This window comes from Spongiactinospora sp. TRM90649, assembly GCF_029382225.1.
GTDB lineage: Bacteria > Actinomycetota > Actinomycetes > Streptosporangiales > Streptosporangiaceae > Spongiactinospora.
Genome location: NZ_JARLTC010000005.1, coordinates 282,054 through 339,724, shown reverse-complemented (window position 1 = coordinate 339,724; position 57,671 = coordinate 282,054). Strand labels below are relative to the sequence as shown.

Annotated in this window: 40 protein-coding genes (2 of these 40 cut by a window edge); 23 read left to right on the top strand and 17 right to left on the bottom strand. The window is 73.4% G+C overall.

Going from position 1 to position 57,671, the window contains the following annotated elements; all coding sequences use genetic code 11:
- Nucleotides 1-3,819, top strand: the 3' portion of a protein-coding gene (locus P3X83_RS06975) for an AAA family ATPase (RefSeq protein ID WP_277304030.1). It extends 294 nt beyond the left edge of the window; only the last 3,819 of its 4,113 coding nucleotides appear in the window; its start codon lies off the left edge, out of view; it ends in the stop codon at nt 3,817-3,819.
- 6 nt (nt 3,820-3,825) lie between these two features.
- On the opposite strand, the gene P3X83_RS06970 is transcribed toward P3X83_RS06975, so the two are convergent.
- From P3X83_RS06970 to P3X83_RS06960, 3 genes are read right to left on the bottom strand one after another with little or no spacing between them, the layout of a single operon-like run.
- Entirely contained in the window at nt 3,826-6,765 is a 2,940-nt protein-coding gene (locus tag P3X83_RS06970) for a chromosome partitioning protein ParA (protein WP_277304029.1), read from the bottom strand.
- Nucleotides 6,762-8,198, bottom strand: coding sequence for a hypothetical protein (locus P3X83_RS06965; RefSeq protein WP_277304028.1), 1,437 nt, complete (start codon nt 8,196-8,198; stop codon nt 6,762-6,764). The genes P3X83_RS06970 and P3X83_RS06965 overlap by 4 nt, the downstream gene beginning before the upstream one ends.
- The gene (locus P3X83_RS06960; protein ID WP_277304027.1) at nt 8,185-9,408 is read right to left on the bottom strand and encodes a hypothetical protein; all 1,224 of its coding nucleotides are present in this window, start codon (nt 9,406-9,408) and stop codon (nt 8,185-8,187) included. The genes P3X83_RS06965 and P3X83_RS06960 overlap by 14 nt, the downstream gene beginning before the upstream one ends.
- A gap of 194 nt (nt 9,409-9,602) precedes the next feature.
- Here P3X83_RS06960 and P3X83_RS06955 point away from each other — a divergent pair, with 194 nt between their 5' ends.
- Genes P3X83_RS06955 through P3X83_RS06935 form a run of 5 tightly spaced genes read left to right on the top strand, consistent with a single transcriptional unit; the run spans nt 9,603 to nt 19,220 of the window.
- Nucleotides 9,603-11,753, top strand: a complete 2,151-nt coding sequence (locus tag P3X83_RS06955) for a hypothetical protein (protein WP_277304026.1) — start codon at nt 9,603-9,605, stop codon at nt 11,751-11,753.
- Between the two features lie 24 nt (nt 11,754-11,777).
- A complete protein-coding gene (locus tag P3X83_RS06950) occupies nt 11,778-13,058 on the top strand; it encodes a MoxR family ATPase (protein ID WP_277304025.1) in 1,281 nt (426 codons plus the stop codon).
- Between the two features lie 4 nt (nt 13,059-13,062).
- Complete coding sequence (locus P3X83_RS06945; protein WP_277304024.1) at nt 13,063-14,202, top strand: DUF58 domain-containing protein; 1,140 nt, start codon at nt 13,063-13,065, stop codon at nt 14,200-14,202.
- A complete protein-coding gene (locus P3X83_RS06940; RefSeq protein WP_277304023.1) occupies nt 14,199-16,286 on the top strand; it encodes a DUF3488 and transglutaminase-like domain-containing protein in 2,088 nt (695 codons plus the stop codon). The genes P3X83_RS06945 and P3X83_RS06940 overlap by 4 nt, the downstream gene beginning before the upstream one ends.
- Before the next feature lie 57 nt (nt 16,287-16,343).
- Nucleotides 16,344-19,220 carry a helix-turn-helix transcriptional regulator gene (locus tag P3X83_RS06935; RefSeq protein WP_277304022.1) on the top strand — a complete coding sequence of 959 codons (2,877 nt, stop codon included), beginning with the start codon at nt 16,344-16,346 and terminating at the stop codon, nt 19,218-19,220.
- Here the strand turns inward: P3X83_RS06935 and P3X83_RS06930 are convergent.
- Both P3X83_RS06930 and P3X83_RS06925 read right to left on the bottom strand, forming a co-directional pair.
- On the bottom strand, nt 19,217-20,617 hold the full coding sequence (locus P3X83_RS06930) for a serine/threonine-protein kinase (protein WP_277304021.1): 1,401 nt from the start codon (nt 20,615-20,617) through the stop codon (nt 19,217-19,219). The two genes, P3X83_RS06935 and P3X83_RS06930, sit on opposite strands and share 4 nt — an antisense overlap.
- 65 nt (nt 20,618-20,682) lie before the next feature.
- Nucleotides 20,683-21,405 (bottom strand): M50 family metallopeptidase, encoded by a 723-nt coding sequence (locus P3X83_RS06925; protein ID WP_277304020.1) that lies wholly within the window; start codon nt 21,403-21,405, stop codon nt 20,683-20,685.
- 164 nt (nt 21,406-21,569) lie between these two features.
- Between P3X83_RS06925 and P3X83_RS06920 the strand changes: the two genes are divergently transcribed.
- Nucleotides 21,570-22,709, top strand: a complete 1,140-nt coding sequence (locus P3X83_RS06920; protein ID WP_277304019.1) for a magnesium and cobalt transport protein CorA — start codon at nt 21,570-21,572, stop codon at nt 22,707-22,709.
- Here the strand turns inward: P3X83_RS06920 and P3X83_RS06915 are convergent.
- Entirely contained in the window at nt 22,687-24,222 is a 1,536-nt protein-coding gene (locus tag P3X83_RS06915; protein WP_277304018.1) for a glycosyltransferase family 39 protein, read from the bottom strand. The two genes, P3X83_RS06920 and P3X83_RS06915, sit on opposite strands and share 23 nt — an antisense overlap.
- A 168-nt stretch (nt 24,223-24,390) precedes the next feature.
- On the bottom strand, nt 24,391-26,610 hold the full coding sequence (locus tag P3X83_RS06910) for a thiamine pyrophosphate-dependent enzyme (RefSeq protein WP_277304017.1): 2,220 nt from the start codon (nt 26,608-26,610) through the stop codon (nt 24,391-24,393).
- A gap of 211 nt (nt 26,611-26,821) precedes the next feature.
- Between P3X83_RS06910 and P3X83_RS06905 the strand changes: the two genes are divergently transcribed.
- Entirely contained in the window at nt 26,822-27,883 is a 1,062-nt protein-coding gene (locus tag P3X83_RS06905; protein ID WP_277304016.1) for a hypothetical protein, read from the top strand.
- A gap of 79 nt (nt 27,884-27,962) precedes the next feature.
- Here the strand turns inward: P3X83_RS06905 and P3X83_RS06900 are convergent, their stop codons facing one another.
- Nucleotides 27,963-28,589, bottom strand: a complete 627-nt coding sequence (locus P3X83_RS06900; protein WP_277304015.1) for a TetR/AcrR family transcriptional regulator — start codon at nt 28,587-28,589, stop codon at nt 27,963-27,965.
- Nucleotides 28,590-28,678: 89 nt separating this feature from the next.
- Between P3X83_RS06900 and P3X83_RS06895 the strand changes: the two genes are divergently transcribed.
- The 5 genes from P3X83_RS06895 (at nt 28,679) to P3X83_RS06875 (ending at nt 35,425) form a co-directional block, all read left to right on the top strand.
- Nucleotides 28,679-30,271: a carboxyl transferase domain-containing protein gene (locus P3X83_RS06895; RefSeq protein ID WP_277304014.1), complete on the top strand. Its 1,593-nt coding sequence runs from the start codon at nt 28,679-28,681 to the stop codon at nt 30,269-30,271.
- Nucleotides 30,272-30,277: 6 nt separating this feature from the next.
- The gene (locus P3X83_RS06890) at nt 30,278-32,308 is read left to right on the top strand and encodes a biotin carboxylase N-terminal domain-containing protein (protein WP_277304013.1); all 2,031 of its coding nucleotides are present in this window, start codon (nt 30,278-30,280) and stop codon (nt 32,306-32,308) included.
- Nucleotides 32,305-33,237 (top strand): hydroxymethylglutaryl-CoA lyase, encoded by a 933-nt coding sequence (locus tag P3X83_RS06885; protein WP_277304012.1) that lies wholly within the window; start codon nt 32,305-32,307, stop codon nt 33,235-33,237. Before P3X83_RS06890 ends, P3X83_RS06885 begins: the two co-directional genes overlap by 4 nt.
- 7 nt (nt 33,238-33,244) lie before the next feature.
- On the top strand, nt 33,245-34,399 hold the full coding sequence (locus tag P3X83_RS06880) for an acyl-CoA dehydrogenase family protein (protein ID WP_277304011.1): 1,155 nt from the start codon (nt 33,245-33,247) through the stop codon (nt 34,397-34,399).
- A 180-nt stretch (nt 34,400-34,579) separates the two neighbouring features.
- Entirely contained in the window at nt 34,580-35,425 is an 846-nt protein-coding gene (locus P3X83_RS06875; protein ID WP_277304010.1) for an LLM class F420-dependent oxidoreductase, read from the top strand.
- Here the strand turns inward: P3X83_RS06875 and P3X83_RS06870 are convergent.
- The 3 genes from P3X83_RS06870 to P3X83_RS06860 all read right to left on the bottom strand — a co-directional run bounded on the left by P3X83_RS06870 (nt 35,418) and on the right by P3X83_RS06860 (nt 39,302).
- The gene (locus P3X83_RS06870; RefSeq protein WP_277304009.1) at nt 35,418-37,343 is read right to left on the bottom strand and encodes a hypothetical protein; all 1,926 of its coding nucleotides are present in this window, start codon (nt 37,341-37,343) and stop codon (nt 35,418-35,420) included. The genes P3X83_RS06875 and P3X83_RS06870 overlap by 8 nt on opposite strands.
- Nucleotides 37,344-37,407: 64 nt before the next feature.
- Nucleotides 37,408-38,367 (bottom strand): sugar kinase, encoded by a 960-nt coding sequence (locus P3X83_RS06865; RefSeq protein WP_277304008.1) that lies wholly within the window; start codon nt 38,365-38,367, stop codon nt 37,408-37,410.
- Nucleotides 38,368-38,372: 5 nt separating this feature from the next.
- Nucleotides 38,373-39,302, bottom strand: a complete 930-nt coding sequence (locus tag P3X83_RS06860; protein WP_277304007.1) for a pseudouridine-5'-phosphate glycosidase — start codon at nt 39,300-39,302, stop codon at nt 38,373-38,375.
- Nucleotides 39,303-39,465: 163 nt separating this feature from the next.
- Here P3X83_RS06860 and P3X83_RS06855 point away from each other — a divergent pair, with 163 nt between their 5' ends.
- The 6 genes from P3X83_RS06855 to P3X83_RS06830 are packed head-to-tail and all read left to right on the top strand — an operon-like array spanning nt 39,466 to nt 47,014.
- Nucleotides 39,466-41,034: an NAD(P)/FAD-dependent oxidoreductase gene (locus P3X83_RS06855; RefSeq protein ID WP_277304006.1), complete on the top strand. Its 1,569-nt coding sequence runs from the start codon at nt 39,466-39,468 to the stop codon at nt 41,032-41,034.
- A 39-nt stretch (nt 41,035-41,073) separates the two neighbouring features.
- Nucleotides 41,074-41,775, top strand: a complete 702-nt coding sequence (locus P3X83_RS06850; protein ID WP_277304005.1) for a response regulator transcription factor — start codon at nt 41,074-41,076, stop codon at nt 41,773-41,775.
- Nucleotides 41,772-43,163, top strand: a complete 1,392-nt coding sequence (locus P3X83_RS06845; protein ID WP_277304004.1) for a HAMP domain-containing sensor histidine kinase — start codon at nt 41,772-41,774, stop codon at nt 43,161-43,163. The genes P3X83_RS06850 and P3X83_RS06845 overlap by 4 nt, the downstream gene beginning before the upstream one ends.
- 38 nt (nt 43,164-43,201) lie before the next feature.
- Nucleotides 43,202-44,347, top strand: coding sequence for a bifunctional glycosyltransferase family 2/GtrA family protein (locus P3X83_RS06840; RefSeq protein WP_277304003.1), 1,146 nt, complete (start codon nt 43,202-43,204; stop codon nt 44,345-44,347).
- Nucleotides 44,344-46,317, top strand: a complete 1,974-nt coding sequence (locus P3X83_RS06835) for a glycosyltransferase family 39 protein (protein ID WP_277304002.1) — start codon at nt 44,344-44,346, stop codon at nt 46,315-46,317. Before P3X83_RS06840 ends, P3X83_RS06835 begins: the two co-directional genes overlap by 4 nt.
- A gap of 46 nt (nt 46,318-46,363) precedes the next feature.
- On the top strand, nt 46,364-47,014 hold the full coding sequence (locus tag P3X83_RS06830; protein ID WP_277304001.1) for a TetR/AcrR family transcriptional regulator: 651 nt from the start codon (nt 46,364-46,366) through the stop codon (nt 47,012-47,014).
- A 29-nt stretch (nt 47,015-47,043) separates the two neighbouring features.
- Here the strand turns inward: P3X83_RS06830 and P3X83_RS06825 are convergent, their stop codons facing one another.
- The 6 genes from P3X83_RS06825 to P3X83_RS06800 form a co-directional block, all read right to left on the bottom strand.
- Entirely contained in the window at nt 47,044-47,307 is a 264-nt protein-coding gene (locus tag P3X83_RS06825; RefSeq protein ID WP_277304000.1) for a hypothetical protein, read from the bottom strand.
- A gap of 74 nt (nt 47,308-47,381) precedes the next feature.
- Entirely contained in the window at nt 47,382-48,242 is an 861-nt protein-coding gene (locus P3X83_RS06820; RefSeq protein ID WP_277303999.1) for a helix-turn-helix transcriptional regulator, read from the bottom strand.
- A gap of 148 nt (nt 48,243-48,390) precedes the next feature.
- Nucleotides 48,391-48,603, bottom strand: coding sequence for a hypothetical protein (locus tag P3X83_RS06815; RefSeq protein WP_277303998.1), 213 nt, complete (start codon nt 48,601-48,603; stop codon nt 48,391-48,393).
- A gap of 116 nt (nt 48,604-48,719) precedes the next feature.
- Nucleotides 48,720-49,517 carry an enoyl-CoA hydratase-related protein gene (locus tag P3X83_RS06810; RefSeq protein ID WP_277303997.1) on the bottom strand — a complete coding sequence of 266 codons (798 nt, stop codon included), beginning with the start codon at nt 49,515-49,517 and terminating at the stop codon, nt 48,720-48,722.
- A gap of 109 nt (nt 49,518-49,626) precedes the next feature.
- On the bottom strand, nt 49,627-51,402 hold the full coding sequence (locus P3X83_RS06805) for a serine/threonine-protein kinase (protein WP_277303996.1): 1,776 nt from the start codon (nt 51,400-51,402) through the stop codon (nt 49,627-49,629).
- A 103-nt stretch (nt 51,403-51,505) separates the two neighbouring features.
- Nucleotides 51,506-52,873 (bottom strand): FAD-linked oxidase C-terminal domain-containing protein, encoded by a 1,368-nt coding sequence (locus P3X83_RS06800; RefSeq protein ID WP_277303995.1) that lies wholly within the window; start codon nt 52,871-52,873, stop codon nt 51,506-51,508.
- A gap of 454 nt (nt 52,874-53,327) precedes the next feature.
- On the opposite strand from P3X83_RS06800, the gene P3X83_RS06795 reads away from it, so the two are divergent.
- From P3X83_RS06795 to P3X83_RS06780, 4 genes are all read left to right on the top strand, one after another.
- Nucleotides 53,328-55,979 (top strand): immune inhibitor A domain-containing protein, encoded by a 2,652-nt coding sequence (locus P3X83_RS06795; protein WP_277303994.1) that lies wholly within the window; start codon nt 53,328-53,330, stop codon nt 55,977-55,979.
- A 194-nt stretch (nt 55,980-56,173) separates the two neighbouring features.
- Nucleotides 56,174-57,112, top strand: a complete 939-nt coding sequence (locus tag P3X83_RS06790; protein ID WP_277303993.1) for a YegS/Rv2252/BmrU family lipid kinase — start codon at nt 56,174-56,176, stop codon at nt 57,110-57,112.
- 82 nt (nt 57,113-57,194) lie between these two features.
- A complete protein-coding gene (locus tag P3X83_RS06785) occupies nt 57,195-57,572 on the top strand; it encodes a hypothetical protein (RefSeq protein WP_277303992.1) in 378 nt (125 codons plus the stop codon).
- Between the two features lie 60 nt (nt 57,573-57,632).
- Nucleotides 57,633-57,671, top strand: partial view of an HIT family protein gene (locus P3X83_RS06780; RefSeq protein ID WP_346742686.1) — the beginning only. Its footprint extends 375 nt past the window's final position; 39 of the gene's 414 nt are visible here — the first part of the coding sequence; it begins with the start codon at nt 57,633-57,635; the stop codon falls past the right edge of the window.

The following is a 57,671-nucleotide window of genomic DNA, read 5'->3' as shown; positions in this document are numbered from 1 at the left end:
CGGCGTCCGAAGGCGCGCGGCGAGGGGCTGGTCGAAGAGAAGGCCAAGGTCCAGGTAGAAGAGCTGACCCCCGCCGGGGAGTGGAAGTTCCTGTCCTCCCGCGCCGACGAGACCGGCGACCTGGTCGGCGGGCTGCTCGGCATGAACGCCGCCCAGTTCCAGCAGGTGGCGATGCTGCCGCAGGGCGAGTTCGCCAAGTTCCTGCGCGCCGACGGCGAGCTACGGCACGACCTGCTCAAACGGCTGTTCTCGGTGCAGATCTTCGACCAGATCGAGAAGTGGCTGGCCGACCACCGCACCCGGAGCTGGCGCGACCAGGAGACACTGGCGCAGGCCGCGCAGTCGGCGGCCGACCGGATGCGCGGCGCGGCCGGCCCTGACCTGCTCGGCGACGTGCCGGACGACGACGATGACCCGGCCGCGTGGGCGGCGGCGCTGCTCGCGGCGGCCGGGCGGCGGCTCGACCTCGACACCGCCGCCGTCGCGGTGAGCGAGCCAGCGCTGCGGACGGCACGGGCCGACCTCGACGCCGGACGCGACCTGGCCGACCGCCGACGGCGCCACGCCGAGGCACTGGCCAGGCGCGCGCACCTCGACGCGGGCGCCGACGAACGCGCCGACCTCGGCGCCGGCATCGCCGAGGCGGCCCGCGCCGACCGGGTCCTGCCCGTGGCCCTGCGGGCGGAACACCGCGCCGAAGCGGCGGCCAAGGCCGCGCTCGGCGCGCAGGAGACCCTGTCCCAGGTGCTCGCCCTCGGGATCGAGGAGTCCGGCCCGGACGGCCTGGCCGCCCTGGAACGCGACCGCCGCGACGAGATCGCGGCACTGGCGGGCCTGCGGGCCGAGGAGGAACGCAGGGCCGAGCTGCTGCGCGAGCTGCCGGAGATCGACGCCGAGCTGCGACGACTCACCGCCCGCCACGACCACGCCACCACCGGCCTCACCGCCCTCCCCACCCGCCTGGCCGAGGCCGAACAACGCCTTACCACCGCCCGAGACGCCAAGACCGCCCTCCCCGCCGCCCACACCACCCGCACCACCGCCGCCCACACCCGATCCACCACCCACCGCCGGGACACCCTCTACCGATCCCTCACCGAAGCCCTCACCACCTTCCAATCCCTCATGACGGACGAAGCCCTCTCCACACCCGGCGGAGTCGCGGCCGACGCCGCCGTCTACCAGGGCCCGCGTTCCGCCCGGCCCACGGTTCCGCTCGCGGGGCCGGAAGGTGCGCACGTGGCGGCCGTCGGCGATACCGAGACGGAAAATCCTGCTTGTGATCGGTCGGGGCCGGAAGGGGGCCTTCCGGCGGACAACGGTTCCCCCCTCGGGCGGGATGCGGCCGATGCCGTCGTCGACCCCTTCGCCCGGGCCACCGGGCCGCTCGCGGCGGTGGAAGATCCTCACCTGGCGGGCGGCGGTTCCGCTGCCGGGCTTCCGTCGTATCGGGAGGCGGTCGCGGTTCTGTGCGGGGCCGTTGTGCCGGGGATCGCGGGAGTGGGGAGTGCGGCCCGGGTGGTGCGGGATGAGCTGGCGGGGGTGGAGCGCGGGGCGCGGGATGAGCTGGCCGCGTTGGAGGGGGTGCGCGGGGACGAGGAGCGGGCCGCGCAGGTGAGGGAGCGGCTTGCCGTCCTGGAAGGGGAGCGGGAGGAGCTGGCCGAACGGGAGGCGGCGGCGCGGGCCGCGTTGGCCGAGCTGCCGCCGAGGCTGGCCGGGATCGAGGAGCGTGCCGCCGCGTTGCGCGCGGAGGAGGCGGCCGTGCACACCGCCGAGGCCGCCGTCCAGGACGCTCGCGCCCGGCTGGAGGACGCTGAGCTGCGTGACTCCCTCGCCGTCGAGGCCGAGGAGGCGGACCAGGCCCGCAGACAGGCCACCGACACCGCCCAGGATCTTCGCGAGCGGCTGCTGGCCGTCCGCCAGGCCCGCATCGAGGGCATGGCCGGGGAGCTGGCGCGTGGCCTCGTGCCGGGGGAGCCGTGCGCCGTCTGCGGCTCGCCCGAGCATCCCGCGCCCGCCAGGCCCGCCGGGCACCGCTACACCCCTGAGGAGGAGGCCGAGGCCGAGACACGCCACCAGGCCGCCCAGGAGGCCCGGCAGCGGGCGGAGAGCCATGCCGCCGTGCTCGCCGACCGTCTGCGCGAGGCCGAGACCCGCGCGCGGGGACTCGCCCGGCCCGAGGCCCGGGAGGCCCTGACGGCCGCGGAGCGCGACCTCGCCGCCTTCGACGGAGCCGAGGAGAAGCGGGCCGCCCTGGAGGCCGAGGCCCGCCGCGCCCAGGACGAGCTGGAGCAGGCCCGTGAGCATGCCGCCGACCTCGCCCGCGCGCTCGCCGAGACCGGCGCCCGCGCCGCCGGGCAGCGCGCCGAGCTGGACCACCTCACCCGGCGGCTCGCCGACGCGCTCGGCGACGACGGGTCCGTCCAGGCCCGCCACGACCGGCTCACCGCGGAGGCCGCGCGGCCCGCCGCCGCGTCGGCCGCCGCCGGACGGGTCGCCGAACTGGCCGACGCCTGCGAGCAGGCCCGCGCCGCCGTCCCCATCGCCGACCTGACCGCCGAAGACGCCGACGCCGTGCTGAGCGAGGCCGAACGCGCGCTGGCGGCGCTCACGGAGGCCGCGGCCGGGCTCGACGAGGCGTCCGCGGCGGTCGAGCGCCTGACGGCCGAGCGGAGCACCCTGGAGCGCGAGGTCAGGGAGGCCGAGCGCGAGCTCGCCGCCGCCGGCACCCGCCGTGACCAGAGCGCCGCCGAGGCCGACCGGCTCGGCGCGCGCGTCGATGAGGCCCGGGGCGGCGACGCCACCCTGGCCGCACGCCTTGCGCGCTTGGCGGGCGAGGCTGCGCTGCTGCACGACGCCGCCGAGGCCGCGTCCGCCGCGCGGGCCGCCGGAGCCGACGCGGAGGAGGCCACGTCCGAGGCACGCCGGGCCGCCGCCGAAGCCGGTTTCGAGACGCTCGACCATGCCCGCGCCGCCGCCCGCCCCGCCGACGAGTTCGCCGAGATGCAGGAGCGGATGCGGGCGCTGGACGCCGAGGCGGCGACCGTCGAGGCGCAGCTGGCCGACCCGGAGCTGGCCGCCGCGGCCGAGGCCCCCGCCCCCGACCTGCCCGCGCTGCACGACCGGCACGACACCGCCGAACGGGTCCACGCCGCGTGCGTCTCGCGCCGCGACCAGGCGCTCGACCGCCGCGACCGGCTCGCCGCGCTGGCCGAGGAGCTGACCGCCCGCCTCGCCGAGTGGCGCCCCGCCCGCGAACGTCACCTACTGGCCCGGCGCATGGCCGAGCTGACGGGCGGCACCTCCGCCGACAACACGCTCGACATGCGCCTGTCGTCCTTCGTGCTCGGCGAGCGGCTGCGCCAGGTCGTCGAGGCCGCCAACGAGCGGCTCGACCACATGTCGGGCAGCCGCTACCTGCTGCAGTACGACACCCGCAAGACGGCGGGCAGCCGCAAACGCTCCGGCGGGGGGCTCGGCCTGCGCGTCCTGGACGGCTGGACCGGCGTCGACCGCGACCCCGCCACCCTGTCCGGCGGCGAGACCTTCGTCACCTCCCTCGCCCTCGCGCTCGGCCTGGCCGATGTCGTCGGCGCCGAGGCGGGCGGCGCGGAGATCGGCACGCTGTTCGTGGACGAGGGCTTCGGCACCCTCGACGACGACACCCTCGACGGCGTGCTCGACATCCTCGACGGCCTGCGCGACGGCGGGCGAGCCGTCGGCATCGTCAGCCACGTGGCCGAACTCCGCTCCCGCGTGCCCGCCCAGCTCGTCGTGGCCAAGACCCGCACCGGCTCCACCCTCACCTGCCGGGTCTGACCCGGCCTACGCGCCCGCCGTGCCCGCCCCGCCCGTCGCGCGCGACTCCGTGACATAGGCGGCAAGCTCGCGCACCCGTTCGGCGTGCCGGTCATGGCCGATCACCACGGGCGGCTCGTTGTACGGCATCGCGTCGGAGGACCGCCGCAGCTTGATGTACTGCCCGCACGCGTCGATGGCGTAGGGCTCCATGTCGTCCTGGAGCGCGCCGATGACCGTGATGCCGTAGGTCTCGCCGATCCGGCGGAACAGCGCCACCGCCTCCCTGCGGTGCTCCTTGCCGAGGTTGCGGCCCAGCTCGTCGAGGACCAGGCAGAGGTGCCCGCCGCCGGAGGACGCGATGGCCGCCGCGCAGACCAGCTTGACCGCCTTCTCGTCCATCAGCGCGGTGTTGGCCCGGCGGTTGTAGGGGACGAACCCCTGCCCCTCGCCGCGCCGCCACTTGGGCACGACCTTCCAGGCCCAGCGCTGCTCGGGATCGGCGGGGGCGGGCGGCACCGGGAACTCGATCGTCGCGCCGTAACCGCCGTAGGCCAGGTCGAGCTTCTCGAACTCCTCGGCCACCCGGGTGAGCCGCGCCTTGATCGCCGCGGTGAGCGCGGCGCGGTGCACGGCGGTGGACCGCGCGGCCTCCTCGGCGCCGGTGGAGGCGACGGCCAGGTCGCGCTGCCGGGTGGCGAGCTGCGACTCGATCTGGCGGCGCTGGTGCCGCTCGTACTCCTCCTGCCCGCGCAGGTAGGACGACAGGGCGGCGCACACACCGGGGAACGTGGCCTGCTCGCGTGCCGTACGGCCCGCGCCCGGCTCGGTGCGCTCGCGGATGAGGAAGCGCAGTTCCTCCGGCATCTCCTCCTCGCCGGGGAAGGTGTCGCGCAGCGCCCGGTCGAGATGCCGCTCGGCGGCCCGCCACCACTCCTCAGAGGTGAGCGGGCGCTCCTCCTCGGCGAGGGCGGCCAGCCACTCGGCGGCGGCCTCGGCCTCGCCGCCGAACGCGCGCACCAGGTCGGCGAGCCCGAGCGCCTCGCGCTCCGCCGTGACCCTGGTCTGCTCGCCGCGCGCCTGGGCGAGTTCGCCGGACAGGCGGGCGCGGCGGCCCTCCAGGCGTTCGATCTCCATGTCGCGGGTCCTGGCGCGGAAGTCGAGGCCGCTCACCGCGCGCTCGGCCTCGGCCAGCCGGGGCGCCAGGTCGGACAGCGCGGCGGTCAGCTCGGCCAGGCGTTCGCGGCGTTCGGCGAGCCTGCTCTCGATGCCGGCCAGCACGTCGGCGGCCCGCGCCCCCTCCAGCCGCCGGGAGGCCTCGGCCACGCCGTCCTCACAGGAACGGACGACGGCGGCGGCCTCCTCCTGCGTGTCGCGCGCGCGGTTGAGCCGCTGCTCGGCGGCCTTGATCCGGGCCTCGCGGCCCGTCGCCACCCCCTCGAACGCGCCGACGACCGTCACGCCCGCCGCGCTGACCAGCACCGACCCGGGCAGGGCGGCGAGGGCGGCGGACGCCTGACCGAGGTCGGCGGAGTCGACGAGGACGGCGTGCTCGTGCGGCCAGCCGCCCAGGCCGTGGGACTCGGCGTGGTCGCGGGCCTGCTCGGCGACGTCGATGGAGTCGAGCAGCCCACCGGCGGTCACCCCGGCCTCGGCGAGCGCGCGGAGCTGGGCCGCGGCCGGGCCGCCCTCGGCGTCGCCGAGGGCGTCGGCGGCGCGTCGCACCTCGCGGTCGGCCACGCCGAGCGCCTTCAGCGCCAGGTTGAGCCGCTGACGCGCGTGCCCGACCTCCTCCTCGGCGGCCTCGACGGTACGGCCGTCGGCCAGCCGCCGCAGCTCCTCCAGGGCGGGGATCTGCCCGCGCAGCTCGTCGGCGGAGTTCTCGGCGACCGCGCGGTCGGCGGTCAGGGCGGCCGACCTGGCCTGCGCCTCGGCCAGTTCGCGCCGGGCGTCGGCGAGGCCCCGGTCGAGCGTGTCGTCCTTCAGGGTGGCGATCTCTGCCCTGACCTCGGCGATGGCGGCCGAGGCCGTCTCCTCGGCCGCGTGGTGGCGCGCCAGCTCGGCGGCCAGGGAGGCGTCGCGGCCTGCGGTGTCGGCGAGCCGCCGGGCCAGCCGTCCGCGCCAGTGGCGCAGCGCCTCGGCCAGGCGGATCCGCGCCTGGTCGCGCAGGTCGAAGGTGTCGATCAGGGTGCGGGACTCGGCCTCGAACTCGTGCAGCCGCGCCCCGGCCTGCTCGGCCCGCACCCGCTTGGCGTGCTCGTCGCGCCGGGCCTCGCGCTCCTGGTCGAGCTCGGCGTCCAGGCCGGTGAGCGCGGCCACCGCCTCGAAGATGCGCTCAGGGGTGATCTCGTTGAGCGGCTGCGACAGCAGGTTGGTCGCCACCTTGCTGCGCACCGAGGTGGACAGGAACGACACGCAGCGCACCCGGTCGCCGTAGAGGACCTTGGTGAGGTCGCGGGCCACGACGTCGCGGCGGCCCGCGGAGCGCGGCAGCGTGAGCCACATCTCGTCGGCCCTGGCGACCCGCTCGGCCTCGGAGGCCGCCGACGCCAGGTAGACCCCGCCGGTCCAGCGGATCTCCAGGTGCGGGGCCTCCTGGTTGATCCGCAGCCAGACGGTCACCGGCTCACCGGGGGTGGGATCGTCGAAGACGCCGATGATGTAGCCGTGGTCGGCGCTGGCCCACTGCCGTCCGCCCGCGCCGGTGGCCAGCTCCGCGTTGAACAGCAGCTCGGAGACGGCCTTGGCGCCGGAGGCGAAACGCCACTGCTCGTCGCCGAGCAGCGCGGTGATGGCGGCGATGAACGATGACTTGCCCGCGCCGTTGGAGTCCTTCGGGCCCGCCCCGGCCACGACGATCAGCGTGCCCGGCACCGTCGGCACCGGATGTGTGGAAAGCCGTGAGATGTTGACCGCCTGGACGGCGATCAGCACCCTGTCGCCGACGAGGTTCTCAACCCGTGTCACCGATCGTCCTCCGTCGTCCGGACCTGTGGCTCGTGGCCGTCAGTGGTCTCCTTCGCGCCGCCGCCGGGCGGTCGCCGCCTGGCGAGCACGGCCGCCGCCAGCGGGGTGCCGGGCCCGGCGGCCAGGATCAGCTCCTCCTGCAGGCGCTTCCTGGCCGCGGCCGTCAGCCGGTGGAACTGCGGCCCGGGGATGTATCCGCCGACTTCCTCACCCGCCTTGACCTGGGAGAGCAGCCCGGCGTGGCGCAGCGTGCGCAGCGCGCCCTCCAGCTCGCCGATCGGCAACTGGGTGTGGCGGCGCAGCTCCTCGGCGGGCGTGGGGTGGGGGGACAGCCAGGTGTCGGCGCCGAGCAGCCCCTCGGCGCGGGGGATCGCCACCGAGTGGACGAGCACCAGCACCAGCACGGCCCGCTCGGCCTCGCCCAGTGTGGTGCCGACGGCGGCGGCCGTCGCGTCGTCGTAGCCGGAGGTCCACCGCTCGCGGACCTGGATGAGCGTGCGTCCGCGCCGGGCGAGCATCTCGGTCAGGGCGCGCCGCAGCGCGGGGTCGCGCAGCGCGGCGAAACGGACCTCCAGGACGGGTTCGGCGGCGTGTTCGACGGCCATGAACGCGGCCACCAGCTCGGCCCGCCGCCGCTCGTCGAATGCGCCGAGCACGTCTTCGTCGTACGGCTCGCCGGTGAGCACGGCGGCCTCGGTGGGAGGCGGCGGGGCGGCGGGGGAGGGGGTGGGCAGTGGCGCGGCGACGGGCTCCTCCGGCTCGGGGAGGCGGGCCATCAGCTCGCGCAGCAGGGCGTGGGACTCGGGCGCCCAGGTGGCGCACCGGGGGCCGAGCCGGATCGAACCGCCGGTCATGACGATCCAGGCGGAGTCGTGCAGCCTGCGCAGCGCGCCGACGGCCCAGTTGCGCATGAGGTCGTCGGTACGGCCGATCAGCGCCCGGTAGGCGGCGAGGACGGCCTCGATCGGAGCGGCGACACCGGGCCACGGGTCGGCGGCGAGGTCGGTCCAGCAGCACTTCAGGCAGGCGGCCAGCACCCGCCTGGCCTCGCCGGAACGCTCGGCGGTGACGGGGCTCACCTGGTACTCCGACAACAGGGTGGGGCTCGCGCCGTCGGGCCACACCGGCAACGCCACCTCCGGCTCACCGTCACGCGCCAGCCGCGCCATCCCGGCCGGCACCACGGCGTCGCCCCCAAGCGTCAACGGCCCGACCGCCCGCGCCCGCGCGTGCGCGACCACCCCTTCCACCGTCACCCCCCGCCCAGCGCCCAGCGTCCGGACGGAAGAAACGACCTCGGGCGAGGCCGTGTGTCCGTCGTCGGGCGTCTGGGTGGGGCCTCCGCCCGGGGCGGAGGTGATCGGCCGCTCCCCGCCGGGTGTGCGGAGGGAAGGAGCGGCCGGGGTGGGGTGTTCGGGGTCAGGTGGGGTCACGGTCGGTCCTTTCCAGGTGACCGTGGGAGAGCCAGGCGGGCTCGGACCCGGGGGCGGCGGTCAGGGTGCCGGACCAGCGCAGGCGGTAGGGGAGTTCGGGGTTGAGGTCGGCGGCGGCGAGGTCGGCGAGGAGGCGGCGGGCGGAGACCCATTCGCCGGGACGGGCGAGGAGCTCCTCCACCGCGACCGAGTCGCGACCCGCCAGCGCCTCCTCCGCCACCGCGGTCAGACGGCGCGCGGTCGCGCTCGCGCCCGTGTCGAAGGAGTCGGCCGGGCCGGAGTCTGGCAGCGCCGAGCGGGGCGGCGTGGGCTGCGCCGGGGCGGGACGCGGGCTCTCGTCGACCGCGTGCACGATCTCGGCCGGGTCGTGCCATGGCGCGGGCGCGTCGAACACGAACCCTTCCAGTACCGCCGCGAGCCGTTCCTTGGAGGCGGTCTGGGTGAAGGTGCGCCAGGTCTCGGACGGCAGCAGGGTGAGGTTACGGGTGGTGCCCGCGGAGTCGGCCAGGCGCCCGGCGGCGCGGCGCGAGGCGTCGCTGTAGGCGTAGATCGCCGCCCGCAGCTCGGTGCAGGTGCGGTCGAGGCGCGGCCAGCGGGTCAGGATCGTGCCGTGCAGCCCCTGGGCGCGGCGGGCGATCTCCTCGGTGCCCCACAGCTTGGGCGCCTGCTCGCGCAGTTCCTCGATGGTGCCCGTGCTCAGCGTGATCAGTTCGAGCGCCCACAGCCGGAAGGCCCGCGCCAGGTTGCTCGCGCTCTCCCTGGCCTGGTCGCTGGTGGTGCGGGGGTCGGCCACGTTGAGGTCTTCCAGCGCCAGCAGGCGGTGCATCTCGGACTGGCCGCCGTCGTCCATCATCCGGCGCACGAACATCAGCCCGACCACGCTGGTGAAGGACGCGCGGTAGCGGAGCTGGTTGGGCTTGGGGAAGACCTCGCGGATCGCGCCGAGCCCCTTGAGCACGCGCAGCCGGTTGTCGAGCAGGTCGGGGGGATGCGCGCGGCAGGCGTGGCGCATCTGCTCGTGGGTCAGCCATTCCTCGCCCGCCTCGGCGAACGCCGCGAACAGGGTCTCCGCGATGTCGACGAGCACCGGGTCGTCCACGACCGCGCCGCTGTCCCTGGCCAGCGCCGCGAACATGCGGCGGTAGGTCGCGAGGACCGCCTCCTCGCCGAGCGCTGCGTCCAGCGTTAGTTCGTGGTCGGTCTCGGGCACGCGCACTACCGTACGGCCTGCGCCCGACAATCCTGGACCGATCAAAGCCGCCGCTCGCGGCGTGCCGCGCCGGATACATCAGCAATGCTTGTAACGTCCGGGCTGGTCCTGACCGCTGCGCTAGGGTGACCCTCGGTAAAACGGGGGCAAAACGTAAGCATCTTGCGCACGGGGTGAACAGGGTGAAAATCACCATGCCGCGTGGCGATCGTGCCACCGCGGCGGTCGCCGTCGCGGTCGTCGGGGCGCTGGTCGCCGTCGCGGTCGTGTTCGGTGTCGGGGAGTCGAGCGCCAATCCCAGGCTGGCCGACGTCGGCGCGTGGCTGTGGAGCAAGACGCGCGGCACGGTCGTGCACGCCAACGGCCTGTCCGGCGAGGTGGACGGGCGCATCACGCCGTCCGGGGCGAGGGGCCAGCGGCTCAAGGTCGTGCAGGACGGCTCGACGGTCCTCCTCATCGACGAGGCGACCGGCGTGGTCAGCAGGATCGAGCCGAGCGCGCTCAAGGTGACCCAGACCCGCGACTTCGAGACCGCCGGTCTGCAGCTCGTGGTGTCGGGCACGACCGCGTACGCCGTCGATCCGGAGGGCACGGTGCGGCGCGTCGATCCCGCCACGCTCAACGCGGTGGGCGCGCCGGTGGCGCTGCCCCGCCCGCTGGGCGGCGCCGGCATCGACGGCGGCGGCAGACTGTGGGTGCCGGTCCCGGCCACCGGCGAGGTCGTGCCGCTCAGCGCGGGGATAAAGGGGACGGGGATCAAGGTCGGCGAGCCGGGCGACCCGCTGTCCCTGACCGTCGCGGGCGGGCTGCCCGTGATCGTCAACACTCGTTCCTCCAGCGCGACCGTCATCGGCGAGGACGGCAGCACGGGCAGGATCGAACTGCCCAAGGAGGTCGCCGCCCAGGACGAGCCGGTGCTCGGTCCCGCCGCCACGGACGGCCCGCTGGTGCCCATCCTGGTGCCGGGGCCCGACGGGCTGGTGATCGTCATCGACACCGACTCCCGCGCCCCGCAGAGCGTGAAGCTGTCCGCCTTCGTCGAGGCGAGCGGCCTCGGCGTCCCGCAGGTGCTCGGCAGCCGCGTCTACATCCCGAACAAGCGGACCGGCGGCCTGGTCGTCTGGGACAGCGCGACGGGCGGGGAGCCGACCGAGATCCAGGTGGCGGGCCGTCCGGGCGAGGTGGACATGTTCGTCAAGGACGGCCAGCTCTGGGCCAACGACGAGCACGGCGACCGCGCCGTGGTGATCGACGTGGACGGCCGCAAGCACCAGATCGACAAGAACGACCAGGACGTGCCGGGCCCGACCCGGACGCCCAAGCCGATGCCGACCGTCAAGCCGCGCCCGACGGCGGAGCCGGACCGGACCTCGCCGCCGGACCCCGACTCCACCGAGACGGAGGAGGGGCCCGGCCCCGAGCCGACGCGGACCAGGAAGAAGACCCCGCCCGCCGAGCCCACGGCCACGCCGACGCCGGAGGCCACTCCCACGCCGACCCCGACGCCGACTCCGACCCCCTCGCCCAAGGCGCCGGGCGCGCCGGGGGCCGTGAGCGCGCGGCCGGGCCCGGGACGGATCGACGTCACGTTCTCGGCCTCGGACGGTGAGGTGGACCGCTACACCGTGGAGGTGTCGCCGTCGGGCGGTGAGGTGTCGCCGCAGCGCGTGGACTCCGGCGGTCCCTACCAGTTCGAGTTCAAGGGCGGAAGCTGCGAGAACGAGTACAGCTTCACCGTGGTGGCGCACTGGAAGGGCGGCGAGGTCCGCTCCCAGCCGAGCGCCGGGGCCAAGCCGTGCGTCGCGCCGGGCAAGCCGAGCGGCTTCTCGGCCAAGGCCAAGAACAAGGGCGCGGACCTGACCTGGAGCGCCCCAGAGAACGCCGCGGACGACACCACCTACACGCTGTCCGGCGCCTCGGAGAAGAGCGGCATCAAGGGCACCTCGTTCGGCGTCGAGGGCCTCAAGAACGCGGCCAAGCACGAGTTCACCCTCAAGGCCAAGAACGCCGCGGGTGAGGGTGAGGGGTCCGTCTCCGCGTCGGTGGACCTGGCGTATCCGACCGGGTCGTACAAGAACGCCAACAACGGGACCACCAACTCGCTGATCCAGTGCAGCCCCCAGGGCGGCTGCGAGGTCGGCAAGATCCCGCAGGGGGAGTACCGGTCTCTCACGGTGATCTGCCAGGCCAAGGGCAAGACGGTGACCGACAACGAGCAGGGCGGCACCAGCGACGTGTGGGACCGGATCGAGTGGAACGGGGGTGTCGCCTACATCAGCGACACGCTGATGTCCACGCCCAAGGGGGGCTTTCCGGCCGCGCCGCTGTTCGAGTGCGAGGACTGAGCGAAGGACTGAGAAGGGGACTCGGTGAGCGATCGTCACCCCGAGCACGAGGGCTACGGGGAATACGGGGGATACCAGGGGTACGGCGAGCGCGGCAGGTACGACGAACCGGCCCGCCACGGCTACCAGGGAGGGGAGCGGGGGGCTCCCTCCTACGGTGGCGGGTACGCCGCGCCGGGCGCGACGCCGTACACGCCGGGTGAGCCGGGCTACCAGGGCGGCCACTCCGCCGACCCGAGCTCAGGCCCAGGCCCAGGCCCAGGCACTGGCTCGGGCGCGGGGCAGCACTACCCGGCCGCGCAGCAGGGCCACAATGGCCACGCCGAGCAGGGGCAGGGGGACACCGCCGCGCTCGCCGGGCAGTTCGCGCAGCGGTTCAACCTGCTCGCGGAGAACATCGAACGCGTCATCAGGGGCAAGCGCGAGGCCGTCGAGCTGGCGCTCGTCTGCCTGTTCGCGGAGGGACACCTGCTGGTCGAGGACGTGCCGGGCACCGGCAAGACCACGCTGGCCCGCGCCATCGCGGCGAGCGTGGACGCCGCCATGCGCCGGATCCAGTTCACGCCCGACCTGCTGCCCTCCGACATCACCGGCGTGTCCATCTTCAACCAGGCGACCAGGCAGTTCGAGTTCCACCAGGGGCCGGTGTTCGCCAACATCGTGCTCGGCGACGAGATCAACCGCGCCTCTCCGAAGACGCAGTCCGCGCTGCTCGAAGTGATGGAGGAGCGGCGGGTCACCGTCGACTCCGAGCCGCATCCGGTGCCCCGCCCGTTCCTGGTGGTCGCCACCCAGAACCCGGTGGACATGGACGGCACCTACCCGCTGCCGGAGGCGCAGCTCGACCGGTTCCTGATGAAGATCTCCGTCGGCTACCCGGACCACGTGGCGGAGGTCCAGGTGCTCAAGGGCATGCCGAGCGGGCCGCAGGTGGAACGGCTGCCGGTGGTGGCCAGGGCGTCGGACGTGGCCGGGATGATCGAGTTCGCCACGCGGATCCACGTCGCCGACCCGATCTACGACTACCTGGTCGGCGTCGTGGCGGCCACGCGCGTCTTCCCCGAGGTCCGCCTCGGGGCGAGCCCCCGGGCCAGCCTGGCGCTGCTGCGGGCCGCCCGGGTGCGCGCCGCCGCGGCCGGACGCCACTACGTGGTGCCAGAGGACGTCAAGGCGCTGGCCGTGCCGGTGCTCGCGCACCGGCTGGTGCTCAGCCCGGAGGCCGAGCTGCGCGAGCGCACCGCGGGCGACGTGGTGGGGGAGATCCTGGCGGCGACGCCGGTCCCGCAGGCGCTCGCCGGGGTATAGACGCATGCTCACTCCGCTGGGCTGGGGGACGGCCGGCGCGGCCGTGCTCCTCTACGCCGCCGCGCTCCCGCTCGGCTACGCCGAGCCCGCCGTGCTGGCCTGCGGCGCCGCGCTGGCGCTGGCGGGCGCGCTGTGCTGGACGGCGCCGCGCGCCCGGCTCGCCGTCCACAGGGAGATCACGCCGCTGAAGGTGCCGAGGGGCGACGCGGCCGTCGCGGTGCTGCACATCGCCAACGAGGGCCGCCGGACGCTGAGCGGGCTGCGCGCCCGCGACCGGTTCGGCGGCGCGGAGCAGAGCGTGGACGTGCCGAGGATCGCCAAGGCCACCACCCGCGCGGTCACCTACCCGCTGCCCACGCACGCGCGCGGCGAGATCGCCGTCGGGCCGCTCACGCTCGTCCGCGCCGACCCGCTCGGCCTCACCCGCAGGGTGCGGCAGTACGGCGAGGCGGCCACCCTCCTCGTCCGGCCGCGTACGGCCGAGCTGCCGGTCCTGCCCTCCGGGCGGGCCCCCAACCTGGAGGGCCCCACCGGCGACAACGCCCCTGCGGGCACCGCGACCTTCCACACCCTGCGCGAGTACGTCGTCGGCGACGACCTGCGCCACGTGCACTGGCGGTCCAGCGCCCGCACCGGCACGCTGATGGTCCGCCAGCTCGTGGACGTCAGCCTGCCGGGCACCACGGTCGTGCTCGACACCCGCCCGGCGGCCTACGCCTCGGCCGAGCTGTTCGAGACCGCCGTGGACGCGGCCGCCTCGGTGGCCGTGGCCGCCGCGCGAGCCGGTTTCCCGGTCAGGCTGGTCACCGGGCAGGGCGTGCTGGCCGACGCCAAGGGCGGCCCGCAGGACGCGGAGGCCATCCTCGACCGCCTGGCCACGGTGGTCGCGGGCGGCGGCGGGGCGGCCGAGGCCGTACGGCTGGCGCGCGGCGGCGGCGCCCTGGTGCTGGTCACCGGCGACACCCCGGAGGCCACGGACGGGGCGCCCCAGACGTCGGCCGCGCGCCGCCGCTTCGACCGGGTCGTGCTGTTGCGCGCGACCTCCGGCGCGGCGCCGCGCCCGCCCGCCCCTCCCGGCGTCACCGTCATGGACGTGGCCGTCCTGGACGAGCTGCCCGCGCTCTGGAGAGGAGCCGCCCGATGAACCGGACGGTCTCCCTCGTCGCCAGGGTGATCATCGCCGGGCTCACGGCGGGCGTGGCCGGGTGGGGGTTCCAGCGCGTGTTCGACCCCGGTGGCCTGCTGCCCGTCGTGCTGGTGGCGGCGGCGGGTCCGGTGCTGGTCGCGCTGGCCTGCCGCCGGATGCCACTGTGGGCCGCGCTGGCCGCCGACCTGGTCGTCTGGCTCGTGGGCACGGCGGCCGTGGTCTACCGCGACCTGAACCCGGCCGTCGCGGTGCGCGCCGCCGCCGACCTCACCGACTCGTGGCACGCGCTGCTGACCACGCTGCTGCCCGCGCCCACCGACCCCGCCCTGCTGATCCTGGTGCACACGCTGGTGTGGGCGGCGGCGGCGACCGGGGCCGAGACGGCGGCGCGCACCCGGCTGCGGGCCGCGCCCGGCCTGCCCGCCGTGGTGGTGTTCACCACGGCGGTCCTGCTGGGCGTGGACGGCCCGGGTTCCAACCTGCCGGTGGCCGCCGCGCTGCTCGCGCTGGTCGCCGGGATGTCGCTGCTGGCCGACGACCGGCCGCTGGTGTGGGTCGCGGCGGGGGTGCCCGCGCTGGCGGCCGTCGCCGCCGGGGCCATGCTGCTTGGCCCGCTGCTGCCGATCGCCGCCGAGCCGTACGACCCGCGCGCGGACGCCGAGCTGCGGCAGCCGGTCAGGTTCGACAGCGTCAGCCCGCTGGACCGGGTCTCGGCGTGGCTGCGGCGGCCGGAGACCGAGCTGTTCACGGTGCGCGCCGCGACGCCACTGAACTGGCGGCTCGCCGTGCTCGACCGTTACGACGGCGTCCGCTGGTCGTCCTCGGCCAGGTATCAGCCGACCGGCGGACGCGTCCCGGTGGACGAGCGGGCGGCCCGGTCCTACCTCGTCGAGCAGACCGTCACGCTGCGCGGGCTGCGGGACCGCTGGCTGCCCGCCGCCGAGCGGCCCACCTGGTTCAGCGGGGCGGCGAATGTGGCCACCGATCCCGGCAGCGGCTCGCTGGTCGCGGTGGAGCGGCCCCCGTCCGGGCTCACGTACCGGGTGACGTCCCGCGTCGGCCGCCCGGAGGCGGACGACCTGGACAACCCCGTCGCCGTGACCGATCCGGCCCTCCTGGAGTTCCCCAAGGGACCGCAGCGGGAGGCGTTCGCGCGGCTGGCCCGCCAGGCGGCGGGCGGGGCGGAGCTGCCCTATCAGCGGGCCGAGGCGCTTGAGGCGTTCCTGCGCTCGGCCGCCAAGTACGACATCACCGCGCCGCCCGGACACTCGCTGCCCGGCCTGGACTACTTCCTGCGCCAGTCGCGCCGGGGCACCTCCGAGCAGTTCGCGGCGACGTACGCGCTGCTGGCCAGGACCCTGGGCCTGCCCAGCCGCGTCGTGGTGGGCTTCCGGCCGGGCCGCCAGGAGGACGGCGTCTTCCGCGTCCGCACCGGAGACGTGCTGGCCTGGGCGGAGGTGCGGTTCGACGGCGTGGGCTGGCTGGCCTTCGACCCGACGCCGCCGCGCAGCGGCGCCAAGGACCGGCACGACGTGGTGTCGGCCGTGGAGAAGGAACGGCAGCGGCTGAAGGAGCAGCTCGGCAAGGCGACCGCGAACAAGCCGCGGCCGAACGGCGCCAAGAGCAGGGCCGATGACGGCTCCCAGGTCGCCGCCGGGCCGTCCTGGTGGCTGATCTCCGCGATCGCCGCCGCCGGGATCGTCCAGGTCTACCTGGGGCTCGTCGCGGCGCTGCCGTGGTGGCGGCGCCGTCGCAGGCGGGCGGCCGCCGACGCCGGGCTGCGCGTCGCGGGCGCGTGGCGGCAGACCTGCGACGACCTCGGGCTGTCCGGCGTGGAGACGCTGACCGCCCAGGAGGTGGCGGAGCGGGGCGGCGACCGGCACGGCGGCGACGTGACCTCGCACCTGCGGCCCTTGGCGCACATCTCCGACTACGTGCGGTACGCCCCCGACGACGTCGGCCACGCCGACGCCGACGAGGCGTGGCGGCGCAGCGACGCCGTCCACCGCCTGGTGGTCCGGCGCACGCCCGCGCTGCGCAGGCTGCGCCGCCGCCTGCACCCGCGCGCGCTGCGCCGCTGAGCGGGCGGCGCACGAGCCGGAGCGGACGTTGTCTCGGGAGGTGGCATGCTGGGAGGCGTGAGCGCGAGAGGTGTGAGCCCCCGTTTCGTCGGCCGGGGGCGGGAACTGGCGGGCCTCGCGACCGCTCTCGACGCGGCACGCGGGGGGATCGCCGGCACGGTCCTCATCGGGGGCGAGGCGGGCGTCGGCAAGACCCGGCTGATCCGCGAGTTCACGAGCAGGGCGGGCGACGCGCGGGTCCTCGTCGGCGGCTGCCTGGAGCTGGGCAACGACGGCCTGCCGTTCGCCCCGTTCGCCGCCGTGCTGCGGGCGCTGACCCGTGACCTCGGTCACGACGCGATCGCCGCGCTGCTCCCCGGCGGTTCCACGCGGGGCCTGGCCCGGCTGCTGCCGGAGTTCGGCGAGCCGGACGACGACGGGCCGCAGACCCGCGCCCGGCTCTTCGAGCAGGTGCTCGGCCTGCTCGACCGGCTGGCCGAGCGCGAGCCCATCGTCCTGGTGATCGAGGACGCGCACTGGGCCGACGGCTCGACCCGCGACCTGCTGACCTTCCTGGTGCGCTACCAGCCGCCCGACGCGCGCACGCTGATCCTGGTCACCTACCGGGCCGACGAGATCCACCGCAAGCACCCGCTGCGCCCGATGCTGGCCGAGCTGGGCCGGATGGAGCGGGTCACGCGCATGGAGCTGGCCAGGCTGAGCCGCCGCGAGGTGATCCAGCAGGCGGCCGGCATCCTGGCCGGCACGCCCCGCGCGGCCGACATCGACGCCGTCTACGCGCGCAGCGAGGGCAACCCGCTGTTCGTCGAGGCCCTGCTCTGCGACGACGACGACGGCGCGGTCCCCGAGTCGCTGCGCGACCTGCTGCTGGCCAGCGTGGAGCGGCTGCCGGAGAAGACGCAGGAGCTGCTGAGGGTCGCCGGCGCCGGGAGCACGCGCATCGAGCACACCCTGCTCGCCGCCGTGACCGGCCTGGGCGACCACGAGCTGTCGCAGCTCCTGCGCCCGGCCGTGGCCGGCAACGTCATCGTGGTGGACGGCGAGGACTACGTCTTCCGCCACGCGCTGATCCACGAGGCCGTCCACGAGGACCTGCTGCCCGGCGAGCGCACCCGGCTGCACACCCGCTTCGCCGAGACGCTCGCCGCGCGCCCCGGCCTGCTGCCCACCCCGCGCGGCGAGATCGAGCTGGCCTACCACTGGCACGAGGCCCACGACGTCCCGCAGGCCCTGGTCAGCGCCTGGCGCGCCGCCACCTGCGCCCGCCGGTCCGCCGCCCACGACGAGCAGTACCGGATGATCACCCGGGTCCTCGACCTGTGGGACCACGTGCCCGACGCCGCGGCCAGGATCGGCGCCGATCGCGTCGAGGTGCTGCATCACTGCGCCACGGTGGCCCACCTCATCGGCGAGTTCGAGCGCGCCCTCGCGCTGGCGGGAGCCGCGCTCGCCGAGATCGACCCGGCGGCCGAGCCGCTGCGCGCCGCCCGGCTGCTGCGCTCGCGCGGGCTGGTGAAGTACAACCTGGGCCGCGCCGGTTTCATCGAGGACCTGCGCGAGGCCATGCGGCTGGTCCCGGCCGAGCCGCCCAGCCGGCTGCGCGGTCAGGTGGTGGAGAACCTCAGCCGGATGATGTACCTCGCGAGCGACTGGGAGGAGAAGGAGGCGATGGCCCAGGAGGCCATCGCGGTGGGGAACCTGGTCGGCGACATCGCCACCGAGGCCCATGCGATGATCACCCTCGGCTGGGTGCGCTGCCGGTTCTTCGACCTCGACCCGCATCTCGGCCTGTTCGAGACGGCCAGGGAGCTGGCCGCGCGGGTGGGCGCGAGCGGGGCCATGGCCAGGAACGACGTCTCCCTGTCCGACGTCCTGGAGGGCGCGGGGCGCCACGAGGAGGCGGTGGCGGTGGCGCGTCTCGGCCTCTCGCACGCCGCCGAGGCGGGCCTGGCCCGCACCAACGGCGCGTTCGTGGCCATCAACCTGACCGAGCCGCTGGTCTCGCTCGGCCGGTGGGACGAGGCGCTGGAGGTCATCGAGCACGCCCGCGAGCTGGTGCCGCCCCCGCCCTACCTGGCGAGCCTGATCGGCTTCGCCGTCGACATCGCGCTCGCCAGGGGCGACATCGACTCCGCCGACCGGCGGCTCGTCGAGATGGCAAGGCTGCTGCGCCGGGGCACCTACCGCGCCCAGACCGTGCTGCCCAACCTGCGCCGCCGGATCGACCTGCTGGTCGCGACCGGCCGCGCCGCCGAGGCCGCGGCCCTGGCCGAGCGGGCGCTGCGCGAGGAGGACCTCCTGTCCGGGCCGCGGTACTCGTGGCCGCTGCTGGTCGCCGCCGCCGGCCTCGGCGGGGCCGCGAGGGCGGAGGCGCTCGCCCGGGTGGGGACGATCGAGGCGTCGGGGCCGGTGCAACGCGCGTACGCCCTGACGTTCGCGGCGATCGTCCGGGAGCCGGACGCCGCCGGTGACGGGGCCTGGGACGCCGCCGCCGGGGCGTGGGAGGCGCTCGGCCAGCCGTACCCGCACGCCTGCGCGCTGCTGGAGGCGGCGCGGGACGCGTCGGCGGCCGGGGATCGCGAGGCCGCCTCGGAGCGTCTGACGCGGGCGTCGGCGCTGGCCGAGCGGCTCGCGGCGACCCCGCTGATCGACGCGATCGGCGAGCTGGCCCGCCGGGTCAGGGTGACCGTCGGCGGCGGGCCCGCGCAGGAGGGCTCACCGCTGGGCCTGACCGCCAGGGAGACCGGCGTGCTCCGGCTGGTGGCGGAGGGCCGCAGCAACCGCGAGATCGCCCAGGAACTGTTCATCTCGGTCAAGACGGTCAGCGTGCACGTGTCCAACATCCTGGGCAAGCTCGGTGTAGGGACGCGCGGCGAGGCGGCGGCCACCGCTCACCGCCACGGCCTCTTCGACGCCGCCCAGGCGGCGCGCTAGGACGGCGGGGCGGTGTTCCGGGCCTTGGCGCCACGGATGCACGCGGGCCGCGACCAGGCGGTCGTGGAGGCCGTGTCGATGCTGAGCGGCACGCCGATCACGAAGCAGTAGCCTGCGCCGGACCGCAGGCCCAGCACCCGGGTGGAGGTCGAGCCGCGCTCCAGCACGGTGGTCTGCTGGCCGTCGCCGGGTTCGCGCTGCAGCACCAGCGGGTAGTCCCGCGCGGCGGACGGCAGCGACCAGCGCAACGTGACGGTGTCGCCCCGGTCGTTGACGACCCGCAGCCGTTTCGGGGTCAGCGCGCGGACCGCCGACGGGTCGATCTCCGGTCCGCCGGAGGCCGTGGCCGCCGCCGTGGTGGCGGTGGGAGTCGGCGTGCGGTCCTGCCCGGCGACGAACACGGCCACGCCGATCCCCGCGCCCGCGAGCGCCGCCACCGCCATCCCGGCCACCAGGTGCGTGCGCAGCCGGGACTCGCCGCCGGGCGTGGTGGTGGCCGTCAGCGTGCGCGCGGGGGCGCTTTCGGGCAGAGCCTGTCCCGGCTCTGTGGCGGTGCCGCCGATGATGTCGGTGGCCGGCAGGCCCATCTCGACCTGGAGCCGCTGCAGCCGCTCGGCCATGGCGCGGGCCGAGAGATACCGCTCGCGGGGGTCCTTGGCCATCGTCCGGATGATCGCCTCGTTCAGGGCGGGCGGCACGTCCCGCCTGGCGATCGGCGGCGGCGCCTGGCTGAGCACCCGCAGCATCAGCGGCGCGATGGACTGGTCCGACGGGTTGTGGAACGCCGGGCGGCCGGTGAGCAGGTGATAGAGCGTCGAGCCGAGCGAGTAGATGTCGGACGGCACGCTGTGCGGCTGCCCCCGCAGCACCTCGGGCGCGGCGTGCAGCGGGGTGAAGGCGTGGGCGGCGGCCGAGACCTCCGCCATGTCCACGACCCGCGCGACGCCGAAGTCGGCGATGGCCGGCTCGCCGTACTTGGAGATCAGGATGTTCTGCGGCTTGATGTCGCCGTGCAGCACGCCCGCCTCGTGGACGGCGGCCAGCGCCGCCGCCAGCTTCACCCCGGCCCGCAGCACGTCGGGCACCGGCAGCGGCCCCTCACGGCTCAGCCGGTCGCGCAGCGAGCCGCCCTCGAACAGCTCCATCGCGATGTAGGGCCGCCCCGACCTGGTCGTGCCCGTGTCGAAGACGGTCACGACGTTCGGATGCCCGGTCAGCCGTCCGGTGAGCTGCAGCTCCCGCTGGAACCTGCGCAGCGTCCGCTGGTCCACCCGCTCCACCGACAGCAGTTTGAGCGCCACCTGGCGATCCAGGCGCTCCTGGTAGGCGCGGTAGACGACGGCGAACCCGCCCTGCCCCACCTGGTCAAGAACGCGGTAGCCGGGCGTTTCCTCCAATGGTTGCACCGCTTGTGTCGCCCCCTATGTCCCCGTTTGGGGGCAGATCTTAGTCGGTCCGGGGCTCAGCCGAAGGTGAGCGGGAACGGGACCAGCAGGACCGTCCCGCCCGCCAGAGAGGCCACCGCCACGAGGAGGAAGAAGAACACGTAGAAGCCGCCGGGCAGCAGGGTCAGCCGGGCGAGCTGGTCGGCGTCGGAGTCGGGGGCCCGGCCCCTGCGCCGCTTCTGCTGCAGTTCCATGATCGGGCGGATGCCGCCGAGCAGCAGGAACCAGACCGCCAGGTAGGCGCAGATGCCCTGCGCCTCGTCAGGGGCGAACCAGGACAGCGCGAACACCGCGCCGCCGGTGACCAGCAGCGAGACCACGCCGAACAGGTTGCGGATGAGCAGCAGCATGCAGGCCAGCAGGACCAGCACCGCCCACAGGAGCAGCGTCACGTAGCCTTCGGCGATCATCCACGCGCCGCCCAGGCCCAGCAGCGAGGGCGTGACGTAGCCCGCCAGCGCGGTGAGGATCATCCCGGGCCCGGTGGGCCTGCCCCTGGTCAGGGTCACGCCCGAGGTGTCGGAGTGCAGCCGGATGCCCTGCAGCTTGCGCCGGGTGAGGACGGCCACCAGGGCGTGGCCGCCCTCGTGGGCGATCGTGATCAGCCCGCGGGACAGCCGCCAGGACGACGACGACCCGACCACCACCAGCCCGGCCAGGGCGGTCACCAGGATCGCCCAGGTGGGCGGCGCGTCCCGCGTCGTGGTCAGGTGGCCCCACACATCGCTCAGCGTTTCCATTGGGGTAAAGCCTGCACCATGAACGTTCCCGCCGCGACCCGCCGGACGCGCAGGGTAGGAGGACATCACCGGGGCGTCCGCCCGGATCCGGCACGGCTTCACTGACTAAACTTCGAAAACCGGGCAAAGGGCTATTCGGTGTCACAGCGGAGAGGGAGGCGGGCATGGCCGATCGGCGACCGCGCGGGATGCGCGCCTTCCTACGGCCGTCTGGCCGCAGGCCCGACGAGCCCGCGCCCGAGCGGTCCATGGACCCGCGCGGCGACGAGAGTCCCGGGATCCGGCCCAGCGTGATCGACAACGCGCTCTACGTGGACGGCAAGCGCGTCGCCACCCCCGCGTCCCTCGCCGACGCCTTCGACGGCCTCAAGAACACCCCGGGCGCGATGGCCTGGATCGGCCTGTACCGGCCCAAGGACTGGGAACTGGTGAAGGTCGCCGAGGAGTTCGGCCTGCACGAGCTGGCCGTCGAGGACGCCATCGTGGCCCACCAGCGCCCCAAGGCCGACCGCTACGGCGACACCCTGTTCGTCGTGCTGCGCGCCGCGCGCTACCTCGACGACGTCGAGGAGGTGGACTTCGGCGAGCTGCACGTCTTCGTCGGCCCCAACTACGTGATCACCGTGCGGCACAGCGAGGCCCCCGACCTGTCGGCCGTGCGCCGCCGGATGGAGTCCGAGCCCGACCTGCTCCGACAGGGCCCCCAGGCCGTCCTCTACGCGATCCTGGACGCCGTCGTGGACGGGTACGCCCCCGTCGTCGGCGGCCTGCAGAACGACATCGACGAGATCGAGGTCCAGGTCTTCGGCGGCGACCCCGCCGTCTCGCGCCGCATCTACGAGCTGTCCCGAGAGGTGATCGAGTTCCAGCGGGCCACCCGCCCGCTGCTGGAGATGCTCGACGGGTTCGTCGCCGGTTCGGCCAAGTACGGCGTGGACGAGGAGCTGCAGAGCTACCTGCGCGACGTCGCCGACCACGCCATCACCGTGGTCGAGCGCAGCGGCGGGTTCCGCCAGCTCCTGCAGGACATGCTGGTGGTAAACGCCACGCTGGTCAGCCAGGCGCAGAGCCTGGAGATGACCAAGCTCACCGAGGCCAGCTACGCGCAGAGCGAGGAGGTCAAGAAGATCTCCGCCTGGGCGGCCATCCTGTTCGCGCCCACGCTGGTCGGCACCATCTACGGGATGAACTTCGACTTCATGCCGGAGACCCACTGGGCGCTCGGCTACCCGTTCGCGGTGCTGCTCATGGGAGCGGTCTGCCTGGCCCTGTACGTGGTCTTCAAACGCCGCGACTGGCTCTAGCGGGCGCGCTCATCCCCAGGCGGGCTAGCCGGGGCCACAGCCGGGGCCAGGAGGCCAGCGGCTCCCGGCAGATCCACACCCGCCTGCCCCGCTCCTGGTTGACCACCCCGGCCGCGTTGCCGATGCGCCCGGCCGCGGTCACCTCGCCCCAGAAGCGGCGCAGGTAGGTCTCGCCGTGCGCGTCGTCCAGGCCGACGAAGATGGTGGGGCCGTCCGAGGTGGGCGTCCGGAAGTACCGGTAGCCGTTGTGGCCGCTGTGCGCGGACGGCAGGCCGTGCCGCCCGCCGTACAGGTCGATGGCCCCCGCCTCGCCGTAGTTGGCCGTCACGATCGTCGCCAGCGGGCGTTCGGCCGGGGGCAGCGTGTCGCGCACCCTGGCCACCTCGGCGACCAGCTCCGGCCACCCCACGGTCTCGGTGATCGCGGAGTTGTCGTGCTGCGGCGAGCCCGCCAGCCACTCCACGGGGAAGACCGGCAGCACCATCACCGCGGTCAGGACCCCCGCCGCGCCGAACACCGGCGGCGCGGCCCGCGCGCTCCACGGCACGCGCCCGGGCAGCTCGGCCGAGCCCGCCGCCCACAGCACGGTCCACATCGCGGCCAGGTAGTACGGCTTGCCGCCGGTCACCAGGAACACCGCGTTGAGGATCAGGAAGGCCCATCCGAGGAACCGGTACGGACGCAGCAGCGGCGAGCGGAACAGCCGCACCAGCCCGTAGACCCACAGCGGCGAGGTGAGCAGGCCGGCCAGGATCACCTGGTGGGGGAGCAGGCCGGGCCGTCCGGAGAAGTCGCCGCCGGAGGCGATGGCCGACACCATCCGCGCCTGCGGCCAGCCGTGCGCGTGCTGCCACAGCAGGGCGGGGGCGGCGGTGAGCGCCACGGCGGCGCCCGCCCACAGCGCGGCCGGGCGCGGCACCTCGCGCGGACCCGCGATGAGCATGCCCGCGACCAGCGCGAACAGTAGCACGGCCACCAGGTACTTGGTCTGTAGCGCGATCGCCGTGACCGCCGCGGCGGCGGCGAACGCGCCGGGCGCGCGGGTGCGCGCCCAGCGGACCGACAGCCAGACCAGCGCCGTGCAGGCGAGCAGGTCCACGCTGACCGTGAACAGCGTGTGGCCGGTCCCGGCGATGAACGGCGACACGGCGTAGGCCGCCGCCGTCCACACCTGCGCGCGGCGGTCGCCGCCCAGCTCCCGCGCGGTCAGCGCGGCGACGACCACCCCGGCCGAGGCCAGCAGCGCCGCCGGGAACCGCATGGCGGTGATCGTCTCGCCGAACACCGCCGTGGACGCCCGGGCCAGCAACGGCACCAGCGGCGGCTGGTCCGGGTAGCTCCACGCCGGATGCCGGCCGGCCTCGATGAAGTACAGCTCGTCGCGATGGAAGCCGTACCGGTCGCTCAGCATGGCCAGCACCGCCCAGTAACAGACCGCCAGGCCGAGCACGGGACGCCACCCCAACGCGGGCAGCCCCCCGGCGTTCCGGTCGTCGGCTGGGCGTGTGCTCACCTGCGGAAACGTAAGGCGGTGGCAGGTGCTGGGCAAGCGGTTCGGGCAGGTTCCGCCACGCTGGAACCGGTTATCGCCCGGCGCCGATCGGCGGCCCGGGCGGGCGCGGCGGCCCGCCCGGGGGGCGCGGGATGCAACCGGTTCAGCCCGGCCCGCGCGTGGCGCGGATCAGCCGAGCATCTTGCGCGCGGTCGCCTCGATCTCGGCCTCGGACAGCAGCACGTGCCCGGCCGCGTCGCCGAGCGGGATGAAGGAGTCGAGCGAGTTGACCCGGGCGATCTGCCCGGTGAACCCGGCGTCGAGCAGCTCGGCCACGATGCTCTCCGAGACGCCGCCGCTGCGGCGGGTCTCGTCGGCGATCAGCACCTTGCCGGTCAGCTCGGCGGCGCTCAGCAGGTCGGCGGTGGGCAGCGGGGACAGCCAGCGCAGGTCGAGCACCCGGCAGCCGAACCCGTCGGCGGTCAGCCGGACGGCGGCGCGCAGGCTCATCCGCAGGCCGTTGCCGAAGGTCACGATGGTGAGGTCGCGGCCGTCGCCGTAGCTGCGGGCCCGGCCGATCGGCACGTGGACCTCGGCCCAGCGGGCGGGCGGGGTGTACGGCGCGAGCCAGCCGTTGTCGCCGTCCTCGAACAGGTCGCGCGTGGTGTAGAGGGCGATCGGCTCCAGGTACACGCACACCGACCCGTCGGTCCTGGCCGCGGCCAGGCACGTGCGGAGCATGGCGGCGGCGTCGTCGGGGCGGGAGGGGGAGGCGATCACGACGCCCGGGATGTCGCGCAGCGCGGCGATCGAGTTGTCGTTGTGGAAGTGGCCGCCGAAGCCCTTCTGGTAGGCGTAGCCCGCCACCCGGACCACCATCGGGTTGAGATAGGCGCCCCGGGAGAAGTAGGACAGCGTGGCGGCCTCGCCCCTGATCTGGTCGAGCGCGTTGTGCAGGTAGGCCAGGTACTGGATCTCGGGCACCGGCAGTAGCCCGGACACGCCAGAGCCGAGCGCCAGGCCGAAGATCGACTGCTCGTCGAGCAGGGTGTCGAACACCTGGTTGGCGCCGAAGCGCTTCTGCAGGCCCCGGGTCACGCCGTACACGCCGCCCTTGCGGGCGACGTCCTCGCCGAACACCAGCAGGCGCCGATCGGCGGCCAGCGCGTCGGCCAGCGTGCGGTTGATCGCCTGGGACAGGGTCAGCGGCCCCTGGTCTTCGGGCAGGGCCCGGCCGAAGGCGTGGTCGCGGGCGGCGGGCTCGGCCACGGCCGAGGTGACGGCGGCGGCGACATCGGCGGGCCGCCGCGGCGCGAGCGGCGCCACGACCTCGGCGGCGGAGGTGAGCTTGGGCCGCCGGGCCGTCTCCATCGCCATCCGGATGACGTGGTCGCGCGACGCCTCGTAGCGGGTGAGCAGGTCATCCGGCGCGGCCAGCCCGGACTCGACGAGCAGCCGGGCCCCGGCCACCAGCGGATCGCGCGCGAGGTCGGCCTCGACCTCGCGCCTGGTGCGGTACGACGACTCGACGTCGGACCCCGCGTGCCCCATCAGCCGGACCGTCTTCAGGTGGAGCAGCGCCGGCGCCCGGCGGCTCCGGACGTATTCGGCCGCGGCGCGCGCCGCGTCGTAGGCCGCCACCGGGTCGTCGCCGTCGGCGGAGAAGTACTCGACGCCCCGGGGGACGGCCCGCTCGACCCAGCCCCTGGGGGTGCGCACGCTGATCCCGATGCCGTTGTCCTCGCAGACGAACAGGATGGGCATCGGCAGCGACTGGTAGGCGACGTAGGCGGCGGTGTTGAGCCCGGACAGCGCGGACGCGTGGTTGATCGAGGCGTCGCCGAAGCTGCACACCACGACGGAGTCTTCCGGCCAGCGCGAAGGGACGCCCAGCTTGCGGGCCTGCTCGACGGCGAAGGCGACGCCCACCGCGCGGGGCAGGTGGCTGGCGATCGTGGAGGTCTGCGGGATCACCGCCAGGTCGGGGTGGCCGAAGACCTTGTGCCTGCCGCCCGCCACCGGCTCCTCTGCGGAGGCCGTCAGGCCGAGCAGGACGTCGCGCAGGCCCTCGTCGGGCAGCCGCCCTGCGTCGGCCGAGCGGGTCAGGTAGAACGCGCCCGACCGGTAGTGCAGCAGGGCGGGGTCGGTGTCCCGCAGTACGGCGGCGACCATGGCGTTGCTCTCGTGACCGGCCGAGCCGATGGTGTAATAGCCCTTCTCCTCGCGGCGCAGCTCGCGGGCGGCGATGTCGAGCAGGCGGCTGCCGAGCTGATGGTCGAAGAGTTCCGCGAAGCGGCGTCCGGTCAGGGGGGTGCCGCCCGGGAGCGGAAGGTCGGGATCGCGCGGTGCCGCCGCCTGCAGCGCGGCAACCGCGTCGGTGAAATGGGTCTCAACAGTGTCGCGCGCCACGTGCCGATTATGTCGCGACCGACGTGCTTGCGTCTTGCGGCTCCCCAGATCGGACCTGGAACGCTCCCCTCCGACTGTAATTAATGACGGATTGTCAATATTTACAACCAAATGGGGTCTTAGATCGTCCTTTAGTTGGGAGCACAGACGTGGCACCCTCACGCCGCGTTTCCAACCGACGTTCAGTCGACGGGGAAGGATGGTCACCCGCATGTTGAAACGCATCCAGACCGCCATCGTGGCGGCGGCCATGGGGGCCGGGGCGCTCGCCCTGGCATCGCCGGCCGCGGCGGTCGCGGCCCCCACGGTCTCCGCCGTGGAGGTCACTCCCGCCCAGGTCGTGGTGAGCGGCGCGCCGGTGACGGCGAGCTTCGGCTTCACCACGGCCAACGGTCCCGAGAATGTCGAACTGCAGCTCAAGCCGCCGGGCATCGGCGTGGGCAGCCCGCTCACGCTGACCTCCAAGGACCTTGGTGACGGCAAGAAGGCGTGGTCGGCCAGCAAGACGTTCGACCGCGCGAGCGCCACCGGCACCTGGACCCTCCTCGCGGTGGCGTCCGGCAAGGACGGCAGCGACTCCAAGAGCGCGTCCTTCACGGTCACCCGGCAGCGTGACTCGCAGATCGTCGGCTTCGAGGCCGACCCGCGCGCCGTGCGCAAGGGCGGAACCGTCTCACTGTCCGGCAAGCTGCTGGTTCAGGACGGCCGGGGCTGGGACGGCCTCCCCGGGCAGCGGGTCTCGATCCAGTTCAAGGCGGACAGGTCGTACCGCTGGCACGACGTCACCAGCGACGTGACCGGCAGGGACGGCCGCTTCTGGACCCGCGTGTCCGCGAAGTGGTCGGGCCTGTGGCGCGCCGAGTACGCCGGCGGCGACGGGATCAAGGGTTCCATCAGCAGGCCCGACCACGTGCGCGTGGTCCGGCCGGCTCCGGAGCCGCCTCAGCCCGCCGAGAGGGCGCACAGCAGGATTGTGAAGTTCGACGCCTTCCGTGAGCCGGTCAGGCGGGGGCATACCCTGCGGTTCGCCGGTGTCCTGCAGGTCAAGGACGGCTGGAGCTGGGACGGTTACCGTGCCAAGGTCCGGCTGTACTTCAAGGCCGACGGCAGCCGCAAGTGGAGGCACGTCAAGTCCACCTGGTCCAACTACGGCGGACGGTTCTACACCAAGAGCCGGGCGTGGAAGTCGGGTCAGTGGAAGGCCGTCTTCACCGGTGACGAGGACGCTTACGGTTCCTCCAGCTACCGCGACCACGTCCGCGTGAAGCGATAGCCGTACGACAAGGGCCCCAAGCCCGCGGCCCGGGACCACCCAGTGGTCCCGGGCCTTTCTCGTCTCCGGCCGCGAAATGTTAGTGGTCGCTAACTTCGATCGACGCGAGGGCCGTGCGTGCCATGGTGCGCAAAAGCGCCGCCATCGACTCGGCGGGCAGCTCGCCGGCGCTGTGCGGGGTCGAGTTGATCAGCCCCAGCACCGCGTGCGTGCCCGCCCGCAGGCGGGCCTGCGGGCATGAGGGGTGCAGCTCGCTGAGCACCGTCACCCACTCCTCGACGTAGAGCCGCTGCAGGCGCCGGATGGCGCGCCGCGCGGGCTCGGGCACGTTGTCCAGCTCCCGGTCGTGCACGGTGATCAGCGCCGGATGTTCCAGCGCGAAGGCCACGTGCCCGGTGAGCAGCGCGTCCAGCGCCTCCTCCGGCCCGCTCGCCGAGGTCACCAGGCGGTCGCCGGAGGCGCGCAGCCGCTCGCTGATGTCGAGCAGCATCTCCGCCAGCAGCGCGTCCTTGCCCGCGAAGTGGCGGTAGAGCGCCGGGCCCGAGGTGCCCACGGCCGCGCCGATGTCCTCGATCGACACCCCGTGGAAGCCGCGTGCCGCGAACAGCGCCGCGGCCTCCGTGAGGATCTCCGCGCGACGGGAGCCCCGATTGCGGGTAGGGCTGGTGGTGCGAGTACGGCGGGCGGAGCCCGGAGCAGGTGTCACCCTTCGAATGGTAGACGGTTACGTTAATGCTCACTAACATCTCGTCCAGGAGGTGGTGAACCCGTGCGCGAGCCATGCGACGGCCCGGCATGAACGCCTGGCCGGTCCTGAGATCGGCGGTCGACCCCGGAGGCGAGCCGTACAAGGAGAACGCCGGGGCGAACGAGCGGCTGGCCGCCGACCTGCGCGAGCGCCTGGCGGTGGCCGCCGTGGGCGGCCCCGAGCGGTCCAGGACCAGGCACGTCGAGCGGGGCAAGCTGCTGCCCAGAGACCGCGTCGAGGCCCTACTCGACCCGGGCTCCCGGTTCCTTGAGCTGTCGCCCCTCGCCGCCACCGGCATGTACGGCGACGACGCCCCGGCGGCCGGGATCATCACGGGCGTCGGGCGGGTGAGCGGCCGGGAGGTGGTGGTCGTGGCCAACGACGCCACCGTCAAGGGCGGCACCTACTACCCGATGACCGTCAAGAAGCACCTGCGCGCGCAGGAGGTCGCCCTGCACAACCGCCTGCCGTGCGTCTACCTCGTGGACTCCGGCGGCGCGTTCCTCCCCGCGCAGGACGAGGTCTTCCCCGACCGTGAGCACTTCGGCCGCATCTTCTACAACCAGGCCACCATGTCCGCCCAGGGCATCCCGCAGATCGCCGCCGTACTCGGGTCGTGCACCGCGGGCGGGGCCTACGTGCCCGCGATGAGCGACGAGGCGGTCATCGTCCGCGCCCAGGGCACGATCTTCCTGGGCGGCCCGCCGCTGGTGAAGGCCGCCACCGGCGAGGAGGTCTCGGCCGAGGAACTGGGCGGCGGCGACCTGCACGCGCGCACCAGCGGGGTCACCGACCACCTCGCCGAGGACGACGCGCACGCGCTGGCGATCGTCCGCGACATCGTCTCCACCCTGGGGCCGAGGCAGCCCGCGCCGTGGGAGGTGACGGCGGGCGAGGAACCCGTCCACGACCCGCGCGACCTTTACGGCATCGTGCCGCCCGACCCGCGCGTGCCGTACGACGTGCGCGAGGTGATAGCCCGCCTGGTCGACGGCAGCCGCTTCCGCGAGTTCAAGGCCGAGTACGGCCCGACCCTGGTCACCGGCTTCGCCCGCCTGCACGGCCACCCCGTCGGGATCATCGCCAGCAACGGCATCCTGTTCGCCGAGTCCGCGCTCAAGGGCGCGCACTTCATCGAGCTGTGCGACCGGCGTTCCATCCCCCTGGTCTTCCTCCAGAACATCAGCGGGTTCATGGTCGGCCGCGCCTACGAGGCGGGCGGCATCGCCAAGCATGGCGCGAAGATGGTCACCGCCGTCTCCTGCGCCAGGGTGCCCAAGTTCACCGTCGTGATCGGCGGCTCCTTCGGCGCGGGCAACTACGCGATGGCCGGGCGCGCCTACGCCCCGCGCTTCCTGTGGATGTGGCCCAACGCCCGCATCTCGGTGATGGGCGGCGAGCAGGCGGCCAACGTGCTGGCCACCGTCCGCCCCGGCATGACGCCCGACGAGGAGGAGGCGTTCAAGCGGCCCATCAGGGAGCAGTACGAACGCCAGGGCAACCCCTACTACTCGACCGCCCGGCTGTGGGACGACGGCGTGATCGACCCCCTCGACACCCGCACCGTGCTCGGCCTGGCGCTGGGCGCGGCGGCCAACGCCCCCCTCGACCCCGTCGGCTACGGCGTCTTCCGGATGTGAGCTTCGATGTTCGACACGGTTCTGATCGCCAACCGCGGTGAGATCGCGGTCCGGGTCACGCGCACGCTGCGCCGCCTGGGCGTCCGCGCGGTCGCGGTGCACACCCCCGCCGACGCTTCCGCTCCGCACACGGCCGCGGCCGACGTCGCGGTCGAGGTGCCCAGCTACCTCGACGCCGAGGCCATCGTGGCCGCCGCCCTCGCCACGGGGGCACAGGCGGTCCACCCGGGCTACGGCTTCCTGGCCGAGAACCCCGGCTTCGCCCGCCGCTGCGCCGAGGCCGGGCTGGCCTTCGCAGGGCCGCCGCCGGAGGCCGTCGAGGCCATGGGCGACAAGATCCGGGCGAAGGCCACGGTGGCGGCGGCCGGGGTGCCCGTCGTCCCCGGCGGGGCCGAACCCGGCGACGACATCGCCGAGGCGGCGGTCCGGGTGGGCTTCCCCGTCCTGATCAAGCCGTCCGCCGGCGGCGGGGGCAAGGGCATGGTGGTGGTCCGCGACGAGGCGGCGCTGCCCGAGGCGATCGAGTCGGCCCGCCGTACCGCGCGGGCCGCCTTCGGCGACGCCACGCTCCTGGTCGAGCGCCTCGTGGAGAACCCCAGGCACATCGAGATCCAGGTGCTCGCCGACACGCACGGCACCGTCCTGCACCTCGGCGAACGCGAGTGCAGCCTGCAGCGCAGGCACCAGAAGATCATCGAAGAGGCCCCCTCGCCGTTCCTGACCGATGACGCACGGCGGCGCATGGGCGAGGCGGCCGTGGAGGCCGCCCGGTCGGTGGGCTACGTCGGCGCGGGCACGGTCGAGTTCATCGTGGACGGCACGACCGGCGAGTACCACTTCATGGAGATGAACACCCGGCTGCAGGTAGAGCACCCGGTCACCGAGCTGGTCACCGGGCTCGACCTGGTGGAGCTGCAGCTCAGGGTGGCGGCGGGCGAGCCGCTGCCCTTCGGCCCGCAGGCGGTGCGCCTGGACGGGCACGCCGTCGAGGCGCGCGTGTACGCCGAGGACCCCGCGCGTTCGTTCCTGCCCACCGGAGGCCCCGTGCTGGCGCTGCGCGAGCCCGCCTCCGGCGCGCGGCACGAGCAGGCCACCGTCCGGGTCGACTCGGGCATCGCCGCGGGCGGCTCGGTCGGGGCGGGCTTCGACCCGATGCTCTCCAAGGTCATCGCGTGGGCCCCCGACCGCGAGGGCGCGCTGCGCGCGCTCGACCGCGCCCTGGCCGACACGGTGATCCTCGGCCTGACCACCAACATCCCCTTCCTGCGTGCGCTGGTCACCCACCCCGAGGTCCGCGCGGGGCGGCTGGACACCGGCCTGGTCGAGCGACGGATCGCCGATCTGCTCCCGGCCGGCGAGGTGCCCGGCCACGTGCTCGCCGCCGCCGCGCTGGTCTTCCACGACGGCCTGGCACCCGCCGGTCCGGGCGGCGACCCGTGGGCCGTCCCCGACGGCTGGCGTGTCGGCGCGCGGGCGTGGACCACCTGGCGGCTGGAGACCCGGGGCGGCGGCGCGCCGGGCGGCACCACCAAGGTCCACGTCAGGGGCCTGCCCGCGAGCGGTGCCGACGTCCGGGTCGAAAGGCCGGGGGAGGACCCCGGCGAGAGCTGGAGCGGCGCGCGGCTCACCGTGACCGGCGACGACGTCGAGGTGACCCTCGGCGGCCTGCGCCGCCGATACGCCCTCGCCAGGGACGGCGACACCGTGTGGCTGGGAGAGGGCGGCGCGGCCTGGAGCGTCTCGCGGCACCTGCTCGGCGACCCCGGAGACCGCGCGGGCCAGGCCGGCGCGGGCGACGGCGTGGTGCGCAGCCCGATGCCGGGCACGGTCCTTGTGGTGAAGGCCGCGCCCGGCGACCACGTCACCGAGGGCCAGCCGCTGCTGGTCGTGGAGGCGATGAAGATGGAGCACACCGTCACCGCCCCGTCGGACGGCGTGGTGGCCGAGCTGCCGGTCCGCCCCGGGGCGCGGGTGGAGATGGACGCCGTGCTGGCCGTGCTGTCGGTGCCGTCGGTGATCCGGGAGGAGGAGGCATGATGCGCGAGCCGTATCCGGTGTCCGTGCCGGGGCTGCCTGAGCGGGTGACGATCTACGAGGTGGGCCCGAGAGACGGCCTGCAGAACGAACCGTCCGTGGTGCCGCTGGAGGTCAAGGCCGAACTGGTCGGACGGCTGGCCGACGCGGGCCTGTCCGTGGTGGAGACGACCAGCTTCGTCCACCCCAAGTGGGTGCCGCAGCTCGCCGACGCCGAGGAACTGCTGACCGTGATGCCCAGGAAGCCCGGGGTGCGATACCCGGTGCTGGTGCCGAACGAGCGGGGCCTGGAACGGGCGTTGCGGCTCGGCGTCACCGACATCGCGATCTTCGGCAGCGCCACGGAGACCTTCGCCCAGCGCAACCTGAACCGCAGCGTGGCCGGGTCGATCCGGATGTTCGCCCCGGTGGTCTCGGCGGCGTCGCAGGCGGGGATGCGGGTGCGCGGCTACCTGTCGATGTGCTTCGGCGACCCGTGGGAGGGGCCCACGCCGATCGAGCGGGTCGTGGAGGTGGGCCGTGAGCTGCTCGCGCTGGGCTGCTACGAGCTGTCGCTGGGCGACACCACGGGCGTGGGCACGCCGGGGCACGTGAGCGCGCTGCTCGCCGCCTTCGCCGACGCCGAGGTGGGGCCGGACCGGCTCGCCGTCCATTTCCACGACACCTACGGCCAGGCCCTCGCCAACACCCTGGCCGCGCTCCAGGCCGGAATCACCGTGGTCGACGCCTCCACCGGGGGCATCGGCGGGTGCCCGTTCGCCGAGTCGGCCACCGGCAACCTGGCCACCGAGGACCTGGTGTGGATGCTCCACGGCCTGGGCATCGAGACCGGCGTCGATCTGGCCTCCATCGTCCGCACCGGCGGGTGGATCGCCGAAAGGCTCGGCCGTCCCGGCCCTTCCCGCGTCGTTTCGGCGCTTTCCGAGAAGTGAGGTGGCCATGAGGCTCAGCGACGAGTACGAGGCACTGCGCAAGACCGTGGAGGAGTTCGCCCGCGACGTGGTCGCGCCGGTCATCGGCGACCTCTACGAGCGCGGCGAGTTCCCCTACGACATCGTCCGCCAGATGGGCGCGATGGGGCTGTTCGGCCTGCCGATCCCCGAGGAGCACGGCGGCATGGGCGGCGACTACTTCGCGCTGTGCCTGGCGCTGGAGGAACTCGCCCGGGTCGACTCCAGCGTGGCCATCACCCTGGAGGCGGCGGTGTCGCTGGGGGCCATGCCCATCTACCGGTTCGGCGACGCCGAGCAGCGCGCCCGGTGGCTGCCCAGCCTGACCGCGGGCGAGGCGCTGGGCGCGTTCGGGCTGACCGAGCCCGGCGGCGGCTCGGACGTGCCGGGCGGCATGCGGACCACGGCCCGCCTGGAGGGCGGCGAGTGGGTGATCAACGGCACCAAGGCGTTCATCACCAACTCCGGCACCGACATCACCGGGCTGGTGGCCGTGGCCGCGATCACCGGGGAAGGGGCGAACGGGCGTCCGGAGATCTCCACCATCCTGGTCCCCTCGGGCACCCCGGGCTTCACCGTGTCCAAGAAGTACTCCAAGGTGGGCTGGTCGGCCTCCGACACCAGGGAGCTGTCCTTCGCCGACTGCCGGGTGCCCGAGGGCAACCTGCTGGGCGCGCGGGGCCGGGGCTACGCGCAGTTCCTGCAGACCCTCGACGAGGGGCGCATCGCCATCGCCGCGCTGTCGGTCGGCCTCGCGCAGGGCTGCGTCGACGAGTCGCTGCGGTACGTGCGCGAACGGCGCGCGTTCGGCCACCCCATCGGGCACTACCAGGCGATCCAGTTCAAGATCGCGAACATGGAGGTCCGCGCGCACACCGCCCGGCTCGCCTACTACCACGCGGCGGAGAAGATGCTCGCCGGCGAGCCGTTCAAGAAGGAGGCGGCCATCGCCAAGCTGGTCTCCAGCGACGCCGCGATGGACAACGCCAGGGACGCCACGCAGATCTTCGGCGGCTACGGGTTCATGAACGAGTTCCCGGTGGGGCGGTTCTACCGCGACGCGAAGATCCTGGAGATCGGCGAGGGCACCAGCGAGGTGCAGCGGATGCTCATCGCGAGGGAGCTGGGTTTGTCCGACCTCTGATCCACATTTCCTACACCCTCCGTAACCGTAGCCCTTCAACCGGAAATATCGGGAAATAGGGGATGGTCAATTCCGGAGCGGCTGGTGATACTCGGACCAATCGGGGGAGATTTCCGGATCACGATCCGGAGGCGAGTGGATACCGGCTGCACGGGGGAAGGGGTGGGGAGGTGTAGTCGCATGAGGTTCGGCATCCTGCCGCCGTACGGCGCCGATGTGGTGACGGACCCGTCGTGGATGGCCGCGTTCGCGCGGCACGCAGACGACGTCGGTTTCGAGTCGATCTACCTCGGTGAGCACCTGGCGCTCCCCGACGACACCGCGTTTCCCGACGCGCTGGAGACGCTCGCGTTCCTAGCGGGGCACACGACATACGTGCGCCTGCACACGTCGGCCCTGATCCTCCCGCTGCACCATCCCGTGCACCTGGCCAAACGGGTCGCCACGCTCGACCGGCTGTCGCGCGGGCGGGTGACGATCGGGGTCGGCGTCGGCTCGGTGCGCGAGGAGGTCCGCGCGCTCGGCGTCGATCCCGCCACCAGGGGCAGACGGGCCGACGAGGCCATCACCGCGCTGCGCGTCCTGTGGCGCGACAACCCCGCCTCCTTCGCGGGCGAGTTCTACGGCTTCAGCGAGGTCCGCAGCCATCCCCGGCCGGTGACCCCCGGCGGCCCGCCCATCCACGTGGGCGGGCACAGCGCGGCGTCCGCGACCCGCGCCGGACGGCTCGCCGATGGGTTCCACCCCCAGGGCGGCCTCCCCTTCGACGACCTCGACGGTGACGGCGGGCCGCTCCGGGTGATGCGCGAGGCCGCGCGATCCGCCGGGCGCGACCCCGCCGCCATCGAGGTCACCGTCACCCTGCCGATGACCGCCGTGAACCAGGCGACGATCGAGGCCGCCGAACGCGTCGGGGTGACCAGGATCGTGCTGGCCACCCGTCCCGCCGACCTGGACGCCGTGCGCCGCGCGATGGACGACTTCGCCGCCAACCACCCGATGCCGGAGGAATGCCTGGTCAGGTGAGCTGCGCGTCGAGGCGGTAGCCGTCCACCGTCACATAGACCTGGTCGCCGGGCCGCGCGTTGAGCCGCATCAGCACCGGCTGCAGCGAGTCGAACACCGGCTGGCGGTCGCGCCAGACCAGCACCACCGCGTTGTCACCTGGCCCGGTCACCGACAGCAGCGTGCCCGGACGCATGCCGAGCTGCGCCGCGTAGCCCTCGGGCACGGCCACCGGCTCGCCCCGCAGGTGCTCGCTGGTGACCTCGATCCGCTGCCAGCGGCGCGGGTCGGACGTCGGGCTGGGCGGCGGCGCCGAGGGCGCCCCGGCCCGCTGTCCGGGGGTGAGGTGCGGGCGCCCGCTGCCCGACAGCGCGGACAGGGTCGCCAGCGCGGCGCTCGGGTCGATCGAGGCGGGATTGACCTGCGGGACCGGCCGTCCCTCGCGGTTGTGCCCGTTGACTCCGGGCGTACGGCGCGGCAGCGGCTTGGAGGACCCGGGACCGGACGCTCCCGCCAGCGCCTCGTGCTCGTGCCTGGCGGCCTCGTGCGCGGGGGTGGCGGTGTGCAGGGAGTCCAGCCACGCCCTGGCCGAGTGGGACCGGATGCCGAGCTGGGCCAGCATCTCCACCACGTCGGCGTCGGAGGGCTTGCCCGCCAGCATCTGACGGGTGCGGTCGCGCAGCCCGCCGAGGTCGCCGACCACGAGCCAGCCGTCCTGGAGACGACGGTCGGGCATCAGGGTGACCAGGACGCGCCAGAGCTGGGTGCGCAGTATCGGCACCACGACCGGGTGCGCCGGGTCGGCGCCGACGAGCTGCTCCTCGGTCGCCGCCGCGCCCAGCCACTCGGTCAGGCGGAACAGGTGGCCGGTGAGCGCGGAGGAGTCGGGGGAGCGCAGCCAGTGCAGCACGCGCTCCTCGGCCCTGCGCTGGGCCTGGGACAGCATCTCGCGGTCCACGCCGAGCCGGTGCGCGAGGGCGCGCAGGCTGATCGGGTCGGCCGCGAACAGCCGCTCCACGGCGACCGCCTGCTCCAGCGGCTCCCAGCCGCGCAGCAGGCCGTCCACCAGCGCGATGAGCGGGAACTCCGTGCTCGCCGCGGCGGCCGTGTCGGGCGTCGGGGCGGGGTGCGGGGGCAGCTGCTGGGCCGCGGGTGCGGGCTGCGCCTGCTGGGGAGCGGCCTGCGGTGCCGCGGGCCGCCGGGTGGGCAGCGGCGCGCCGCCCGCGGTGGGCTGCGTCTCCTGCTGGCCCTGCGAGTGCGGCTGCTGCTGGCGCTGAGGGTGCTGCTGGCCCTGGGCCTGCTGCTGAGCCTGCGGGTGCGGCTGCTGCGGTGACTGTTGCTGGGCTTGCTGTTGGCCTTGTTGCTGGCCTGGCGGCTGGGTCTGCCTTTGGGCTTGCTGCTGGCCCGTCTGCTGGGCGGCCTGCTGCGGCTGCGCGGTCTGGGCCTGCGCGGCCCCCGCCGCCTGTGCCGCCTGGGCCGTTGGCGCGGCGGCCCCGCCGACCGAGGGATGCGTGGGGATCCGCGTCAGCACCTCGTGGAAGACGGCCCCCACCACGAGCTCCAGCGGAGCAGACGCGGCCGCGGCCGGAGTGGCGAGGTCGCCGGGCGTGAGGCGGCACAGGTGCGGCCAGCCGCCCAGCCGTTCCACCACGGCACGGGCCTGACCCGGCCAGCGGGCGAGCTCGGGCGCGCCGAGCGTGTGGAGCGCGGGCACCACGTCCGCCAGCGGGAGGTGATCCCAGCGGGAGGCCGACAGGCGCGCGAGCCGGTCGCAGAGCCAGTCCAGCCCCATCACGGCGATGGCGCGGGGCAGCGTCACAGAGGCCCACCAGCCAGAAGGCAGCCGGGGGTCGGCGAGAACTTCGGCGACCTGCTTGGGCCGGCTCCAGCGCAGAGCCGGAACCAGATCGCTCAGGCAGATCGATGACTCGGCGTCCATCGGCAGACCGCAACCTCCCCAGAGTGACGCGTGTGGCTAATGGTGCAGCCTACGCCGCAAGCTATCAATTGGTGTCAATAGGGTAAAGCTCGTTGGCTGTGGAATCGGGCGAATGGCGTATCTGGGGCCTCCCGCCCACCGTCGTCACGGCCTCCGCTCCCGCCCGGCAGCCCGCGACCAGGGATATCTCGTCGCCGGCGCCCGCCATCCTGGCGACGAGATATCCGGCGGCGAAGGCGTCTCCGGCACCGGTGGAGTCCGTGACGGTCACGCCGAGGCCGGGGGAGCGCGCGAGAATCCGCCCGTTTCCGGCCAGCAGCGCGCCGTCCGGGCCCACTTTCACGACCGCTGTGCCGTACCGTTCGGAGAGCGTTTCCGCCGCGCCGCGCGCGTCGGAGCGGCCGCTCAGCAGCAGGGCCTCAACGAGGTTGGGAAAGACCAGCCCGGCGAGGGCGGTCTCCGCCAGGAAGCGCTCCACGCCGAACGCGCGCAGCGGGCCGGTGGAGGCGGGGTCCACGCTGATCGCCACGCCGAGCCCGGCGGCCCGCTCCATCGCCGACCTGGCCAGCGCCAGGCCCTGCCCGCTGAACAGGGTGTATCCGGAGACGTGGAGCCGGGCGACTCCGTCGAGCAGCGCGTCGTCCCAGTCGCCCGGCCCGAGCCGTTCACCGGCGCCCCGGTCGGTGAGCATGGAGCGCTCGCCGCTCGCGTCGATGAGCGCGATCACCACGGCGGTCGGCGCGTCCGGATCGATCCGCACGTGCGGCCGGACGCCCGCCCCGGCGAGCTCCTCGGTGTGCCACCCGGCGCCGTCGGCCCCCGCGCGGCCCAGGAACCGCACGTCGGCCCCGAACCGCGCCGCCCAGCAGGCGGTGTTCGCCCCCGACCCACCGGCCCGTACACGGATGTACGCGGCCCCGTCCGGGCCGCCGTCCGAGAGCTGCCCCCGGGGACGGACGACGACGTCGGTGACGACGTCGCCGATCACCAGGAGTCCTCCGGCGGGGGCGGCCCGCCCCGGCATCGCGGTCAGTCCTTCGCGGCGTAGGCCGCGGCGATCCGGGCGGCCAGCCGGGCGTTGCCCCGGACGGCGGCCAGGTTCGCCTCAAGCGACGCCCCCTCGGTGCCGTTGACCAGGTACTGCAGCAGGAACGGCGTGATCGCCTGGCCGCTGATCCCGGCCTTGCCCGCCTCCGCGAGCGCCTCGGCGAGGACGCGGTCGTGCAGCACGGGGTCGAGCTGTTCGGCGACCGGGACCGGGTTGGCCACGATGAGCGCGGCGTCGTCGCCGCCCAGGGCGTCGCCCGCGGCCATGATCGCCGCGGCCTCGCCCGGCGACTCGATCCGCCAGTCCACCGGCACCCCCGAGCTGTTCAGATAGAACCCGGGGAAGGTGTCGCTGCGGTAGGCCACCACGGTGATGCCCCGGGTCTCCATCCGCTGGAGCGTGGCGGGCACGTCCAGGATCGACTTCACCCCCGCGCAGACCACGGTGATCGCGGTACGGCTCAGCGTGTCGAGGTCGGCGGACTCGTCCTGGTCCTCGGTCCAGCCCCGGTGGACCCCGCCAAGCCCGCCGGTGGCGAACACGCGGACACCGGCGCGGGCGGCCAGGAACGCGGTCGCCGACACCGTCGTCGCCCCGCTCACCCGCAGCGCGACGGCGAGTGGCAGGTCGCGCCTGCCGAGCTTGCGCATCCCCGGCTCGGCGGCCACGTGTTCCAGCTCGGCCTCGGAGAGGCCCACCCTGGGCACGCCGTCGAGGACCGCCGTGGTCGCCGGCACCGCCCCCTCCGCCCGGACGATCTCCTCCAGCTCCCGCGCCACCGAGAGGTTGCGCGGGCGCGGCAGGCCATGGGAGATGATCGTTGACTCCAGTGCCACCACCGGGGCTCCCCGGTCGATGGCCGCGGCGACCTCGGCGGACAGGCGTACGGCGGGCTCTGCGCTCATCGGCATCGGTGGTGAGTGCTCCTTCGCGGACCGTTCTGACCTGGGATCGGCTGCGGTGTTGCGCTCGCAGGATTCCGCTCGCAGGCGAGCAGATTATGGACGGACGCCGGGCGGCGTCCACACGCCACGACGCGAGGGCCGGGCCTTTGAGGATGTTAGGGTGCGCGACATGCGGAGTGACCGGTATTCCCGCTATGACGTGATTATCGCTGGTGGCGGGCACAACGGGCTCACCGCCGCCGCGTACCTGGCGCGAGCGGGCAGGCGCGTCCTGGTTCTCGAACGCCTCGACCACGTCGGCGGGCTGGCCGTCTCCGCCCAGGTGTTCCCCGGTGTGGACGCACGCCTTTCGCGCTACTCCTACCTGGTCAGCCTGCTCCCTTCGAAGATCGTCCGCGACCTCGGCCTGCGGCTGGAGCTGCGCCGCCGCCGATACGCCTCCTACACGCCGCTAGGGGACACCGGCCTGCTCGTGGACGGCGGCGACGAGGCCAGGACCGCCGCCTCCTTCGCGGCCGTGACCGGCGGCGACGCCGACCACGCCGCGTGGCGCGAGTTCTACGGCCGGACCGCCCATGTGGCCGAGCGCGTCGCTCCCACCCTGCTGGAACCGCTCACCGACCGCGCCGCGATGCGCGTGCTGGTCGGCGCCGAGGCGTGGCGCGACCTGTTCGAACGGCCGGTCGGCGAGGTCGTGGAGGAGCGCTTCGCGCACGACGCGGTGCGCGGCGTGGTGCTCACCGACTCGCTGATCGGCACCTTCGCCGACCCTCGCGACCCCGGCCTGCTCGCCAACCGCTGCTTCCTCTACCACGTGATCGGCGACGGCACCGGCGACTGGAACGTGCCGGTCGGCGGCATGGGCGCGGTGTCGGGCGCCCTCGCGGACGCGGCGCGGTCGGCGGGCGCGGAGATCCGCACCGGGGCCGAGGTGCTGGCCGTCGATCCGGACGGCGAGGTGACCTTCGCCGACGAGACCGGCGAGCACGCCGTCACCGGCGAGCGGGTCCTCGCGGCGGTGCCGCCCGGCGTACTGGCCCGGTGGCTGGGGGAGGAGCCGCCCCCGGCCGAAGGGGCGCAGCTCAAGGTCAACATGGTGCTGTCCAGGCTGCCGAGGCTGCGCGACCCGGCCGTCACCGCCGCCGAGGCGTTCGGCGGCACCTTCCACATCAACGAGACGGCGGGCCGGCTCGCCGAGGCCCACGCCCAGGCGTCGGCGGGGCGCGTTCCCGCCCTGCCGCCCGCCGAGGTCTACTGTCACTCCCTGACCGACCCGTCGATCCTCGGCCCGGAGCTGCGCGCGGCGGGCGCGCACACGCTGACCCTGTTCGGCCTGCACATGCCCGCACGGCTGTTCCGCGCGGACCCGGAGGGCTCGCGCCGCGCCGCGCTCGCCGCGACGCTCGCGTCCCTCGGCTCGGTGCTCGCCGAGCCGATCGAGGACTGCCTGCTGCGCCGCCCGGACGGCACGCCGTGCCTGGAGGCCAAGACGCCCGTGGACCTGGAACGCGAAGCAGGGCTCCCCGGCGGCCACATCTTCCACCGCGACCTGTCCTGGCCGTTCGCGGAGGAACCGGGCGAGCTCGGCGGATGGGGCGTAGAGACCGCCCACGACAGGATCCTGCTGTGCGGCGCGGGCGCGAGACGGGGCGGCGGCGTCAGCGGCATCCCCGGCCACAACGCGGCCATGGCCGTGCTCGGCGGGGGGGGGGTGACCTCCCTGACCTCGACGGGCTGACTTAACCGGATTCTCATCAGCTCCGGCTAACTTCGACACGTGACAGCGCGTGTACTGGTCGTGGACGATGAGCCCGCACTGCGAGAAGCCCTCCAGGCCAGCCTGGAGTTCGAGGGATACTCCGTGGGCCTCGCCTCCGACGGGCAGGCCGCACTGGAAGTGCTGGCCACGGAGCGCTACGACGCGGTGCTCCTCGACGTGATGATGCCGCGGGTCGACGGGCTCACCGCCTGCCGTCGCCTGCGGGCCTCGGGCAACCGCGTGCCGGTGCTCATGCTGACCGCCAGGGAGGCCGTCGGCGACCGCGTGACCGGCCTCGACGCGGGCGCCGACGACTACCTGGTCAAACCGTTCGAGCTGGACGAGCTGCTGGCGCGGGTGCGGGCGCTGCTGCGGCGCGGCGAGCCCCCCGCCGGTCCTGGCGCCGACTCCGACGAGTGCGTGCTGGTCTTCGGCGACCTGCGGATGGACACCGCGGGCAGGCAGGTCAGCCGGGCCGGGCGGGCGCTTGAGCTCACCCGCACCGAGTACCTGCTGCTGGAGTTCTTCCTGGTCCACCCCCGCCAGGTGCTCACCCGCGAGCAGATCCTCAGCGAGGTGTGGGGCTTCGACTTCGAGCCGGCCTCCAACTCCCTCGACGTCTACGTGATGTACCTGCGGCGCAAGACCGAGGCCGCCGGGCTGCCCAGGATCATCCACACCGTGCGCGGCGTGGGCTACGTGCTGCGGGCCGCGCCATGATCGGACGCACCCTCCGCTCCCGGCTGACCGTGCTGGTCGCCCTGGCGGTGGCGGTGGCGGTCGCGGTGTCGGCGGGGGCCTGCTGGCTCATCGTGCGCGGCGAGATGCTCAAGCAGCTCGACCGCTCGCTGCAGGGCCCGCCCGGTCCGCAGGGCGCCAAGAAGCGCGCCGAGGACATCGCGATGATCCTGCGGTACTGCGCCGAGCCCAGCCCCTCGGGCGGCGGCCCGCTGCGGGCCTACGTCCCGCCGCTGCAGATCGTCTACGCGAATGACGGCCGGCGCTGCGTGCTCAGCCCCACCGGCATCCCGGTCTCCCCGGCCGACCGGCGGATCGCCGCCGACGGCGGCAAGATGATCACGGACGGCGTCACCGACACCGGCGTGGCCGTGCGGATCAAGACCCAGCAGATCGCGCCGGGCGTCGCCGTGATGGAGTCCCGGTCGCTGAGCGAGCTCGACACCATGCTGGCCGGTCTGGCCGGGCTGCTGGCGTTCGTCACGGCCCTCGGGGTCGTGGGCGCCGCCTCCGTCGGGCTGCTGGTCTCCCGCACGGCGCTGCGCCCCGTCGGCAAGCTCACCCGCGCCGTCGAGCACGTCGGCCACACCGGCGACCTCGCCACCCGCATCCCCGTCGAGGGCACCGACGAGATCGCCCGCCTCGGGGCCTCGTTCAACTCCATGACCAGCGCGCTGGCCCGCTCCCGCGACCGGCAGCGGCGGCTCATCGCCGACGCCGGGCACGAGCTGCGCACCCCCCTCACCAGCCTGCGCGCCAACATCGACCTGCTGCTGCGCAGCGAGCACACCGGCCGCCCCCTCGACCCGGCGGCCAAGCGCCGCCTGCTGGGCAGCCTGAAGGCCCAGTTCGAGGAACTGTCCACGCTGGTCGGCGACCTGCTCCAGCTCGCCAGGCCGGAAGACGAGACCGAGCCGGGCGAAGACGTCGCCTTCCACGAGGTGGTGGGCGCCGCCGTGGCGCGGGCGCGGCTGCGGGCGCCCGCCGTGCGCGTCACCGCCGACCTGTCGCCCTGGCACGTCACCGGCCACGCCGTCACCCTTTCCAGGGCCGTGATCAACCTGCTCGACAACGCGGTCAAGTTCAGCCCGCCCGGCGGCACCGTGGAGGTGCGGCTGCACGGCGGCCTGCTCACCGTCCGCGACCACGGCCCCGGCGTCCCTGACGAAGATCTCCTGCACGTCTTCGACCGGTTCTGGCGCTCGCCCTCGGCCCGCAGCCTGCCCGGTTCCGGGCTGGGGCTGGCCATCGTGGCGCAGGTGGCCCGTGAGGCGGGCGGCGAGGCCGGCCTGAGCAACGCCGAGGGCGGCGGCACCGAGGCGTGGCTGAGACTGCCCGGCGAGGATTTCTCATCTTGTGTTAATAGTTGACTCACCCCTGTCAAAGGTCGGATCCCGAGCGTGGATTCATGAGCATGAACGAGCTGACGGGCGCGCCGCCGCGGACACGGCTGGTCGAGATCGTCATTCCCGTGCACAACGAGGAGCGCGTGCTGGAGAGCAGCGTCCGCAGGCTGCACGGTTATCTGGCGGGGATGTTCCCCTACGGTTTCCGGATCACGATCGCCGACAACGCGAGCACAGACGCCACCTGGCCGGTCGCCAAGGGCCTGGCGGCCGATCTGCCCGACGTGCGGGCGGTCCACCTGGCCGAGAAGGGCCGGGGCCGTGCGCTGCGCCACGTCTGGGCCGGCAGCGACGCCGACGTCGTGGCCTACATGGACGTCGATCTGTCCACCGACCTCGACGCCTTCCTGCCGCTGGTGGCGCCGCTGCTGTCCGGGCACAGCGACCTGGCGATCGGCACCCGCCTCGACTACGCCGCCAACGTGGTGCGGGGCCCGAAGCGTGAGGTGATCTCGCGGGCCTACAACCTGCTGCTCCGCTCGATCCTGGGCGCGCGCTTCTCCGACGCCCAGTGCGGGTTCAAGGCGGTGCGCGCCGAGGTCGCCCAGGCGCTGCTGCCCTCGGTCCGCGACGAGGAGTGGTTCTTCGACACCGAGCTGCTGCTGCTCGCCGAGCGCCACGGCCTGCGCATCCACGAGGTCCCCGTCGACTGGGTCGACGACCCCGACAGCCGCGTCGACATCGTCAAGACCGCGCTCGACGACCTGCGCGGCATGGCGCGGGTGGCGCTGTCCGGGGCGACCAGGCAGCTCCCGATCTTCGCCGTGATCGGCGTGATCAGCACCCTGGCCCACCTCGGGCTCTTCGTGGCGCTGCGCCAGCTCATGCCCGCGCTGGCCGCCAACGCGCTCGCGCTGTTCCTCACCGCGATCGCCAACACCGCCGCCAACCGCCGCTTCACCTTCGGGGTGACCGGCCGCGCCGGGGTGGTGCGCCACCAGCTTGAGGGGGGCGTCGCCTTCGTCGTCGGCCTGGGCCTGAGCACCGGCGGCCTGGCCCTCCTCGACGTGCTCATGCCCGGGGCGTCCACCACGGCCGAGGTGGTGGCCGTGGTGTTCGCCAACGGGCTGGCCACGCTCGTCCGCTTCCTGCTGCTGCGCACCTGGGTCTTCAACCTCCGCCGCCCGGCCAACGGGCCGCTGCGATGACCACCACCGCGACCGGGCAGGCGGCGTCCCGTGTCCGCGGCCGGTCGCGCCGGCTGCTGTCCCGGTGGCCGCTGGCGGCCGTCCTCCTGCTGGCCGCCGTGCTCTACACCTGGGGCCTGAGCCGCAACGGCCACGCCAACGCCTACTACGCGGCGGCGGTCCTGTCGGGCACCGAGAGCTGGAAGGCGTTCTTCTTCGGCGCGCTCGACGCCGGGTCCTACATCACGGTCGACAAGCCGCCGTTCGCGCTGTGGGTGATGGGGCTGTCGGCGCGGGTCTTCGGCATGTCGCCCTGGAGCCTGCTGCTGCCCCAGGCGGCGGCGGGCGTGGCGACCGTCTGGCTGGTGCACTCCGCGGTGCGGCGGAGCGTGCCCGGCCGTCCCGGGCTCGTCGCGGCGCACGTGGCCGCGCTGGTGCTGGCGCTGACGCCGATCACCGTGGCCATCAACCGGGACGACAACCCCGACCCGATCATGGTGCTGCTCCTCACCGGGGCCGCCTGGCTGTGCCTGGCGGGGCTGCGCGACGGACGGCTGCGCTACCCGGTGCTCGCGGCGGTGCTGGTCGGCCTGGCGTTCAACACCAAGATGCTGCAGGCGTACCTGGTGCTGCCCGCGCTCGGCGGGGTCTACCTGTTCGCGGCCCCGGGGACGCTGCGCCGCAGGTTCGGCGCGCTGGGCGCGTCCGCGCTCGCGCTGGTCGTCTCCAGCGGCTGGTGGATGACCGTGGTCGACCTTTGGCCGAAGGGCGACCGTCCCTACGTGGGCGGCAGCGGCGACAACAGCGTCTGGGACCTCGTGGTCGGCTACAACGGCCTGGGCCGATTCCTCGGTCAGGAGCGCGACTCCGGCGGCGGTCCCGACTTCGGCGGTCAGGCCGGGCTGTGGCGGCTGTTCAACGAGCAGGTGGCCGGGCAGATCTCCTGGCTGCTGCCGTTCGCGGTGATCGCGCTGATCGCCGGGCTGGTCCTGCCGGCCCGCGTGCCCGCCGCCGGTTTCCGGTACGATGGCCCGCCGCGCTCGGAGCCGGTCCGCGCCGCGCTGCTGCTGTGGGGCGGCTGGCTGGTCGTGCACTACGTCGTCTTCAGCCTGTCCGGGGGGATCTTCCATCCCTACTACACCACGGCGCTGGCCCCGGCGATCGCCGCGCTGTGCGGGATCGGCGGCGTGCTGGTGTTCCGCGCCTACCGCTGCTCCCCGGTCTGGGCCTGGCTGACACCGCTGAGCGTCGCGGTCACGGGCGCGTGGTCGTTCACGATCCTGCGCCGCGCGCCGCAGTTCGCGCCGTGGGCGGCGTGGGTCGTGGCGGGGCTCTGCGCGGTCGCGGTGGCGGGGCTCGCCTGGGGCGCGGCCACCCGGCCCGCCAGATCCAGGCTCGCCGGGCTCGCCCTGGCGGCGGGCGTCGCCGGTGGGCTCACGGGGCCAGCCGTCTACGCGGTGACGCCGCTCGGCGCGCCCATCGTCGGCACCAACCCCACCGCGGGGCCCAAGGGCAAGGCCATCGCGGGCCTGCCGCCGGGGGCGCCCGGCGGGCCGGGCGACGGCGCGCGGGGCGCTCCCGGCGGTGGCGGGTTCGGTGGTGAGGTCCCGGCCGGGCTGGTCGCTTATCTGGTGCGCAACCAGGGTGGCGCCACCTGGCTGGCCGCCTTCGGCAGCGCGCAGCCCGTGGTGTCGCTGATCCTCTCCACGGGGCGGCCCGCCATGGCGATGGGCGGTTTCCTGGGCTCCGACCCGGCGACGACCGTGGCGGCGCTGCGGGCCCACGTCGCCGCGGGCCGGGTCCGCTACGTGGTGCCGGGCGGGGGGCTGTCCTCGGCGGCCCGGGGCGATCAGGGCGTCACTCAGTGGGTGGAGGCCAACTGCGCGCTGGTCCCGCCGTCCGACTACGGAGTGGCGTCGTCCAACGAGGCCGTGGGCCGCACTCCTGAGGGGAGAAGGGGCGACGGGCGCCGGGTCTACCGCTGCTCCTGACAAATTCGGACACTCGCTGTGAGCGTCGCGCGGGTAGTCTTTGATGGTGCGCAGCGTTGGGATCAGGAGCCGCAGGGCCGGTCAGGCCGATCAACGTCGGGCCGAGCTGCTGCGGGCGGCACGCAGAGTGGTGATGGAGCGGGGCATGGCGGGCACCCGGGTGGCCGACATCGCCAAGGCCGTCGATGTCAGCGGCGGCCTGATCCACTACCACTTCGCCACCAAGGACGAGCTGATCACCGAGATGCTACGGGCGGCGCTCGACAGCGAGAGCGCCAGGCTGCGGGAGCTGTCCTCGGGACCGGGCGCCCCGATCCAGCGGCTCGACGGCGTCCTGCGGTTCTACCTGCCCGATTCGCGTGGCGACCAGAGCTGGGTCCTGTGGATCGACGCGTGGGCGGCCGGGTTGCGCGAGCCGTCCGTGCAGGCGATCGTGCACGAGCTGGGCCGCTCGTGGGTGGCCGCGGTGGAGACGACGATCAGTGAGGGGGTGCGGGCCGGTGTTTTCGCGTGCGCCGATCCCCGTGGTGCCGCCGAGCGCATCGACGCGATGCTCGACGGTCTGATCGTCCGCTACACCCTGGGCGACCACACCCTGACCCGCCAGCGGCTGCTTGAGCACGCCCGTACGGCCGCGGCTCACGAGGTGGGCCTCACCCCCGCCGACTTCTCCGCCGTGGCCGCGAGCGGCAACTGAGCGCGTCGCAGGGGCATTCGCGGGGCGTCTCAGGCGGGCAGTGCCGCCAGTAGGTACGCAAGCCGGTCGGCGGCGGCGTCGATGTCGTGGGAGTCTCCCAGCCGGTAGCCCCACGACGTGACGAAGGTGCCCTGCGCGGAGCAGGTGACCGTCTCGAAGAGCGTGGCGCTGAACCGATTGCGCACGCACACGTAGGCCGGGTCGCAATTCAACGCAACGCTTTGCACCGATAGATCGGCATGCCGGCGGGCCGCGCCGGCGAAGCGCTCAAGACAAGACAGGGTGTCCAGCATCTGAGTCACCTCCGCAACTTTTTCTCGCGACAGGATTGCACGATGGCGAAGGAGGATGCAAGCAATTGCAGGGGTTAGTCCCCTAGAGCATCAGTCTGTTGCGCGAAGTCGTCCAGGATGCGCACGATGACGGCCCTTGCTTCGTCACGGAACGAGGCGACCTCGCAATACTCGTCGAAGACGCGGCTGTAGAACTCGATGTCCCCGGCCTCGCGGATCATCAGCTCCTTGGTGCGCGTGGAGACGCCGACGAGGACGTCGTCGTAGAGCCAGAAGCCGTTCATCGCGGCCGAGGGCAGCGGCGCCTCGAAGGGGATGATCCCGAACTCCACGTTGGGCAGCGTGCTCACCGCGAGCAACCGGTCGAGCTGGCCGCGCATCACGCCGATCGGCGCGAGCCGGTAGCGCAGCGCCGCCTCGGGCATCAGGAAGCGGAAGCGCCGTTTGCCGTCGTAGAGGATCTCCTGGCGCTGCATCCGCACCCGGATGGCGGAGTCGATCTCCTCGGGCGCGCTGTAGATGCGCTTGATCTTGGCGAACACGTTGCGCGCGTACTCGGCCGTCTGGAGGAGGCCGATGATCAGGCCGGGCTCGAATACCCGGAACAGGTGGGTCCTGGCCTCCAGGTCGCGCATGTCCTCCTGGATGGCGGCGAGACCGCTGCGGTGCCGCTGCCTCCAGGAGTCATGCCGTTCCGCGAGGCCGATCACCTGACCGATCAGCTTCTTGGTCGATTCGGGCGCGGCGTCGACGGCCTGCGCCCACATGACGACGTCCTCTTCGGAGGCCGTCTGCCGGGCGTTCTCCAGGCGTGAGACCTTCGACGCCTGCCAGCCGAGCCGTTCGGCCAGTTCCTTGCCCGAGAGTTGCGCGCCCTCGCGAAGCTGCCGGAGGTGCATGCCCAGATCGATTCGGGCCTGCTGGAAGCTGCTCAAACCTACCTCCGGGTGGACGCCGACCGGTCGGCGACGACGGGACTCTGTCGCCGGCCCGAGGAGTCACGAATGCGGAAGACAGTAGACCGCAATCGCCGCGCAATCCAGTGGGCGCGCCCGAATCGTGATCAACGGATCCGGATCCGTCTCAGAGGTGGCCCATGACCCGGCGTGCCACCTCCGTCAGGAGCTCCAGGGGGACCTCCACCACCGTCTCGCCTTCGAGCACGTCGCGCAGGTCGCCGAGCGCGTCGGCGTCGGTGACCTCCATGCCCTGGACGACGATGGTTCCTCGGTCGGTCTCGTACAGAGTTGGGCAGGCACCCGCCTCAGACGTGGACCCGAGAAATCGCAAACGCATGACCGATCCTTCCCCGAGCGGACCTCGCTATGCAATTGCGCGCAATTGTAGCGATCACCGGGGACTGGATCTTTATAGCTACCCAGAAGGTATAAATTCTGGTCACAAACGTGCAACTACCTGCCGGGCGACTGGTCGGTGACCGCCCAGGACGGCGGGCGGCGTTCCATGAACGCCCGGATGCCCTCCTGGCCCTCCGCCGAGGTGAAGCGCTCGGCGGACAGCGCGGCCATGCGGCGCATGCCCTCCTCGACCGGGATCGCGGGCACGTCGCGCACCAGCCGCTTGGTGATCGCCAGCGCCTCGGGGCCGCCCAGGCGCAGCATGCCCGCGTAGTGCGCGACCGTGGCGTCCAGCTCGTCGTCCGGCACGGCTCTGGTGAGCAGGCCGATCCGCGCGGCCTGGGCGGCGTCGAAGACCTCACCGGTCATCAGGTACTCGGCGGCGGCGCGCGCCTCCACCCGGCGCAGCACGGTGACCGAGATCATCGCGGGGACCACGCCCAGGCGCACCTCGGAGAAGGCGAACGACGCGGACAGCGGCGCGATCGCGAAGTCGCAGGCCGTCACCAGGCCCAGCCCGCCGGCCCTGGCCGTGCCGTTGAGGCGGCAGATCACCGGCTTGGGACTCTCCCACAGCGTCTTCATGATCTGCGGCAGCGCCTCGGTCACGGGGGCGGAGGCCGGCGCGCCCGGTTCGGCCGCCCGCTGCTCGGAGAGGTCGGCCCCCGAGCAGAACACGGTGCCCGTGGCGGTCAGCACCACGACCCGGACGGTGTCGTCGTCCAGCGCCCGGTCCAGCTCGGCGGCGAGCTGCGCGAGCAGCCGGGCCGACAGGGCGTTCCGGTTGCGGGGGGAGTCCATCGTGACCGTGGCCACCCCGTCCGCGACCTCACCGTGCACCAGTTCTTCCACGCCGTCCACCATCCGTTCGCGCGTCGTACGAGCCGGTCGTCCCCCTGTGCGCCAGGGGAAATCCAACCTTCGCATGTCCGTGCGAACGGCTCGGCGCCGGTCTCCCCGATCAGCCGCAGTGGCTCCAGCCGCTCTTCCAGGCGATCGAACCGTATGAACCGCCCCAGATGACGCACTTCTTGGCCGCGGCCAGCCGGACGGGCCCGGCGTAGACGGTGAACGACCCGCTGTCGCGGCCCGTGGAGCCGCCCTTCACCTGAAGGGTGGCGCTCATCGCGATCTTGCCGGGGACCACGTACTTGGAGAGCGTGACCACGCAGTTCCGGCCCGCCGCGGCGCTGTAGAGCAGGTAGGCGGTGGCCTTCCCGCCGAGCGAGTGGGAGTTGATGACCTTGTAGCCGGAGCCGCACACCCCGGCCGGGCTGTTCGGGTTGGGCTTGGGCGGGGCCGTCGTCTTGGTCGGCGTGGGCTTCGGCTTGGGCGGGGCCGTGGTCTTGGTCGGCGACGGCCTGCTGGTGGGTCTGGTGGTCTTGGTGGGCGGCGGGGGCGTCGGCTCGGAGGTGGGCTCCGGGTCGGGCTCGCTCGGCTCCGCGGTCGGTTCCTTCGTCCGATTTCTGGTCGGCTCGGGCGAGGCGGTACGCTCCGGGGCCGGTTCGCTGGTCCGGGTGCGCTCTCCGGCGGCGTGTTCGCCGCCGTCCCCCGTGCGTGACGGGCGGGCCTTCTTGGTGGGCGCCGGGGAGGTCCAGCCGTCGGTCGCGGGTTCGAGCGGCGGGGGCACCTGCGTCAGGGGCTCGCCGGGCGACAGGGCGTTCCGCGTGGCGGCGGCGGTCGGGGACGAGCCGTCCGCGCCGCCGTCGGCCATCAGGGTGAAGGTCCCGGAGTTGGCCAGCACCACGGAGCCGCCGCCGAGGGCCAGCAGGCCCGCCGTCGCGGCGGCGGCCATCACCGCGGGGCGCCTGCCCCGCGCGCGCGGCCGGTGCCGCGCGGGCCCGGTGACCTGCTCGCGGATGTGCCCTGGCTGCCGCTGCCCATGGGCCGGAGCCTGCGGCGGGTGCGCGGCGGTGCGCAGCGGCGCGATCGGACGGCCGGTCAGATGCCCCACCAGTTCCTCGGCGGTCGGCCGCAGCGCCGGGTCCTTGGCCAGGCAGGCCGCCACGACGTCACGGATCGGCCCGGAGAGGTCGCCCAGGTCGGGTTCGCTGTTCAGGATCCGGTTCATCACCACCGGGATGGAGTCCTGGCCGAACGCCGGTCGCCCGGTGGCGGCGAAGACCATGGTGACGCCCCAGGCGAAGACGTCGGAGGCGGGGGAGATCGGCGCCCCGGCGAGGTGCTCGGGCGCGAGGTAGGACGGCGTGCCCATGGCGATCCCGGTCGCCGTGGTGCCCGGGGCGTCCAGCGCCCTGGCGATGCCGAAGTCGATCACCACGGGCCCCTCGGGGCCCATCAGCACGTTGGCGGGCTTCAGGTCGCGGTGCAGGATGCCCGCCTGGTGGATGGCGGCCAGCGCGGTGGCGGTGCTGATCGCCAGCCGTTCCAGCGCGCCGCCCCGGCGCGGCCCATCACGGTTTACGAGCTGGCGCAGCGATGGCCCGGCGACGTACTCGCTGACGATGTAGGGACGGTTGCCCGCCAGGTCGGCGTGCAGCACGCGGGCGGTGCAGAACGCGGCCACCCGCTGGGCCACCGCGACCTCGCGCAGGAACCGCGCGCGGGCGTCCTCGTCGGAGGCCAGACCGCCGTGCAGCAGCTTGACCGCGACCTGCTCGCCGGACCGCCCGCGGCCCAGATAGACGACTCCCTGACCGCCTTCGCCGATGCGTCCGATCAACTGGTAGGAACCCAGTGCGCGCGGGTCGTCCGGGCTCAGCGGCTGGGCCTGCACCGGCGCTACCTCCCCCGACAAATCACCCGAAAATGTCTAACTCTGGTCAGTCACGCTACCAAAGTGCGAGTTGGGGCGGGTGGGATAGCGCCGGATCGATCGGTCAGATGGCCTTGCCCGGGTTGAGAATGCCGAGCGGGTCGAAGACCCCCTTGATGCCCGCCTGCAGGTCGCGGGTCAGCGGGCCGCTCTCCAGCTCCAGCCAGCGCCGCTTGAGCAGTCCGACCCCGTGTTCCCCGGTGAGGGTGCCGCCGAGGTCGAGCGCCGCGCGGAAGACCTCGTCGGCCGCGTCCCACACCTGCTTCGGCGGCTCGGGCACGCCGTGGTCGAAGACGAACACCGGGTGCAGGTTGCCGTCGCCGGCGTGGGCCACGGTGCAGATGAGCACGTCGTGCCGGGCGCTCGCGGCCTCGATCGCGGTCATCATGTCGGGCAGCGCGGAACGCGGCACGCAGACGTCCTCGACCAGGCAGGAGCCGAGCCGCTCCTTTGCGGGGTACGCCATCCTGCGGATGCCGATGAGCCCCTCGGTCTCGGCCGGGCTGTCCGACACCGCCACGAACGAGGCGCCGTGCTCGACGCATAGGTCGTGCATCCGCCGCGCCGCGTCGGCGCCGTCGGCGGCGTCGGACTGCGCGATCAGCATCGCCGCGACGGACGGCTCCAGGCCGATGTTGCGCCAGTCGTCGATGGCCTTCAGCGTGGCGCGGTCCAGGAGTTCGAGCAGCGACGGCTGGCACCCGGCGGCGATGATCGCCGACACGGCGGAGGCGGCGTCGCGCAGTGAGCCGAACTCGGCGGCGATCGTGGCGGGCGCGGTCAGCGGGGCGCGGCGCAGCCGTACCGTGGCGGCGGTGATCACGCCGAGCGTGCCCTCCGAGCCGACGAACAGGCCGGTCAGGTCGTAGCCGGTGACGCCCTTGACCGTGCGGCGGCCGGTGTTGAGTATCCGGCCGTCGGCCAGGACGACCTCAAGGCCGAGCGCCGAGTCGCGGGTCACGCCGTACTTGACGCAGCGCAGGCCGCCCGCGTTGGTGGCCAGGTTGCCGCCGATCGTGGAGATCTCGTACGACGACGGGTCGGGCGCGTACATCAGGCCGTGCTCGCGCGCGGCGGCGTCGAGGTCGGCGGTGATCACGCCGGGCTCGACGACGGCGATCTCGTCGGCCGGGGACAGCTCCCTGATCTCCGCCATCCTGGCCAGGGACAGCACCACCGAGCCCTCGGTCGCGGTGGCCCCGCCCGCCAGGCCGGTGCCCGCGCCGCGCGGCACCACCGGCACCCGGTGCTCGGTGGCCCAGCGCATCGTCTCGACGACGTCGTCGCGCCCGGCCGCCAGCACCACGCCGAGCGGCGCGCCCGGGTCGAGGAAGGTGCGGTCTCTGGCGTAAGAGTCCATCACGTCGGGATCGGTGATCACCCGGCCGTGGGGGAGGGCCTTCACGAGGAGGTCAATGGTGGAGCTGCTCACGACCACGACTGTACGCGGCGCTCTATCCCACTTCCTCCCCGACCTTCCGCTTAGCCCGATCGCGGCTTGATGTGGTACCGGACCATTGTGCTATGCGGCTGCCCTAACAGGTACGCCGGCAGCCGTAATGGTGTTTTTCTGACCGTCCCCGATCGTACCTCGATCACAATTCCGCAACATACACAATCGGCTTTACTCTAGCTTTACCTTCTCCTCTAACGTCCCGATTGGCGGATTCTAGGATGCCGCGTCACTGGTGTCCCAAGGATCCGGTAACGGCATGCTGAGACCCGGCGTGCCAGGACATGTGCCCGGTCATCCCGGGCGAGGGAGGATCAGTTTGTCCAGCAGAGCCAGGGGCGCCGGCCGGCGCCTACTCGCGATCGTCCCGGCGATCGGGTTAACCGTCGCCGGCCTCGCGGTGGTGGGGGCCGCCGCCCCGTCGGATACGTCAGTGGCGCGCTATCAGCCCAGCGCCGCCGACCAGTACATCAACTACGCGGCACCCCGCGTGGAGCAGGAGAAGGACGAGAAGTCGCTGTCGGGACGGGAACGCTCCCTGACGCCGGCCCAGAAGATCGACCGGAAGTTCTCCAGCGGTAACCCGGTCACCGGCCGCGTCCTCGCCGAGCGCGAGCGCGAGGCGATCAGGACCGGGAAGAACCCCGCCGACTTCATCTTCAAGAAGTCCAAGCAGACGCGTACCGCGAAGCTGCTCACGCTCCTCGTGGAGTTCAACGAGAACGCCAACGACGACTTCTCCGGGTTCAAGCGTCCCCGTGAGATCGGCAGCGACGCGACCGACTGTGTGACCGAGCCGCAGGGCACCAAGCTCAACGGCCCGCTCCACAACAAGCTGCCCAACCCGGCCACCCTGCCCAAGAAGGACAACAACAGCTTCTGGGTGCCGGACTTCAGCCCGGCGCACTTCAACAAGATGCTGTACAGCAAGCAGGGCATCACCGACCGGGTGCGCAAGGACCTCAAGGGGCCGGACGGCAAGCCGGGCATCGACATCTCCGGCTACACCATGAAGAACATGTACGAGGAGATGTCCAAGGGCGCCTACTCGGTCACCGGCGAGGCCGTCGGCTGGATCAAGGCCCCGCACTCCGAGGCCTGGTACGGCGCGTCCGCCTGTGGCGGCGTCGCGCAGGACATGTCCGGCCACCCCGACAACAAGCTCGGCGCGGCCCAGCTCGCGATCGACGCGGTGAACGTGCTCGCGGCGCAGCGTCCGGACTTCCCCTGGGCCGACTACGACGCCGAGGACGTCTCCGACGCCGACGGCGACGGCAACTACGCCGAGCCCGACGGTGTGATCGACCACCTCGTGCTCGTGCACGCCGGAGCCGACAAGTCGGGCGACGGCGGCGAGCAGGGCACCTACGCCATCTGGGCGCACTCCAGCGCGGTGGCGGGTGGCTACAAGGTGCCGGGCTCCAACGTCAAGGTCTCCAACTACATCGTGCAGCCCGAGGACTCCGGCGTCGGCGTCTTCGCGCACGAGTACGGCCACGACCTCGGCCTGCCCGACCTCTACGACACCTCGGGCAACGCCGAGTCCGCGGTGGACTTCTGGGACCTGATGTCCAGCGGTTCCCACTCCGGGCCGATCTTCCAGTCCATGCCGACCCACATGGGTCTGTGGGACAAGTGGGTGCTCGGCTGGGCCAACCCGAAGGTCTTCAACCCGGGTGACAAGTCACGGACGGTGATCGTCGGCCAGACCTCGCGGACACCCAAGCTCACCGAAGACGGCGTGCGGGTGAACCTGACCAGCGCACCGTCCAAGATGGTCGAGCCGCACAGCGGCACCAAGACCTGGTGGTCGAACCTGGACCAGGAGTGGGCCGACGTCAAGCTCATGCGCGACATCCAGGTGCCCGCCGGGGCCGACCTGAAGTTCCGCCTCTGGAACAACTACGAGATCGAGCAGGACTGGGACTACGGCTTCATCGAGGTGTCCACCGACGGCGGCGCCACGTGGGCCCAGCAGAAGGTCTACGACCAGGCCGGCAACGAGGTCACCACGCCGGACGACTACCCGGACCCGAACAAGAACCTCTCCACGTTCGGCAACAAGAAGTACGGCCTGACCGGCAACACCGACGGCTGGCGGCACGACTACGTCGATCTGGCGCCGTTCGCCGGTAAGACGATCAAGCTGCGGCTGACCTACAACACCGACGCGGCCTTCACCCCGCGCGGCTGGCACGCCGACGACTTCTCCATCACCAACGGCGCCACCACCGTGTGGAGCGACGACGTCGAGGGTGGCGCCAACGGCTGGGCCGCGGCCGGTGGCACCAACACCAACACCCACGGCGGCGGCTGGGCCCAGAACGACGGCTTCCGCGCCATCGACCGGTTCTACCTGGCCGAGTGGCGGAACCTGGACGGCTTCGACAAGGGCCTGCAGTACGCCTACGACTCGACCTACCTGCGCGACGGTTCGTGGAAGGTCGAGAAGATCCCCTACAACGCTCCCGGCATGCTGGTGTGGTACCGCGACTCCACGTACACCACCAACCAGATCTCGGGCAACGTCGGCGCACCGCCGAGCATCGGTCCCAAGGGCAGCCTGCTGCTGGTGGACTCGCACTACGACCCGCTGCGGCGTAAGGGCCAGGCGGCGGAGAAGGACCCGAGCCTGAGCAAGAACCTGCCTGGCCGGGCCCAGACCTCCAACGCGGCCTTCTCCGTCAAGAAGACCTCGCCGTTCACAGAGTGCTTCGAGGCGCCCGGTGAGCCGTTCAGCGAGTACTGCACCAAGTTCGCCGCACAGTCCGCCGTCCCGAACTTCACCGACGCCAAGACCTGGTACCCCGGTCTCGAACTCCGTGACGGCTCCCTCTACTACCGGGACGGCGACGCCTCGGTGGTCGTGCCCTCCAAGAACGACCAGCGCTACAGCACCCGGGTCGTCAACGTGGACGGCACCCCGGCCAAGGACCTGTACGGCCAGGTCGTGACAGGTGACCACGTTCTCGGCTCCGGCAACCCCGGTGACGAGGGCAAGGCGCTCGGCGTCCAGTTCCGGCTGCTCACCCCGCTGCCGGGCAACCTCGCCGCGTTCATCCAGGTGACCCCTCCGAAGAAGTAGCCTCGCCGGCGGCCGGAAACGGCTCGCCCGCATGACGGCGCGTCGCCGCCGCCGGTACACCCGGCGGCGGCGACGTGTTTCGATCATGGTCGTACAATGAGCCTCCTTCCGGCGGTCTATCCGCCCCCTGGGCGGGAAGGTGACCCGCTGGCGGGCAACGGGTGCGATCACCCACTCATCGGTCGAGGGAGAGCGTGAGCGAGCAGCGCAGCAAGGCCGAGCACACCACGGCCATCCGCACGGAGCGGAAGGCCGCCGTGGTGATCAACACTCATTCGCGCAGGGGGCGGAGGCGCTTTCCCGAGGCGCTCGCCCAGCTCCGCGCCAAGGGGTTCGACCCGATCGCGGTGCACGCGGTCCTCAACCCCAAGCGCCTGCGGCAGACGCTGGAGAGCGCCATCGCGACGGCGCCCGACCTGCTCGTGGTGGGCGGCGGCGACGGCACGCTCAGCACCGCCGTCAAGCATCTGGCGCACCGGGACGTCGCGCTCGGCGTCCTGCCGCTCGGCACCACCAACAACTTCGCCCGCAGCCTCGGCCTGCCGCTGGACCTGCCTGGGGCCGTCGAGGTGTTCCGCAGCGGCAAGGTCGCCGACATCGACCTCGGCATGGCCGACGGGCGTCCCTTCGCCAACCTGGCCAGCTTCGGGGTCTCGGTGGAGGTCGCGGGCACCGTGCGGCCCTGGCTCAAGCGGCTGCTGGGGCGGGCCGCCTACCCGCTGACCGCGCTGTCCATTCTGCCCGGGCACAAGCCCTTCCGGGCCTACATCACCGTGGACGGCCGCCGCCACGAACTGCTCACCCACCAGCTCAACGTGGCCAACGGCCGGTTCCACGGCGGGTGGCAGGTGGCCAAGGACATCAGCATCGACAACGGCACGCTGGTGGCCTACCAACTCGGCTCGGGCAAGCGGCTGCGGCTGCTGACCGAGACCATGGTCAGGGCGGCCACCGGCAGGTGGCGCAGCCTGGCCGGGGGGCCGTTCGTCACCGGCGGCGAGATGTACCTGGAGACCGACCCGCCGATGGCGGCCGACGTCGACGGCGAGGTCCGGCTGCGCACGCCGATCACGCTGCGCACGGTGCCCAACGGCCTGCGGGTGATGGTCCCCGCCGACTTCGAGGACCGCTGAGCGCCACGGGTTTGCGCCCGGCACCCGGGGTAGTCGAGCGGGTACGGCCGGAGCGGCCGGCCGTGTCGAGTGGAGGTTCCAGATGCGCGAGACCGACCCCGGGGAGACGCACACCGAGAACACGGCGGGCGAGATGGGCGCGCACCGGCTCTCCGTGGGCGAGGCCGTCCCGCCCGATGAGAGCGGGTCGCTGAACGTTCCCCCGAAGACGCAGGCCGGGCCGGTCCGCGGCGACGTCTGGAACGAGGCCGCCGAGGGGGCGGAGCCGGCCGTTCCCGCCACGCGCGGGAAGGCCGTTCCGGAGTCCCTCAGCGCGCCCGTCACGGGCGAGGAGACGGGGGAGGAGCCCCGGCGCCGGGGGCCTTCCCGGCTGCTGCTGGCGGCCGCGGGCACGGTGGCCGTGCTGGTCTTCCGCGCGCTGCGCAAGCGGCGTGCCAAGGGCGGTGCCAAGCGGGCCTGAACCGGGTCTTCGACGCGGGCCTGAACGAAGGTGTCGGAGGGCCCTGACAGACTGGGCCGCGTGGAATGCCTATTCTGCGCCATCGCGGCCGGCGAGCGG

Excerpts from the sequence above, each read along its gene's own strand:
- P3X83_RS06955 (WP_277304026.1), top strand. The coding sequence starts at position 9,603 with ATGCCGCGTGGCGATCGTGCCACCGCGGCGGTCGCCGTCGCGGTCGTC.
- P3X83_RS06945 (WP_277304024.1), top strand. The coding sequence starts at position 13,063 with ATGCTCACTCCGCTGGGCTGGGGGACGGCCGGCGCGGCCGTGCTCCTC.
- P3X83_RS06940 (WP_277304023.1), top strand. The coding sequence starts at position 14,199 with ATGAACCGGACGGTCTCCCTCGTCGCCAGGGTGATCATCGCCGGGCTC.
- P3X83_RS06925 (WP_277304020.1), bottom strand. The coding sequence starts at position 21,405 with ATGGAAACGCTGAGCGATGTGTGGGGCCACCTGACCACGACGCGGGAC.
- P3X83_RS06920 (WP_277304019.1), top strand. The coding sequence starts at position 21,570 with ATGGCCGATCGGCGACCGCGCGGGATGCGCGCCTTCCTACGGCCGTCT.
- P3X83_RS06905 (WP_277304016.1), top strand. The coding sequence starts at position 26,822 with ATGTTGAAACGCATCCAGACCGCCATCGTGGCGGCGGCCATGGGGGCC.
- P3X83_RS06895 (WP_277304014.1), top strand. The coding sequence starts at position 28,679 with ATGAACGCCTGGCCGGTCCTGAGATCGGCGGTCGACCCCGGAGGCGAG.
- P3X83_RS06890 (WP_277304013.1), top strand. The coding sequence starts at position 30,278 with ATGTTCGACACGGTTCTGATCGCCAACCGCGGTGAGATCGCGGTCCGG.
- P3X83_RS06885 (WP_277304012.1), top strand. The coding sequence starts at position 32,305 with ATGATGCGCGAGCCGTATCCGGTGTCCGTGCCGGGGCTGCCTGAGCGG.
- P3X83_RS06880 (WP_277304011.1), top strand. The coding sequence starts at position 33,245 with ATGAGGCTCAGCGACGAGTACGAGGCACTGCGCAAGACCGTGGAGGAG.
- P3X83_RS06875 (WP_277304010.1), top strand. The coding sequence starts at position 34,580 with ATGAGGTTCGGCATCCTGCCGCCGTACGGCGCCGATGTGGTGACGGAC.
- P3X83_RS06870 (WP_277304009.1), bottom strand. The coding sequence starts at position 37,343 with ATGGACGCCGAGTCATCGATCTGCCTGAGCGATCTGGTTCCGGCTCTG.
- P3X83_RS06865 (WP_277304008.1), bottom strand. The coding sequence starts at position 38,367 with ATGCCGGGGCGGGCCGCCCCCGCCGGAGGACTCCTGGTGATCGGCGAC.
- P3X83_RS06860 (WP_277304007.1), bottom strand. The coding sequence starts at position 39,302 with ATGCCGATGAGCGCAGAGCCCGCCGTACGCCTGTCCGCCGAGGTCGCC.
- P3X83_RS06855 (WP_277304006.1), top strand. The coding sequence starts at position 39,466 with ATGCGGAGTGACCGGTATTCCCGCTATGACGTGATTATCGCTGGTGGC.
- P3X83_RS06845 (WP_277304004.1), top strand. The coding sequence starts at position 41,772 with ATGATCGGACGCACCCTCCGCTCCCGGCTGACCGTGCTGGTCGCCCTG.
- P3X83_RS06840 (WP_277304003.1), top strand. The coding sequence starts at position 43,202 with ATGAGCATGAACGAGCTGACGGGCGCGCCGCCGCGGACACGGCTGGTC.
- P3X83_RS06835 (WP_277304002.1), top strand. The coding sequence starts at position 44,344 with ATGACCACCACCGCGACCGGGCAGGCGGCGTCCCGTGTCCGCGGCCGG.
- P3X83_RS06825 (WP_277304000.1), bottom strand. The coding sequence starts at position 47,307 with ATGCTGGACACCCTGTCTTGTCTTGAGCGCTTCGCCGGCGCGGCCCGC.
- P3X83_RS06815 (WP_277303998.1), bottom strand. The coding sequence starts at position 48,603 with ATGCGTTTGCGATTTCTCGGGTCCACGTCTGAGGCGGGTGCCTGCCCA.
- P3X83_RS06785 (WP_277303992.1), top strand. The coding sequence starts at position 57,195 with ATGCGCGAGACCGACCCCGGGGAGACGCACACCGAGAACACGGCGGGC.